This window comes from Synechococcus sp. UW140, from assembly GCF_900474295.1.
GTDB lineage: Bacteria > Cyanobacteriota > Cyanobacteriia > PCC-6307 > Cyanobiaceae > Synechococcus_C.
The window spans coordinates 167,995-225,665 of the sequence record NZ_UCOB01000003.1; the positions used below are offsets into that span (position 1 = coordinate 167,995).

The window sequence follows — 57,671 nt, forward strand, 5'->3', positions numbered from 1 at the left end:
ATGGGCTCGGTTAATAATTTTGCGTTGCACCTCAGCCTGGAAACTCCGCCGGATGGCTACATCGGAGGCCGACACCATTCTGGTTATACAGAACAGCAGTACGACGCTCTTGCTTTAGTTCTAGACGATTGGATGGAAACCTTCAGGATTCCGTCAGAAGCAATCACCACTCACCAACATGTTGATCTTGGCGGTGAAAGGGGTGACCCACGCAGTTTTAACTGGAAGAAACTTCAAGTACGGATGGCGGCATTGAAGCGACTTTGTTGAAGTCAGATTGTTCTGGGCTCTGATTCCATCTGGGTGGAATAAATCAATCCATGCAGGGCCGGATCCTGCATATAGCGGAGGATACGAGCTGGATAATCAAGTTTTCCGTTATGCAGATAGGCAAGCGTTGCGATGGCCTTGGCGTCTGCAAACGATGCGCTTGCGCACAGCATGGTGGAGTCAGCTAACCGCAAGGCACGTTTGAGCCTGTGTAGTTTCCCGGCCAGGAGAGAGACATTTTGATGGGGGTCAAGCAACAGATTCCGGGCCCAAGCAATCTGCTCTTGTGAAGGATTTCGTGGCAGTCGTCCCTGATGGATCAGCTCACTGATGCCGAGTTGTGCGGGACCGTGAGTCGAGACCAAGCCTGAATGGGCAACGAAGGGCAACCCTTCTCCAGGCTTGGAATGCTGAATTTCGTCGTAAAGAATGCCAGTGAGCAACATCGGATTGATGTGGTGTTGCTCGGATTCCCTCAAAATCACAGGTTTCAGTTCGCTCAGTCGAGAGAGGGTCCTCGCACGAAGCGGCTCGAATTGATCCACACCGCTGGTGAAAAGCTGCGCCAATGGTGTTTGAGGACCATGGACACCGAAACGTCGCTGCAGATTCTCGAGTTCTTCGGCGGAGAAATCAGTGGGGTTGGCACGCTCCTGAAGGGCGTTTCCTGTCTCGGATTCCAGTGCGACCTGCGCATCGATCACCTGACCGATCGGAACGGGCGTCAGGGTTGAACGAACCAGAAAGCCTCCGGCAATGCCGCAGGCGAGCGTTGCCAAAAGGGGCGGTCTTAAGAATGGAAGGATGACGCGACCGAATGTGGCCATGGGGAGACGCTAGCTGTGCTGTCGCAGAAAATGGGCATCTGGTGAAATCGAAGATAGCTTCAAGCTGAGAGCGGCCTCGAACCCAGCGATGAGCTTCCCAGATTTCAGCGCCAACGATCCTCAGGTTCAGTGGCAGCGCTTCTGTGAACTGCTTTGGTTCCATGACGACCTGGGTGTGTGGCTGGATATCAGCCGCATGCACCTCAACCTTTCGGATCTTGAGGGGCTTCGTCCTGGTTTCGATCAGGCCTTTCGATCCATGGCTGCCCTTGAAGCTGGATCGATTGCAAACGCAGACGAACAGCGACAGGTCGGCCATTACTGGTTACGGCAACCCCAACTCGCTCCAGACCCCGACGTTCAAAGCCACATTGCCCTCGAAGTGGATCAAATCGAGGCGTTTTGTCGCTCGGTTTTGGACAAGGAGATCACCGCCCCCAACGGTCAAGCCTTCACAGATGTTCTCTGGATTGGTATCGGTGGAAGCGCTCTAGGGCCGCTGTTGATGGTCCGTGCTTTGCAAGAAGAGGGTGCTGGCCTCCCCTTCCACTTTTTCGACAATGTCGATCCCAACGGCATGAGCCGTGTGCTGGCTGGAATTGGTGAAGCGCTTCCCACCACATTGGTGATCACTGTCAGCAAGTCAGGCGGAACCCCAGAGCCGCACCTCGGGATGGAACAGGCCAGGCATCGTGTCGAGGCTTGCGGAGGACGTTGGGCAGGTCAGGCAGTCGCTATCACCATGGCCAACAGCAAACTTGATCAGAAGGCCAGCGAGGAAGGCTGGCTCAAGCGGTTTGACATGTTTGATTGGGTCGGCGGAAGAACGAGTATCACCAGTGCCGTAGGACTCGTCCCTGGTGCTCTCATCGGGTCGGAAATCAGAGAGTTTCTTGCCGGTGCTGCACAGATGGATGAAGCCACCCGTGTGTGCGATGTGCAGCGCAATCCAGCGGCGTTGATGGCTGCCTCTTGGTACGTGGCTGGGGAAGGCCGTGGCTTACGCGACATGGTGGTTCTCCCCTACCGCGATCGCCTTGAGGTGTTTAGCCGTTACCTCCAACAATTGGTGATGGAATCCCTCGGCAAACGTCTGGACCGTGACGGCAATGTGGTCCACCAAGGCATTGCTGTCTATGGAAACAAGGGTTCGACCGACCAACACGCCTATGTGCAACAGCTCAGAGACGGTGTCGACAATTTCTTTGTCACCTTTATCGAAGTGCTTCGGGATTCAAAGGAGATCCCTGAAATCAATGGTGAATACCCCGGAGATTTCCTCGATGGCTTCCTGCAGGGAACGCGTTCAGCCCTTACCGAAGGCGGTCGCCAGAGCATCAGCATCAGCATGCGTCAATTTGATGCCCGACGCCTTGGTGCTCTGATCGCTCTGTTTGAACGGGCCGTCGGCCTTTATGGCGAGTTGGTCAATATCAACGCGTATCACCAGCCTGGTGTTGAGGCTGGAAAGAAGGCTGCTGCAGCCATTCTTAGCCTTCAAGGGGAAGTGGAGAAGGTTTTGGCCGATGGCCAGGCCAGGTCTGTCAATGAAGTGCAGTCTGCAATTGGTGAGGGAACAGTGGAGGTGGTGTTCTGGATCTTGCGCCATCTCACAGCCAATGCGCGTGGTTATTCAGCGCAGGGAAGCTGGGATAACCCCGCATCACTGCGCTTCAGCAAGGTCTGATCAGCGCTATCAAGCTTCTACGACCACGATTCAGGGCACCAGATTCACCAGTTTTCCTGGCACAACAATTACGCGGCGGGGTGCCTGACCCTCAAGCCACTTCTCCGCCACATCACTGGCCAAGGCCAACTTCTCGAGCGTGTCTTTGTCGGCATCGGCTGGGACCTGGAGGCTCCCCCTCACCTTCCCCTTCACCTGAATCACAAGTTCAATCGTGTCTTGCACGAGAGCCGTTGCTTCATGCATCGGCCAGGCTTGCTGATGGACGCTGCCAGCCCCGTCGAGCCGATGCCAGAACTCCTCGGCCAAGTGCGGTGCAAACGGTGCCAATAATCGAATCAGGACTGACAGGGCCTCTTCGCGGATCGGAGGCTGAACAGTCTGAAGCTTGCCGCTCAGGGCATTCGACAATTTCATCAACTCCGAAATGGCCGTGTTGAATTGAAACTCTCCTGTCAGGTCGTCTCCAATGGCTTCAATAGCGGTGTGAACAGCACGGCGCATGGTCTGATCGTTGTCACTCAGATCGTCTGGAATCACACTGCCGTTCTGGTTAGACAGGCTGACATGCTGATCACCCTCAGCCGCAGCTGATTCAATCAGACGCCAGAGCCTCTGGAGAAAACGGAACTGACCTTCAACATCGGCGTCATCCCATTCCAGATCTTTCTCTGGAGGTGCCTTGAAGAGAATGAACATCCGTGCCGTGTCGGCGCCATAGCGGTCAATCACAGCGGCGGGATCAACGCCGTTGTACTTCGATTTCGACATCTTCTCGAACAGCACCTCGAGCACTCCACCGTCATCAGGGTCCCGCGGGTCTCCTTCATCCGTGACGAGGTTGGGAGCGACATACCGTCCGGTTCGAGGGTTTCGATAGGTCACCCCCTGGACCATGCCCTGGGTGAGGAGGCGTTCAAATGGTTCATCAATCGTCAGTAGGCCTCGATCCCGCAATGCCTTGGTAAAGAAACGGGCATAGAGGAGATGGAGGATCGCGTGTTCAATGCCGCCTACGTATTGTTTGACAGGTAGCCAGCGCTGGATGGCCTCCGACGAGAAAGGCTGCTGGTTGTTGGAGGGATCCGCGAAACGAAGGAAGTACCAGGACGAGCACATGAAGGTATCCATGGTGTCCGTTTCTCTTCGAGCAGGTTTTCCGCAACGGGGGCAGGGCACATTCACCCACTCCTCAAGTTGAGCCAGGGGTGACCCTCCACGACCTGAAAGATCGACGCCCTTTGGAAGGGAGACCGGTAAATCGTCACGAGGGACAGGAACGGCTCCACAGCTTTCGCAATGGATCACTGGGATTGGGCATCCCCAATAACGCTGTCTTGAGATCAGCCAATCCCTGAGGCGGTACTGCACTTTGGGCGTCGCCCAGCCTTCTTCTCTGCCCTTCGTGACAATGGCTTCCTTGGCGTCTTCGGATGTCAGACCATCGAACGCCCCGGAATGAATCAAGACACCTGGTTCCGTCCAGGCCTGTCCGTCATTGAGATGCTCATCAGTTCCAGGCACTTGGATGACCACACGGAGCGGAAGCTCATGGCGGCGGGCAAAGAGGAAATCTCGCTGGTCATGGGCAGGCACGCCCATCACGGCACCGGTGCCGTACTCGGCGAGCACATAATCAGCAATCCAGACGGGTAGGCGCTCTCCATTGGCAGGGTTGATCACCTCCGCTCCGATTGGAATCCCCCGCTTGGGCTGATCATCAGCTGTGCGGTCCTCGCTGCTGAGAGTGCTCATCAGATCGCGGAACGCGGTGACTTCATCACGGTGTTCCGCTGATGTGATTGTTTCGACCAGAGGATGTTCCGGGGCGAGAACGAGGTAACTGGCACCAAACAACGTGTCTGGTCGGGTTGTGAAGACTGTGATGCTTGGCTCAAGAGCGGTTTCTATCGCTGTTGAGCTCGGATCGTGAAGCGAGAAACGAATTTCTGCGCCTTTGGATCGGCCAATCCAGTTGGCCTGCATCGTGCGAACACGCTCTGGCCAACCCTTGAGAAGCGCAAGGTCATCCAGCAGGGCATCGGCGTAATCGGTGATCTTCAAAAACCATTGACGCAAGAGCCTTTGTTCCACGACCGCCCCTGAGCGCCATGACTTGCCATCGGCATCCACTTGCTCGTTAGCCAGCACGGTTTGGTCGATGGGGTCCCAGTTGACCTGTGCTTCTTTCTGGTAGGCCAGATCGCCATCAAGTAGCTCCAGGAAGAGCCATTGGGTCCAGCGGTAATAGTCCTCATGGCAGGTGGCCTGCTCCCGGCTCCAATCGATTGATAAGCCGAGTCGGGCCAGCTGGTCTTTCATCTGGTCGATATTGCGATCGGTCCAGATGCCTGGATCGATCTCCCGTTCAATTGCCGCGTTTTCTGCCGGCAGGCCAAACGCGTCCCAACCCATGGGATGGAGCACGGCATCCCCGCGCATCCGCTGCACCCGCGCGATCACGTCAGTAATGACGTAATTCCGCACGTGACCCATGTGCAGGCTCCCTGACGGATAAGGGAACATCGAGAGGGCATAGAACGGTGCGCGGCCGTCATCGAGGGGCGGAGTGACATCCAGATTGATATCACTCCAATGGTTTTGCCAGCGCTGCTCGGTCGCGAGAGGGTCGTAACGACGTTGGCCGTTGTTGGATTCAGGCAGGCTGGTTGTCGACTCGGTGCTCACGGGCAGGCTTCACCTGGGAGCGATCGTGCCACAGCCGTGATTCACGAGCTGCCTTGGTTGTTCGTTCAACCCAGTGGCCTAATCAAGGTGAGAGCCCGGCGAGTGATCAGGATTGGCTCACTGGCATCGGAACGAACGACAGCAAGAAATTCCGGATCTTGCCAGAGCAGGACACCTTCATGACTACTGCCATTCAGGAGTTCAATCCGAAGCAAACGTTGCTCTCTGGTCCATGCCTGTAGCTGACGCACACCCGGCAGACTGGGATCGAAAAGGGTGCTATTCATCGGATCACAGATACAGGAAAGAAGATTTTGAAGTTATGAACTGAGTCTAGATGCAAATGCTAAGCAAGAGCTAGAATGATTATGGTTAAGTGATCTCATCATTGCATGAGGTTTTCCTGCACTTGCTGGATTGATAGCGATATTCTCGCTCATTTTCTTGAATGCCACGTTTGATTTGGATGGCTGAATGTCACCAGTTGGTCTATATTTTAAATCCATTTTTCTTGAAGGTTCTAGGAGTATGGTTCTTTGTGTCTGCTAAAGCTTTTTCAAAGTAGGTGTGACATCGCCAACATCTTCCCTTGGCTTGAGTGTTCGACTGCTCGTTGAATGAGTTGACAGTGAAGGGCCTAGAAACACGAGCAAGGGATGATCGGAATCTGATGCAATGACTTGCTTGATCTCTCGTTCCGACCAGCCTTTGAACAAGGCGATGACGCGATAATTGCACGGATCACAACATCCTGTTCCAATCAGGCTGGAATGACTGCGTCATGAGCTTCTAAACTTGGCTGATCCAAGCCAATCAGTCAGTCAGGTGCGGTAAAGCAGTGGGTATAACGACTCGCTGAGATTCCAGACCAAGACAGGAGATGAAGGGAATGCTCTCATTCAGCAAATATCAGGGTCTCGGCAACGATTTCGTGGTGTTGGAGGGGCGCCAAGGACAGTTGGATGCCACGATCACAGGCCCAGATCCTCAATGGGTTCGCAGAATCTGCGACAGGCGTTTTGGTGTGGGAGCAGACGGAATCATCTTGGCGCTTCCAGCCGAAGCGGATGCAGAACTGCGGATGCGCATCTTCAACGCTGATGGCAGTGAGGCGGAAATGTGCGGTAACGGGATCCGATGTCTTGCACGCTTTCTTGCCGACAGCGATGGAGATGCACCAGGTCGCTCCTGGACGATCGTGACACCTGCAGGCCTGATCGTGCCAGTGCTGCAGGGCGACGGCCAAATTCGAGTCGATATGGGAGCACCTGTACTTGACCCTGGCCAGGTCCCCACAACGCTGGCAGTCGGGGAGCAGGGGCTTCCTCAAGGCCTGATTGAGTGCCATGGCGAGTCTCTTTCTGTGGCTTCGGTCGGTATGGGAAATCCCCACGTCGTTGTCCCCGTCGAGGATCTGGCCACGATCCCCTTTGATCAGTGGGGCGCAGCGCTTGAGCAAGATCCCTGCTTTCCTGCCAAAACGAATGTGCATTTCCTCCAGGTGCACGGCCCTTCATCGCTAGAAATCCGTGTCTGGGAGCGTGGGGCCGGACCGACGCTTGCCTGCGGTACAGGTGCTTGCGCCACCCTTGTGGCGGCCTATCTGCTCGGCTTGAGTGAGCACAGCGCTGAAGTGCTGCTGCCTGGTGGTCCCTTGCAGATCAGCTGGCCGAATGGCGAGGGATCGGTGTTCATGACGGGACCCGCTGAGGCTGTGTTTGATGGGGTTCTGATTCCTGAACTGGTTCCGTATTCACCAGTGCCCCGAATCGCCGAACCTGAAACTCAGATACCAAATCAATCCGATCCCAGGCCGGCAGCGGAGCTAACACCGCCATCAAAGCCAAGCTTTGATTGTTCTCATGACTGTAAGGACGAATGCCAGCGCCCTGATGATTGCCTCCAGGCTGAAGCGCAAGAACAGGTGCAATCCCTACTGGATTCGATGTCGCTCGACGCCATGATTGACTTGGCGAGCGATACCCTCGAACAGCGCACTCGTTCACGCCTCGACCGCCATCAAGGTGGCTAGTGCTTCCGGGGATATTTATCTCGACAGCTGTGCCACGTCACCGCCGAGACCAGGAGTGGTGGAGGCGATGACTGATGTTCAGACCACTGCTTGGGGCAACCCTTCAAGCCTCCATCGCCAAGGCTTGGCGGCAGCAGAAGTGCTTGAACGCTGCCGTTGGCGAATCGCATCGCAGTTGAACAGTGATATCGAGGATGTGGTCTTCACGAGCGGTGCAACAGAATCGGTTCATCTGGCCTTGCTCGGGCTTGCAGAGACACTGTCACCTGGTCGTTTGGTGATCAGCGCTGTTGAACATCCTGCTGTGATTGCAGCGGCCAAAGGCCTTGAACGGCTCGGCTGGGTTCTGGCTTATTGGCCAGTGGATCGTTATGGACGTATCGACATGGACCAGCTGGATCGCATGCTGGCTCCGCCCACAAAACTGGTGTCATTGATTTGGGGCCAAAGCGAAGTCGGCAGCCTTCAACCGATTGAAACGGTTGGCCGAGCTTGCGCTGAGCGAGGCATACCGTTCCATACCGATGCCACGCAGGTCGTCAGTCAGGGCAGACCTGACTGGCAATCATTGTCCGTGGATTTGCTCAGTGCTTCGGCCCACAAATTCGGAGGCCCAAAAGGGATTGGCTTCCTGTTGGTACGAGCACAGTGTCGCCATCGCCTCCGACCACGCCAGGGTGGCGGTGGGCAAGAACACCAACTCAGGGCTGGAACAGAGTCTGTGGCTCTGTTGGCTGGTATGGCCACAGCTCTTGAACAGTTACCGCCATGGTTGTCTCCACCAGCAGTGAGACAGGAGACGTCTGGTCATCCGATCAGTGAATTACGCGATCAATTGCTGGATGCGTTGCTCGAGGATCCCCGTCTCATGCTCACCGGCGACCGCTGGAGAAGACTGCCCCATCACATCTCTTTGCTGGCCTTCGATCACCAAGAGCGACCTCTGCCTGGTCGAGCCATCGTTCGTGCACTCAGTCAACGCGGCATTGCTGTGAGTAGTGGCAGCGCCTGCTCGTCGGGAAAGGACAGTGGCAGTTCCGTGCTGGCGGCGATGGGATTTGGACCCGAGTTGCAGCGTGCAGGACTTCGCCTCAGTCTCGGTTCCTGGATTGATCAGCAACACTTGCCTCGTGTCACGTCAGCCCTCTTCGAGGCGCTGAATGAGGTCTCGGCTCAGATCTGAAAGGTCGACACCGCGTTACCCTCCTGGCATTCTCATAAGTGACGTGAGCGCTTCCCTGCCTGCGGATCTGAAAGCTGCTGAAGCCGATGCCCTTGAGGCTCTCTTGCATGCTCTTCGAACTGGAGAAGGCCTTCGCTGGTCGGTGACCTGGCGATTCGAAGGCCTGAGAGTGATGCCGGTGGGAATCAGGTTGATGCACGCTCTACGCGATGCAGGGATGAATCCAGTGATCGCATGGTCGGACGCAGGTGCCGCTGCTTTGGCTCAGCGCGATGCACCCGAACTCGCTGATGTGTGCTGTTCCTTGAACGATCTCAAGCGAGGCAAGTTTGCTGATGAGCGCGATCGTTGTTTGCTGGCAATGGCGCCACAGCCAAGTGATTACGAAGAGTTTGAGAGCGTCTGTGACGTCTGGTCAGGCCCGGTGGTGATGCTGAATGGTCGCCTCGAGGATGCAGCTGTGGGGATTGGCAATGTGGCAAGAACGCGACGCAGAGGCTTCGTCTCAACGTGGCAGGTTGCTTATTGGCTACAACCGCTAGCCCAGGGAGCTCTTCAACGTCAGTGGCCGGATGCTTGGTGGTTGTTCCGCCAAGATGCCGATGGTCATCGTGGCGTGGCAAGTTTCGAGACTCGTCCGGAACCCGAAGCGATCGAAGCTGCCCTCTACGGCGAAAACGCGGAACTGCAACGACAGATGGGGGCCATGGATCGTTTCCTCAACGACCTGAGCAACTGAACTGCATCGCTCCGATGACGTCCTGTTGTTGGAACTGTTCAACCTCCTTAAATTGACAGCTCTGAGGGCTGGCTGATGGCAGGTGAGAACAGAACCAGAGCTGTGTCTTGGATCGATGCCGTCGCAGCAACCGTGGCACTGATCGCCCTCGCCGGCGTCATTTGGAGCCCGAAGCTGAGCAATTCCGTTGCACGAGCCACCGGGTCGATGAAATCTGTCCAAGTCAGCGTTGACGTGCGCGGTCTGCCCACTGCTGATAAAGCGAAGCTGATCTCGGATGCCTTAGCGCATGGATCCACCAGTCTCGTGATCCGCAATCAACCGGCTGGTTCGCTCACATTGCTGGAGATACAAGACATCTCAAGCAAGCTCAACACCCTCCTTCCAGACGGCACTGTGATCGAAGCTCCTGATCCGAATCGTGAACTGCAAGGGATCCTGGAGGCAAGGTTTGTGCTGGAAGGTGAGGCCACCGTTTCCGACTCAGGAATCGTGATGGCAGGCACAAAATTGAAGATCGGCTCTCCGGTTGAACTGGAGGGTCCGCGGTATCGCATCAACGGAAGTGTGAGTGGTGTGGAGATGGAGTCATGACCATCACCAAACTGTCGATTGCAGCGATCCTGCTCACCTCCCTGACGTCTCCAGCTTGGGGTGAGTCTGAACTGAGTTCGTACCTTTCAGAGACCACAGACCAGCAGCCGACGATTCCGTTGTTGGCACCACCGCCGCCGACGAGCAATCAAGCCCTTCCGCTTCTGCAGATGGGCCCTATCTGCCAGCCATTACAAACTGCCCTCAGCCGTCACGTTGGCTCTTCTAATCGAGCCTGGAGTATCAGCGTTGTTGATCCAAAAGGATCCCTGATCGGTGATGTGAACGGCAGTCGTTCGCTTGTGCCTGCTTCGAACCAGAAACTGATCACCACGGCCTTCGCCCTCGACAGGCTTGGCACAGACTTCCGACTGAGGACACGCCTGCTACGGCGTCCTGATGGGGTGATGGAGATCGAAGGACAAGGCGATCCTGATTTAGGGCTGGCAGGGGTCCAACGTTTTGCCATGGCGGCCCTTGGGCAGGGTGGAGCCCGTACCAATCCGGCTGGAACAGTTCAGTTGATGTTGCGCGAGGAACCACGTCAGCGCTGGTGGCCCGCTGACTGGCATCCAGCTGATCGTGCTGAGGCCTATGGCGCTCCGATCACACGCCTTGCACTCACGAGCAATGCTCTCGGACGTGCCATTAGCAATCCATCTGCACGGTTTCAAACCCTGATGCAACGCGAGATCGAGCGTCAGGGTGGTCAGGTGCGCATGCAGATGCTGAAAGCAGAAGAACCCAGTTCAACTCTGTTCAAGCACAGTCAGTCCAATCCTCAGCGAGGCGTCGTGCTCCACGAGGAAACGTCAGCACCGATGCATGCTTTGCTCAGCCTGGCCAATACAGAAAGTCATAACTTCACCGCGGAAGTTCTGCTGCGACAGGCTGCTGATCGTTGGGACGTCAAACAAGCTTCCCATCAAGCCATGCGCTGGATGCGATCTCAGAACTTGCCGATGTCGGGACTGAGGATTGCCGATGGCAGTGGCCTTTCACGGGGAAATCGGGTGACGAGTCGCACGTTGGCGGCGCTCCTACTGCGCATGAATCAGCATCCGCTCAGCGCTTACTACACAGCGTCAATGGCGATTGCAGGACAGCGAGGCACACTCAGGAACTACTTCCGAGGCAGCAGCCTTGAAGGCCGATTCCATGGAAAAACTGGAACACTGACAGGGGTTCGTTCCGTTAGTGGAATTCTGCAGACGAAAGATGGTCCCCGTTTTGTGAGCATGATCTCGAACGGAGCTCCGAACCCGAACAGCACAATCGGGCGGATACTCCGTTCGGTGCAGAGCTTCAGCCCGTGCCCTTCATCGATCTGATTCGTGACGCGGCACGACGGGCCCGTGAGATCGGGACAGCTTCGTTGCCGCTCCGATCTGATGCAGGGCTTCGTTGACTGGTCTCAGGATGAATGGTCTGGATCTTCACTAATTCTTGGCGTCCTGCCAAGACCACTTGGGCCATTTCCTTGAGTCGATTCTCAAGTTCTCCCAGGGTTTGTTCGGCATAACGATTGGCGCCATCCTGCACTGAGACCGCCTCCTGACGGGTTCTCTGAATCAGGCTTTCGCATTGCTGCTGGGTTTGTTGCCTGTATTGAAGGGCCTCTTGATGGAGGCGCTCGGATTCAGCCTGAGCCTCCTTCTGAACCCTCAGCCCCTCCTGTCGAACTTGTTCAAGTTCCTGCAAGGCCTGTTGGCGATTGCGATCATGCTGCTCAGCCAGCTGCCGTTTCAACTCAATCGCTTCCTGATCGAGTTGCTGACGCCGTTGTAATGCCTCTTGCTCCAATTGCTGACGGCGTGTGGCGAATTGCTGCTCGAGCTGAGAGAGCTTGGTCTGCATTTCATGCTCGATCTGGCCAGATTGCTGACGGGTCGTCTGCAGCAACTGTTCGCATTGTTGACGGGTTTGCTCACGCAGTTCGTTGACCTGTTTCTCTGCTTCCTGACGGATCGAGACTGTATTGACGAGTTGCTCACGCTGTTGCTGAGCCTTTTGAACGATTTCGTCCGCCTGATGCTTGGCAGTGGAGATGAAATCATCTCGTTTCTGGAGGAGCTGGTCAGCCTGTGTGACCTGGTTGGGCAGGGTTTCGCGAACCGCATCCAACAGTTCAACGGCGTCTTGTTCATTGACGAGCCGCCCACCACTGAATGGGATGCGGCTGCCCTCAAGCAGAATTTCTTCCAGTTGATCCAACTGGTCAAGAACTGGGAACCGCATCTCGCTCATCACTTCCTGGCCGGGAAAGGCAAATTAAAGAGCCTCGCGAGGTCATCCGCCACCACCTCGGGGACCATGTGGCTAACCGGCCCACCAAAACGGGCCACTTCCTTGACCACCGAGCTGCTCAGAAAACTGTGGTGAGCTGATGTCGCGAGGAAAACCGTCTCGAATTCAGAGGACAACGATCGGTTGGTGTGAGCGATTTGCAGTTCATATTCAAAGTCGCTCATGGCCCGAAGGCCACGGAGGATCAAATTCACGCCCTGGTCGCGAGCGCACTGGACTGTGAGGCCGTCAAAACTGATCACCTCGACGCCGTTCAGATGCTTTGTGGCGGTTCGGATTTGGTTCAACCGTCTTTCCAGGGAAAAGGCTGGTGTTTTGCCAGGGTTCTGCAGCACTGCCACGACCACGTCACCAAACAGGCTGCAGCCACGTTCGATCAAATCCAGGTGCCCGAGTGTGAGGGGATCGAAGCTGCCGGGATAAAGAGCCCTCATGGCCTGACTTGAGCTGGATCGATCCTATGCAGCGAGGGATGTCTAGATTCTCGCCATTGCTTGACGATCAACGATGACCCTGAATGCCGACGCCAAGAAGGTGCTGCTGCGCAAGATCCCTCACGGGCTTTTTATCTGTGGTGTTCGTGAAGGTGACCAAGTGAATGGGTTTACTGCCAGTTGGGTGACCCAAGGATCATTCGAACCTCCATTGGTGGTGATGGCTGTGCGTAGCGACAGCACCAGCCACGGGATGATTGAGCGCAGTGCACGCTTCTCCCTCAATGTTCTCAGGGCGGATCAGAAGGATTTGGCAGCTGTGTTTTTTAAGCCACAAGCGGGGGTAGGAGGTCGATTCGATGCAGCTCCCTATGACGAAGGGCCGCTGGGACTGCCGCTCCTCAAAGATGCCGTTGGTGGTGTGGAGTGCGAACTTGTCGGATCCGTTGCGCATGGTGACCACACCGTCTTCGTCGGACAAGTCAAAACGGCCACGCTGATTGCTGACGGCGATGCCCTCAACCTGGCCTCCACGGGCTGGAACTACGGAGGATGAACGTTCTTTGCCGCCGTGGCTGCGACTGAACCGCTGCTGACTCATGCAGAGCGCCTCGAGCGAAGGCTGAAGGAGATCCCTCCGGAGCCCGGCTGTTATCTGATGCGTGATCGCGAGGACCGCATCCTGTACGTGGGCAAGTCCAAAAGCTTGCGTAGTCGGGTTCGTAGTTACTTCCGTCATCGCAACGATCTATCACCAAGAATTCGCCTGATGACCCGTCAGGTCTGTGAGATCGAGTTCATCGTGACCGATAGTGAGGCAGAGGCTCTGGTTCTTGAATCGAATCTGATCAAGAATCATCAGCCGCATTTCAACGTGCTCCTCAAGGATGACAAGAAATACCCTTACCTTTGCATTACATGGAGTGAGACTTATCCGCGGATCTTTATCACCAGACGACGTCGCTTCCGCAGCCCTTTAGATCGGTTTTACGGCCCTTATGTTGATGTTGGCCTACTGCGCCGCACCCTTTTTCTTGTCAAAAGAGTCTTTCCATTGCGCCAACGTCCTCGACCATTATATGCCGATCGCACTTGCTTGAATTATTCAATCGGCCGGTGTCCAGGGGTCTGCCAGCAGATGGTTAGTTCAGATGATTACCACCACACCTTACGGAAGGTGGCGATGGTTTTTCAGGGGCGCAGCGATGAGTTACAGACTCTGCTTTCTGACCAGATGACGCGGTACGCGGAGCGACTTGATTACGAGTCGGCAGCAAGGATCAGAGATCAATTGCAAGGGTTAGATCAACTCACGGCAGATCAAAAAATGAGTTTGCCAGATTCATCGGTTAGCCGAGATGTTCTGGCCTTGGCTAGCGACGAGCGTGTTGCTTCGGTTCAGTTATTTCAGATGAGAGCAGGCAAGCTTGTTGGCCGTCTTGCTTACACCGCCGATGCTCAGGATCTTGAACCTGGCCAGATTCTTCAAAGAGTGATTGAGGAACATTACAGCCAGGTTGAAGCTGTTGAAGTGCCTCCTGAATTGCTGGTGCAGCACCCGATCCCTCAGCATCAGCTCATGGAGGAATGGCTGGCAGAACAACGGGAGCGAAAAGTGGTGATTCAATGTCCTCAGCGTCGTCAGAAAGCAGATTTGATTGAGCTGGTGCAGCGCAATGCAGAATTCGAACTTCTCCGTGCTCAGCAAGGACAAGAGCAGCAGGCCTTGGCGACGGAAGACCTTGCACAGTTGTTGGAGCTCCAAACACCTCCAAGGCGAATCGAGGGTTACGACATCAGTCATATCCAGGGCAGTGATGCTGTGGCATCGCAGGTGGTGTTCATCGACGGTCTTCCAGCCAAACAGCATTACCGCAAGTACAAAATCCGCAGCAGCAGTATTCGCGCTGGACACAGTGATGACTTCATGGCGATGGCTGAGATCATGCGCCGTCGTTTCCGGCGCTGGGCTCGGGTCAAAGCGGAAGGTGGCGACATCGCTGCCCTTCGCAAGACAGGAGGCAGTGCTCTTCAGACTGACGGACTCAACGACTGGCCCGATGTCGTGATGATTGATGGGGGAAAGGGTCAGCTTTCAGCTGTGATGGAGGCTCTGCGTGAACTCGATCTGGTTGAAGATCTGAACGTGTGCTCCCTAGCCAAGCAGCGGGAGGAAATCTTCTTGCCTGGCGAGAGTGAACCTTTGGAGAGTGAGCCTGACCAGCTCGGTGTGGCCTTACTCAGGCGATTACGCGATGAGGCTCACCGTTTTGCCGTCAGCTTTCATCGCCAGCAAAGGGGGCAGAGGATGAAACGATCACGGCTCTCGGATATCCCAGGGCTGGGTCCGAAACGAATCCGCGAACTGCTCTCTCACTTTCATTCCATCGACGCCATCCAGCTGGCGAGCTTGGAACAGCTGACGGCAGCACCTGGCGTAGGCCCTGGAATGGCACAGCAGATCAGGGCTTATTTTCACCCTGATCATTCCGATGACAATTTTCCTGAGCAGCACTCTGATCCCTGCCCTAATGCTTGAAAGAGGTTTAAAGCACCAGCTTGAATTCACCCTCAGACGTTGTTTTAGGGCTCTATTGTTGGTGATCATTGGCATCTTGCTGGTATGGCCATCCGAGGCTTTCGCCGCTCCAGGCTTATGCACTGGTCCGGTCTGCGCCGACGCGATCACAAGGAGTGCCAAAAACCATTGGCAATTGCTTTTGCGCCTCGAAGATCAACAGGGGCATCGTGAAAAGGTTGTGATGGACTGCAAGGCAGGGGAGCTCAGTCCAATGGCAGGTCTCGTTGACCGCGGTTATGCCCGTGCTCTTGGCCTGAGACTGTGCCGATACGTGGCCTAATTCATTCAGATATCGGCTCCTGAACTTTGGACATCACTCTGATCTATCCACACCAATTGTTCTGTGACCATCCGTCGTTACGACAAGGACGTGCCGTCGCTCTGATTGAGGACCCACTCCTGTTTGGAACCGATCCAAGCTCGCCAATGCGCATCCACCGCCAGCGGGCTCTGTTGCACCGAGCCTCGATGGAGTCCTACGCGGACGATTTGCGAGGCCAGGGCTTCGAAGTGATCGTTCAGCGCCACCATCTCGCGAGGCAAAGCAGCGGTCATCTAAGGATTCTCTGGAACAAGGGTTATCGCTCGTTTTATATGGCTGATCCGGTGGATCATCGCCTGGAGCAAAGGATTAAAACGACAATCACAGAATTTGGCGGGAACCTTCAGCAGGCTGAGACGCCAATGCTATTAACGCCCGAATCAGTATTGAACGATTACTTTTACCAGGGTCGGAAACCGTTGATGGCTGGTTTTTATGCCATGCAACGCAAACGCATGAATGTTTTGCTCACACCTGAAGGCACACCCCTGGGTGGTCAGTGGAGTTTTGATGCTGACAACCGCAAGCGACTGCCGAAGGGAATCTGTGTTCCGACGGAACCCCAATGCGATCACAACAATCAGCTTGGCGATAGTCTCAGGCAGCTGGAGAACGAAGGCTTAACACTTGTTGGATCCGCCGATCGCTTCATCTACCCAATTAATCACCGCCAAGCGGCTGCTTGGCTGGATCAATTTCTAGACGAACGCTTTTACCACTTCGGTGACTATGAGGATGCTATTAGCAGTCAACACCGGGTGCTTTGGCATGGGGTGCTCACACCGATGCTCAACATCGGTTTGCTCACACCAAGTCAAGTGCTGAAGCGTGCACTGGAGGTCGCTGAAGATAGGGCCATCCCTCTTAATTCGTTGGAGGGATTTGTCCGCCAAATCATTGGTTGGCGTGAGTTCATCGCCGCGATGTATCGCCACCATTCTGATCGAATGCGCGACACGAATTTCTGGAATTGTGACCAGAAGCCGATCCCAAGCGCATTCAGCAATGGAACCACCGGAATAGTGCCAATCGATGATGCCATTCATCATGCTCTTGATACCGGCTGGTGCCATCACATTGAGCGTTTAATGTTGATTGGTAACATCATGTTTCTGTGCAGCTTTCACCCTGATCGTGTCTATCAGTGGTTTATGGAGATGTTCGTGGATGCCTATGACTGGGTGATGGTTCCAAATGTCTACGGGATGAGTCAGTTCGCTGATGGAGGCCTGTTCACAACAAAGCCCTATCTCTCAGGTTCGAACTATGTGCGCAAGATGTCCAACTACGCCAAGGGACCCTGGTGTGAGATTTGGGACGGGTTGTTTTGGAGTTTCGTTGCACGGCATCAGCAATTTTTCCGCGGTCAGCCCCGCTTAGCGATGATGGCCCGAAACCTTGATCGGATGGCCCCCGACACCCTGAAGAGCCATCAACAACGGGCATCACAGTTTCTTGACGAGTTGAGCTGAGTGGTCTCTATGGTTTTGGCGTTCGCCTCCCAGCCATGACCCTCCCAGCCGAGGCCTACCTGTGGTTCAAGACCCTTCACATCGTTGGGGTTGTGGTGTGGTTCGCCGGACTCTTCTACCTCGTGAGGCTTTTTATCTATCACGTGGAAGCCGAGGAGCTATCGGCTGAGTTGAAAGGCCCCTTTCAGCAGCAGTACTGCTTGATGGAGCGTCGCCTGGCCAACATCATTACCACCCCTGGAATGGTTGTGGCCGTTTCCATGGCCGTCGGCCTCTTGATCACGCAACCAAGTTGGCTGCATCAGGCCTGGATGCACGCAAAACTTGCCTTTGTCGCCGCGTTACTGGCCTATCACTGGTTTTGCTATCGGCTGATGGGCCAGTTGCAACGTGGTGAGTGTCGATGGAGTGGACGACAGCTACGAGCACTCAATGAACTTCCCACCCTGCTCTTGGTGATTGTGGTGATGCTTGTGGTGTTTAAAAATCAGTTCCCGACAGGAGCTGCCACCTGGTTCATGGTTGCGTTGGTGGTGTTCATGGCCGCGTCAATACAGTTTTATGCACGCTGGAGACGGCTTCGTCAGGAGGCTGCCGCCACGAGCTCCGAAGCCAATGTCGGCTGATCACCATCCACTCCGGCCGGTTCTCGAGACGGTCGGATCTCAGAGCTGTCCATCAGCTCTCAATTTTCATTGCCACACCCTCTGCAGTGATGGAAGCTTGGAACCCCTGGCCTTAGCCAAACAGGCCGTGGAACAGGGTCTCAATCACTTGGCAGTGACCGACCACCACAGCTCAGCAGCGTTTCTGCCGATGCAGGCCTGGCTTGAGGCACAACGTCTACTCGGCACAGCAGTGCCACAGCTTTGGACTGGGATGGAGATCAGTTGCCTGCTCAAAGGGTGTTTGGTTCATGTTCTGGCCCTGGGCTTTGAGCATGGCCACCGGGCCTTGCATGTCTACAACCAGGGGGATGCTGCCGTGGGTGTACCACTGCGTGCAGATGCTGTGGTGGATGCCATCCACGCTGCAGGCGGATTGGCGATCCTTGCCCACCCCGCTCGTTACAGGTTGAGTCACACACTGCTGATCGAGGCAGCAGCGCTCACTGGCATGGATGGTGGGGAGGCTTGGTATGACTATGAAATGCAAGGCCGCTGGCAGCCAACACCGGTGGTGTGTGAATCGATCGATCAGCACTTGAAAAAACTTGGCCTTTTGCGTACGTGTGGCACAGACACCCACGGGCATGACCTCAAAGGCCGCTAAAATGGTCGACGCACCAGACTGAATCAGGCATGGGCATCTTCGACCGTCTGCGGAAATCGGGCTCTCAAGAGGCCGGCGGCAATTCTGGGGGAAAGCAGAAAGCTGCAAAGAAGGATGATTCCTTCTTCCTTGACAGTGACTCCTCCTCCTCCTTGGGCGACCGTAATTACATGCGTGAGGCCAAGACCATTCGTCGCACCTTTCCTGGCTCAGCGGACAGCCCAGGCAACAAGGAGCTTGTGACTGAGGTGGATGCCATGGGGCTCAAGGTTGAAGCGATGACGGAAGGATTAGGAGGAAGCACCGTCGAGGACAACGTCACCTCCGTCACAGGCGGAGTGCCTAAGCCTGTCAAGAAGACGTTTGCAGAGGCGATGAGCAAACAGGAGCTTCAACAGCGCTTGAAGGGCAGTGCAATCAATGGAACAAACACCCGTGCCAGTGCAGATGCGGCACCAGCTGCTCGAAAAGCCGAGTTGAAACCAGAAACCACGACCACGACCACGGCCACAAGCCAAAAGGCGGCCAAGTCGTCCAGGCCTGGTTCGATTGATCCGTTCATGAGCATGGCCCAGAACCTGGATACCTGATTCAACCGAAGCTGCCGTTCTCCACGGCCGTTTCGGCCTGGAGAACCAGCTTGCGAAGCCTTGCAAGTCTGAGCGGATCGACGCTGCTCCACAATCCACGATTCGCAGCTTCCAAAAGACGTTCAGCCATATCTCGAAGCGCCCATGGATTGTGTTGCATGAGGAAGTCACGAGCTTCCGACGCATCTAACCAGTGCGTCTGCAGAGCGTCGTAACACCAATCAGGAATGACTCCAGTCGCAGCATCGTATGCAAACAGGTAGTCGAGGCTTGCCGCCATCTCAAAGGCTCCCTTGTAGCCATGTTTCTGCATGCCTCTCATCCAGCGAGGATTGAGAAGACGGCTGCGCATCACCTTGTCGATCTCTTGTTCGAGACGGTGGATCCGAAGTCGTTCCTGACGGGAATGATCTGCAAACCAAAGGGCCGGGCTCTTGCCATTGATCCGTGTCACAGCCGCAGCAAGTCCGCCATGGAACTGGTAGTAATCATCGGAATCGAGCAGATCGTGTTCGCGATTGTCCTGGTTATGCAAGACCACTTGCACCCTGGAGAGACTGCGTTCTAAACCGGATCGATCCTTCTGAGGCTCAAGAGATCCGTCGTAGCTCCATTGGCTCCATTCCAGATAGGCCTCGCCAAGATCACTGCGCTCTTCCCACTGTCCTGAGTCAATCAACGCCTGGAGACCAGCTCCGTATGCACCTGGTGCCGATCCAAAGATCCGCGGCTGATGTCCCTGGTTACGGGATAGAGCCGCTAAGGGGTTCATGGCTTCCGGTTCATCCAGATTGGCTACGAGAGATTGGGCGCGACTCACCCACTCAATTAAATGAGGGAAAGCGTCTCGGAATAAGCCTGAAATCCGCAGGGTGACATCCACCCGTGGACGCCCCAACAAACTGAGAGGAATCAGCTCGAGATCGATCATGCGTCGGGTGGGACCGTCCCACACCGGGCGAACGCCCAACAGCGCCAACAGTTGACCAATATCCTCCCCACCGTTGCGCATCGTGGCGGTCCCCCAGACGGACAGGGCAAGATGTCGCAGTGGTTCACCTTGCTCCAAGAGATAAAGGTCGAGTAGGCGTTCGGCACTTCTGCGACCAAGACCCCAGGCCGCCTCTGTGGGCAAACCACGCAGATCGACAGAATAAAAATTTCGGCCAGTCGGGAGGACATCAGGCCGACCACGTGTTGGCGCACCAGAGGGGCCACTGGCAAGACGGCGGCCCTCGAGAGCACGAAGCAGCGCCTTCTTCTCCTGGCTTGCACAAGCCTGAAGACGGGGGATCAGGTTGTTGCGAAGGTTGAGCAACACCGGGTCAGTCCCTTCATCCAGCCATCGTTGAACCGCGTGATGCAGGGGAGGCGATGGCTCTTGGTCAGGACGCTTGAGCAAGCAACGAAACAAGAGTGCGGCTTGAGCTTCCAGCCAGGCCACACCGTCAGCCACCCGTCGATGTCCACTCGCCTTGAGTTGGATCAACAGTGCCTGGTCATCGTCACTCAGTGCGTCACCGTCTTCATCGGACCATGGATCGTGATCAAGACCGACGACAGATGCCAGCCGCTGCGTCAAACCAACACCCTGCGCGGTTGGTGCTCGGCTAATGGCGATGAGGAGCTCTACAAGTGCGTCCGGATCCGGAATGGTGCCAAGACGATGCAAGCCAGTACGAATCTGAGCTTCCTTCAGTTCACAGAGATAGGCCTCCACTTGATCCAGACAGTCAGTCCAAGCTGAGCTGGAGAAGAGGTCAGGCTGTGACGATCCAACCAGCAGCTCAGCCGGTAATCCAGGCCAGTTGAGCGTCTTCAGTAGTGAGAGCAGTTGCCGATTCAGCTCCAAGCCACGGTCTGCATTCAGCTGATTGGCTTCGACATATTCATCAAGCAGAGCTTCCAGACTTGCCAGAGAGCCATAAGCACCAGCACGTCCAAGTGGAGGTGTGAGGTGATCGAGGATCACGGCATGGCCACGACGCTTGGCTTGAGATCCTTCTCCTGGGTCGTTAACGATGAATGGATACACGTGGGGGACGGGACCTAGGGCGAGCTGAGGTCCACACCCCTCGCCGAGGCCAACGGATTTACCGGGAAGCCATTCCGCACTGCCATGCTTGCCGAGGTGCACAAGCATCTGGGTGCCGTGTACCAGCCGCATCCACAGGTATTGGGCCAAATAACGATGGGGAGGGGGCAGATCAGGTGAGTGCAGATCACTGAGTTGATCAGGGTCATAACCGCGACTTGGCTGAACCAGGACGCACACATGTCCAAGCTTCAAGCCATGAATGGGAAACCCTTCCTCTTCCAGTTCGAGAGCCTGATGGGCTGGGCCCCATCGCGCTTCGATCGTCTCGCGAGCATCAATTGGAAGCGTGGCCCACCAGTTCAGATAGTCACTAAGGGGAAGATGGGTGAGCGGTGGAAGATGATGGCTTTCCGGGTCATTGGTACGAGAGGAAAGGAGGCTTGCCATCAGAGCAGTCGACGACTCTGGTAAGTCCTCCTGGCCAAGCGTGTATCCGGCGTCTTGCATCCAAGTGAGCACATTGAGAAGACTTGCCGGGGTGTCGAGGCCGACCCCATTCGCCAAACGCCCGTTACGAACCGGGTAATTGGCCAGGACCAAGCCGACGCGCCTTTGCTCGACAGCGGTTTGCTGGAGATTGACCCAGGCTCGAGCATGCTCTGCAAGCCAGGAGAGCCCGAGCTGATCCGGCACCGTTGTGTGGACAGCTGTGGCAAGGCCTTCATGGGCCAGGTCAACCTCACGAAAACCACCGATTCGGGTGGTGATACGCCCATCTAGCTCTGGAAGAACCACCTGCAGAGACAAATCCAGGGGGTCGAGACCACGAGTGGACTTCGACCAGACGCTGCGGGGTTTGCTGCTGCTGAGCACCTGAAGCACAGGGCGATCCAGCTGATCCCATAGTGGAGCTCCGAATCCTGCCTGTTCGAACTGCACTGAGGCGAAGGAGGTGGCAGTGATCACCACCTCAACGTGCTGTTGCTCGAACAGATTCAGCACCCCTTCCTGGACCACAGGATCACGCAGGCTGCTTACCCAGAGGGCTCGAGGCACCAGTCCGCGTTGACGGAGAGCCTTGAGCAACGCCTCGGCCATAGCCTCATCGCCTGATCGCGCTAAGGCCCTATACAGCACAACACCCACTCGTGCGCCTGAGGCCTCCTCCCACTGCCAAGGTGAGGGGTCTGGCATGCAATGGGGAACGAGCGTTGACGGATCTTGTGTCTTGCCCAGCAAGACGGAATCAAGAGCTTTGAGCAGAGTGATCAAATTCTGGCCACCGCCTTCTCGCAGCAACACAGCCAGCTGATCACTTAAGACCTTTGGGATCGACCCCAGCGGATGCAACGCATCATCTTGATCTGGGGTTCCAGCAAGCACGACGAGATGACGATGATCTCGGTCTTGCTGCCATTTCTGCAGTTGATCAAGTCCGTAGGACCAATGGCCGCGACCGCCGAGCAGTCGCACCACAATCAGCTGGGCATCCTGGGCAGTAACGCTGAGGTAATGATCAATCTGGGCTGGGTGTCCGAGGCTGGCCAAGGGAAGGGCTCGGATCCGATTGTGCCAAGAGACAGCCTCAGGCCTGGAGAGGCAATGCGCTAATGCTGTGAGGTCGGTGACAGCGCTAGAGAGCAGCAGTACAGGTGCTGGAGGTTGCTCAACGAGCGTGATTGCGTCGTCGAAGTCGGCCCCTGGGAGGCTGCTGAGTCGATGCATCTCTCCATTGAAGACTGCAGAGGTGCGGGGGCGGGTGAGAAGATTTGGCCATCGGCCGTTTCAGCCATGCATCAGTTTCTGCCGTTCGCCTGGTTTGAAGGCCGGTGTGTGCGATTTGAAGACGCGAAAGTTTCGATCGCAACCCATGCCCTGCACTACGGCACAGGGGCATTTGGCGGTATGCGCGCCATCCCTGATCCGGTTCGACCTGGGGGGATGTTGCTCTTCCGTGCCGACCGTCACGCCCGCAGGCTGAGCCAGAGCGCAAAGCTTTTACTGGCTGACCTGAGCGAGACCACGGTGATGGAAGCTCTTGTTGCCGTACTCAGAGCGAACAAACCCACAACGCCCATCTACCTGCGGCCTTTTGTTTACACCAGCGATTTAGGCATCGCACCACGTCTGCACAACATCGAGACTGATTTTCTGATTTACGGTTTAGAGCTCGGCGATTATCTCTCCCCGGAAGGTGTGAGTTGCCGAATCAGTAGTTGGACAAGGCAGGAAGATCGCTCACTTCCTTTGCGTGGCAAGATCAGTGGTGCATACATCACAAGCTCACTTGCCAAAACAGAGGCCGTCACCAGCGGCTTCGACGAAGCCCTGCTCATGAATACGCGGGGGAAGGTCAGTGAGGCCAGCGGCATGAATCTATTTTTGGTTCGCGATGGTGTCCTGATCACCCCTGGTGTTGATCAAGACATACTGGAGGGAATCACACGCTCCAGCGTGATTGAACTGGCGAAGCACATGGGATTGGAGGTGATCGAACGCCCCGTTGATAAAACAGAACTCTGCATCGCCGATGAAGTGTTCCTGACAGGAACTGCGGCGAAAATCACTCCCATTCGTCAACTCGAATCCACAGTTTTACCGACAAACCGACCGGTGATGGATGCTTTAAGACAACGTCTGGTGGCGATTACAGAGGGGAGAGACCCTGAATTTGGCCATTGGGTGACCAGGATCGAACTCGAACCCTAGGGATCAGTTTTGGCTCAAGTGACGTTCGTAGAATGGCTTGACTGAAGCCAGTGAGCGATGCAGGCCGTCTCAAAGACACCATCCCTGAACGCTTCCCGCTTTTTAGAACGTCTGCATGATCCGTCGCGTCCCGTCTTGGTGTTTGACGGTGCCACGGGAACGTCGCTGCAACAGATGGATCTCGGTCCAGATGACTTCGGCGGTGCGGATCTGGAGGGTTGTAACGAGAATCTTGTGGTCACACGGCCCGATGCCGTGCAGGAGGTTCATCGCCAGTTCCTTGAGGCGGGCTGCGATGTGATCGAAACCGACACGTTCGGAGCCACCTCTCTGGTGTTGTCTGAATACGACCTTCAGGACCAGGCCTACGAACTCAATGTTCAGGCGGCGCGATTGGCCAGGGAGATGGCCAATCGCTACAGCACTCCAGAGAAACCCCGCTTTGTAGCGGGATCGATGGGCCCCACCACGAAGCTGCCGACCCTCGGCCATGTGGGGTTCGATGCGATGCGGGATTCCTTCGCCGAACAGGCCAGAGGCTTGCTGGCAGGGGATGTGGACCTCTTCATCATCGAAACCTGTCAGGACCCCCTGCAGATCAAAGCTGCTCTGGCTGGCATTGAACAGGCATGTGAGCTGGCCGGTGAACGTCGGCCAATCATGGTTAGCGTCACGATGGAAACCACCGGCACGATGCTCGTCGGCTCCGATATCGCTGCGGTGGTGTCGATCCTTGAGCCATTCCCCATCGATGTTCTCGGCCTCAACTGCGCCACCGGTCCGGAGCAGATGAAGGAGCATGTCAAATATCTGAGTGAGCACGCCCCCTTCGTGGTGAGCTGCATTCCCAACGCCGGTCTGCCGGAGAACGTCGGTGGTGTGGCTCACTACCGCTTGACTCCTGTCGAGATGAAGATGGCGATGCACCACTTCATCGAGGACCTCGGCGTTCAGGTGATCGGTGGCTGCTGCGGCACCACCCCCGCTCACATCGCCGCTCTCTCAGAACTGTCACAGGAGATGCGTCCGGCTGACCGGGACGTACGAACCCCAGTGCTCAGAAAGGAACGCCCGCTGCTTGGGGCAGAAGCTTCCGTCTCCTCGATCTACGGAACCACGCCCTATCGCCAGGACAATTCATTTCTGATCATCGGTGAACGGCTCAATGCCAGTGGCTCCAAGAAGGTCAGGGAGCTGCTCAACGCTGAAGACTGGGATGGGCTAGTGGCTGTGGCTCGCGGCCAGGTGAAGGAAAACGCCCACGTGCTCGATGTGAACGTCGACTACGTCGGTCGTGATGGCGAAAAGGATATGCATGATCTGGTGAGCCGTTTGGTCACCAATGTCAATTTGCCCCTGATGCTCGATTCCACTGAGTGGCAGAAGATGGAAGCCGGCCTCAAGGTCGCCGGCGGCAAATGTCTGCTCAACTCCACCAATTATGAAGACGGCGATGAACGTTTCTTCAAGGTGTTGGATCTGGCGCGCACCTATGGCGCTGGGGTGGTGATCGGCACCATCGATGAAGACGGCATGGCCAGGACGGCCGAGCGCAAATTCGCGATTGCCCAGCGCGCCTACAGGGATGCGGTCGAATTCGGGATCCCAGCTCACGAGATCTTCTACGACCCTCTGGCGCTTCCGATTTCAACGGGCATCGAGGAGGACCGACGCAACGGCTGCGAAACCGTCGAAGCCATCCGGCGAATCACCACGGATTTACCCGGTGTGCATGTGGTGCTTGGCGTGAGCAATATCAGCTTCGGGCTCTCGCCAGCGGCACGGATCACCCTCAACTCGGTCTTCCTGCATGACTGCTGTGAGGCGGGAATGGATGCGGCGATCGTCAGCCCCGCCAAGATTCTTCCGCTGATGAAAATCAGTGAGGACCATCAGCAGGTCTGCCGTGATCTGATCAATGATAAGCGCCGATTTGAAGGCGATATCTGCACCTACGACCCGCTCACTGAACTGACCACGCTGTTCGAAGGCGTTAGCACGAAGGAGGCCCGAGCATCAGGTCCGTCTCTGGCTGACCTTCCGGTTGAAGAGCGACTGAAGCAGCACATCATCGATGGCGAGCGCATCGGGCTAGAACCAGCCCTTGACGAGGGTCTGGGGCAGTACAAACCCCTGGAAATCGTGAACACATTCCTGCTCGATGGCATGAAGGTGGTGGGTGAACTCTTCGGTTCAGGTCAGATGCAGCTGCCTTTTGTGCTGCAGAGCGCAGAAACCATGAAAAGTGCGGTGGCTTATCTCGAACCGCATATGGAAAAAACCGAGGGGAAAAGTTCAGCAAAGGCCAAATTCTTGATTGCAACAGTTAAGGGTGATGTTCATGATATTGGCAAGAATCTCGTGGACATTATCCTCACTAATAATGGCTACGAAGTCGTCAATCTAGGCATCAAACAATCGGTCGATGCAATCATCGAAGCCCAGCAAAAGCATGAAGCTGATTGCATCGCCATGAGTGGTCTTTTAGTGAAATCAACCGCCTTCATGAAAGATAACCTGCAGGCCTTCAATGAGGCCGGTATTTCCGTTCCGGTGATTCTCGGTGGTGCGGCACTCACCCCTCGATTTGTTCAGAAGGACTGCCGTGAGGTCTATGAAGGCCAGGTGATTTATGGGCGAGATGCCTTCGCTGACCTGAGATTCATGGACGCTCTGGTGCAGGCCAAAAAAGACGATGAATGGGATAACAAGCAGGGCTTCTTGGGCGCCATTCCCGAAGGCCTGGGGCTCAATGGGGACGCCAACAGTCATGAGACCGAGGGGGCTGCTGATTCGAGTGCCAAGGCGGAAGAGGCCAAGCCCAAGGCTCCCGTCAGCCGTGAGCGATCGGAGGCTGTGCCTGACGAGCCTGCTCTGCAGCCACCGTTCTGGGGGACCAACGTGCTTTCAGAAGAGGAGATCGATCTGGAGGAGGTCTTCAGTTATCTCGATCGCAATGCACTCTTCGCTGGCCAATGGCAGATCCGCAAAAGCAAGGAGCAAAGCCGCGAGGAGTACGAACAACAGCTCAAGGACAAGGCTGAGCCCGTCCTGCAGGAATGGTTGCAGCGTTCCCTCTCTGAGCAGTTGCTGACCCCGCGAGTGGCCTATGGCTATTTCCCCTGCGGCAGAGATGGCAATGCCGTCGTCGTTTTCGATCCTGCGAATGCAAGGTCTGAACTTGGTCGCTTCGAACTTCCCAGACAGCGCTCCGGCAACAAATATTGCATTGCTGATTTCTATCGGGATCTCTCGTCAGAGAGCGGCCCCAGCGATGTCCTGCCCATGCAGGCCGTCACCATGGGCGAGAAGGCCAGTGCCTTTGCTAGAGAGCTATTCCAGGCGGATCGCTACAGCGATTATCTCTATTTTCACGGTCTTGGCGTTCAGATGGCCGAAGCGTTGGCGGAGTGGACCCACGCTCGCATCCGCCGTGAACTGGGCTTCAGCGCTGATGAACCGTCGGCCCTGCGTGATGTGCTGGCCCAGCGCTACCGCGGCAGCCGCTATTCCTTTGGCTATCCCGCCTGCCCGAATGTGGCCGATTCAAGGCCTCAGCTCGATTGGCTAGGGGCAGACCGAATCGGCCTCTCCATGGACGACAGCGACCAGTTAGAGCCAGAGCAGAGCACGACCGCTTTGGTGGCGCTCCATAGCCAAGCCCGTTACTTCAGCGCCTGACATGCCAGCCTGAGCCGCTGCAGAACAATTCCCATGGCAATCGCAGGACCTGGTGGGGTCGATGAAGCAATCGCAGCGGGCCTTGACCTCGATGGCACACCCATTCCGGGGCCGATGGTGGAGCTCTACAACGAGGTCATGGACCTGGAAAGCAAGCGCGCACGCAGTGGGGTGAAGAAATCAATGCGCAACCGGATCGTGAAGACCGGAGCCAAGCATTTCGACCAACACACACTGAACCAACGGTTGATCGATGCTGGCTGGGATGGTCTGAAAGACAAGGAGATCGCTTTTTTCTTCAGTTGAGCGAAACCTTGCTGAGCTCTGTTCAGGATTAGTCCTGGCAGAGCTTCTCCATGGTGTCGATCACCTCTTGCTGGAACTCATCCAGAGCACTCGACTCACTGAGGTCAATTCCCTCACCGGCCGCGTTCTGGGCAAGATCCTGGAAATGGAACGCCCCTTCGCCATTGGCGAGAAACTCGATCGCCGAGGATTCGCCGCTTTCGCGAAAGGCATCGCAAAGCGCCAAAAAAGCGGCGTCTTCAGTGAACTCCCAATCCATCGAGGAGGCATGACTGATCGACCTTTAACGCCTCGCCCCCGGGATCCGTCAACCACCTTGTCGCGCAATGTGCCAATGATCGGGCAGAATTCCACCGACAAGATCGCTGGGGAAAACGTGCAAACTCACTCCGACACAAGCGTTCTCAACGTTTTGGGGGGTCATCTTGAGACCTGTGGCTGTGAACCCATGACCGGTTGGTACAGAGACGGCACCTGCAGAACCGATCCCACTGACCTTGGTCAACACAGTGTCTGTTGCGTGATGACCGAGGGCTTCCTGACCTACAGCAAGGCTCAGGGCAATGACTTGTCGACCCCTGTTCCTGAATTCGGATTTCCTGGATTGCAGCCAGGTGACCATTGGTGTGTCTGTGCTCCGCGCTGGCAACAGGCCTACAACGACGGCATGGCACCACCAGTTCGGCTGAAGGCCACCGAACAGTCTGCTCTGGAAATCATCGCGCTTGATCAGCTCAAGCAACACGCTTACCAAGCAATCGGCTGACCATCCCAGGCCAGGAAGGAGCCTGTCTGTTGCGGCCCTTGGGCCAGCAAGACATCAACCAGACATCGGGCTGCTCGCTCAGGAGCAAACAATGCGTGCGGTGGCACGAAATCCTGGAAGGGCCTTGAGAGTGCTGTATCGGTGGTGCCTGGATGCAACAAAAGGACTGTGGACAACGGGAAACGCCTCGCCCATTCAATGCTGAGACATCGCAGATACATGTTCTGAGCTGCCTTTGCGCCCCTGTAGGCGTACCAGCCTCCACTTTTGTTGTCGCCGATGCTGCCGACTCGTGCACTCAGGCTGGCGAAGTGAAAGGGCCGAGATCGGTCTAAACAGGGCTCCACGGCCTGGGCAAGCAATAAAGGCGCCATCGCATTGATCGCATAACTCGCCAGTAGGTGTTCTGCGTTGACCTGCTTGAGACGTTTCTCAGGCTGCATCCCGGCACCATCAGAGCTGGTTCGGTGCAGCAGTCCAGTGGCGTTGACGACAAGTCGCAGTGGGCGGGAGTCTGCGAGCAATCGACTCTGAAGGGCCAACAGACTCTCGGGTGATTCAAGATCCACAGGCCATCCCTCTGAGGGCTGAAGGGAGCGTCCACAGAGGACGACATCCAGCTCAGGGACCGTTGCGGTCAGAGTCGAAACCAGAGCACGGCCGATGCCACCGGCACCAATCACCAGAGCTAGGCCGTTCCAAGGATTGAGAATCATGGATCAATTTCTGAGACGGCGAAACTGGTGTTCAGCCACAAAGAAACCGTCAGCATGGCCATAACAACGATCCAGTCGTGATCGAGCGAGGCCAACTGCAGCGAGCGATCGGGATGCTGGGTCTCGCTGGGGTTCTGTTCTGGAGCCTTGGAGAAGCGTTCCAGAGGGGAATCAGGCCTTGGGATGCTGAATCACAGGTTGAACAGGGTGATCTCTTGCTGGAAGCCCTTCTAGAGGCCGATCAGAGTGTTCCTGATCCTGAGACGAATGGCGACGAACGATCGAGGCCACAACCCACGCGCCAACAACAGCGTGAGCACACGCTGTTGGGGCCGGAGCTAAGGATTGCCTTATTCAGTCATTTCCCTGTGATGACACTGAGAGCCCAGGGCAGGGCCCAGTGCTTGAACACAAACGGCAGGCCTTCCAACAGGCAGAACTTGATTCAACTGACTCAGAAAGAGACATGGCGCTGTCGCGCACGAGAGGGTGGAAGCATTGCGGTGAATGGCGATCCATACCTGGGAAGCATTCAGTTGATCAGACAGGAGAAGGGCTGGCTGGCCATCAATCGTCTGCCTCTCGAAAGCTACGTGGCATCCGTCGTCGGCGCTGAAATGCCAAGTGACTGGAACCCGGAAGCACTCAAGGCCCAAGCTGTCGCTGCAAGGTCCTATGCGTTGGTTCACATCGTGCGTCCGGCATCAACGCAATACAACCTTGGAGATACGACACGATGGCAGGTGTACCGAGGCCTAAACAGCACCACAAGGTCAACGATCCAAGCGACCCAAACGACCCACAATCAAGTGTTGAAATTCCGCGGAGGCCTGGTGGAAAGTCTTTATGCCTCCACGAACAAGATCAGTGAAGAGGCCCATGGTCACCTCGGCGCGAGCATGAGTCAAACCGGGGCTCAGGAACTATCGACGCGTGGATACACCTACGACGAGATCCTGAATCGGTACTACAAAGGAGCTGAGTTGGCCCGGATCAAGCTCAATGGCGATTGAAAGCTACGAACAACTGGCTTTGGATCGCAGTCAAACAGCCCTTGAGCAGGGTGCATTGCATCCACTGAAAACAACTGTTTCATTCGTACCATCAGTTGGGTCTGAACCTTTTGAGCTCCGGGAGTTGAACTCTGAACTTCCGAGGCATCTTCGCAAGCAAGGGCCAAAACCGAATCCATTTCTTCCCTGGGATCCTCGCCTAGAGGTCTGTCCAATTGGCCAATCGCATGCGCTGATACTGAATAAATATCCAGTTCAGCTAGGCCATATGCTGCTGATTAGGAAAGGTTGGGCAGCGCAATCCGACTGGCTGGAGCCCAATGACTGGAATGCAGTGGGGGTGGTTGACGACATCACAACAGGGTTGTGGTTCTTCAATAGTGGTCCGAAAGCGGGTGCCAGTCAGCCACACCGCCATATTCAATTGCTGCCTAGGAGCGAGACGGAAAGCAGATGCCCTCGTGAAGGCTGGTTTATAAACTTAATCAATCAGACTAAAAAAGATTCACCAGATCGATCGCTAGTGAGGATGGCAACAGCCGTTCGTAGAAGAGAGCGGAAACATAACCATCAGGGCGAACACATAACAACGCTTTATTTAGATATGGCAGAGGAACTCTCTCTTGGTTCGCCTGCCTCAGGGCAAAGGCCTGCTGCCCCTTATAACATTCTCCTTACGCGCGACTGGATGGCAATGGTCAGGCGTAATTGCGATATTAGCCATGGATTTAGCATCAACGCGCTCGGCTTTGCTGGTTATTTACTGGCAACAAGATCAGCCGAACGATCATGGCTAAAGCAGCACAGCCCCGAACGATTACTGTCCGAAGTCGTTGATCATTCAGTAGTTCCACGGTTGCCAAGACAATAGAATTCATGAATGGCTGGAGTTAAGGGTCGCAACATCCCTTGCATCACAACCAGTACCCATGGCATCCAAACACAACAAAAATGCACAGTTGGTGATCAATCAACTGTCGCTGGTGAAACCAATCGCTGCTCACTACGCAAGATCAACTGGACAGGACCAAGACGATCTGATCCAGGTTGGTCGACTAGGGCTGATCAGAGCATCCAAACTCTTCATCGAGAGTCAGGGGAATCCATTCACGGCTTTCGCCCGAGTTCATATTCGTGGCGCAATACTCCACTATTTACGAGATAACAGCGGCGTGGTAAAGCTGCCGAGACGGATTCAAGAACGGGCACAGCGGCTGATCAGTGAATCAGCCAAACCGAGCGCTAGGGCGAACCAACACAAGCCCACACAAGAAGATGAATGGATTCTTTCTGCTTACCGCCAACAACGCCAATGGGTGTCGATTGACGACAGCGCCTTAGGAGGAAGAAGCCTTCCACGCGATGAGAGCTGGAGGAGAATCAACAACCGAGAGCGTCAGGACAAGCTGACGCTTTGCATGCAGGCCTTACCGAAGCAAGAACGGCAGTGTGTGCAGTTGGTGATTTTGGGCGGGCAAAGCCTGCGCGTAACGGCACGCCAACTCGGGACAAGCGCAATGACGGTGCAACGTCGTTTGAGGCGGGGTCTCATGCGACTGGCTGAGATGTGCACGGTCCAAGGGATCAGCGCATAGGCCGCCTTAGATCTCCTGGCTGCTGTCGCGATCCATCTGAGTTTCAAGGGTGCTGATGGCTGCATTGATTGCAGCCAGTTGGCGCTCAAGGCCGTCTCGCCAAAACCGCAACATCTCCATCTTTCGCGTCTGATGCTGCTGTCGCCACTCCCTGCCGGGAGATGAAGAGCAGAGGAAGGGAGGAAGCATGAAACTGAGGAAGCCGCGCCAATACTGGCGTATCGAAATCAGATTCGCGAAGACACTTGGCTTCTGCCTGGAGAGTGTTTAAGTTTGAGGGCTGCGCAGTTTGTTCCACGGAACAAGTCATTCAAAACCGCGCAGGGGGTCTCCCTTGTCTCAGCGAATCCCACTTCTGGTCCTGCTTGGCCTCTCGGTTGCGACAGCCGAGATTTGCTTAGCGCGTCCAGCGACTGCGTATGTGCCGTTGATGGCCGGCCAACGTGCTCGCGCATTAAACGGAACGTTCAACAACGTTCCGGTCTTGCATTCCAATCAACCAGAAATCGTTAAAGGGGCAGGGATCCTGGTCAATACCCAGCCAGGGTCAGCCATCGCGAGCGAAACGAACCAACCACTACGCAATGCAGCCTTCACATTTAATGGTGAATTTGGCCTGCATATGCACCATAAGTATTACCCCAGCGATTCAAGTCGGATGGGAGGGGCAAGACAGCGCGGACTGTTGACGATCGCGGCCATTGCGATTAATCCGGGCAGCCAGCCTGTGACGTTGACCTTTAAACGTGGATCTGTCAAAAATAGCTTTGAGGCTCCTTACCATCCAAACAAGTTGATGGGGGTGAAACCGCTCGGTCGCAGACCATGGAATACCGGACCAGGAGACGCGACTGCAGTTCAAATGCTGCGTGGGGAATTGGACAGGAAACTCCCTAATCAAGTAACGATCCCAGCTCACAGCAGGAAGGTGATCATCAGCACAGTCCTTCCAGCTCGAGGAATCGCGAATGGCCTACTGAGGGGCAGCAGCGACGGACAGTTTCAGTTGGCAGTGGTTGCCGCAGAGGAAACCCAACAAGAATCTGATCTCTTTGCAGTGCTTGATCGCGGCCACCTAGCACCAGGGCGGATCTATTTGAATCGAATCAGAGAAATTGAGACTGGTCAAGTTTTTTCAAGGGTTGCAGGTGTTGCCTTAGGAGACCGCTATCAAGCATCCATTCGCCATGACCTGGAACAAGGTTCCCTACACGTGCCACTGACAAGTACTCATAAACATCATTTTGGCACAAGAGAAATCCAGATTAATCCGCTGAGCACAAGAATGATTGACTCTGCAGTCAATAATGTTGGCACCTACGGAGTTCGATATGATGTTGATTTGAATCTGGCTGGTACCGGAGCTCACGATTTAGTCTTGAGTCATCCTGTTGCATCAGGCCGTTCGTCATTCACTGCATTTCGTGGATCGATTCGCATTGAAACTGATGAAGGATTTCGCGAAGTTCATGTAGGTTTGCGCTCTGGACAGAGTCTGCCAATCAGTGAATTACAGCTCAAGCCTGGGCAGAACAATGCTGTGAAAGTAAGCCTTGTTTATCCCGCTGATGCAACACCAGGGCATTTACTCAGTGTTGTACCAGTTCAGCAACTCGCAATGATGAGGCGTCGTCAAGAGATGCAGGAAGCAGCACAACGGGCTCTAGCCACTTCAAAAGAACGGAAGGTCACACCGAGTGTTGCCCCACCATCGCCGACGGCGAAGCCAGCCGTGACACAACAGGTCCATCACAAACCTGTACCTACACCTCGAGCAACTTCAACGAGGGTTCCAATCCGTGCCAACAGCGCAACTCCTCCTTACGTTTCTCCAAGGCGTGGAACTAGTGCGATGCCGCCAGCAATGATCATGCCTCAGCAACTGAGTCCAAGCCTGGAACAGCGATACCGGGACGCAATTCGAGCTCAACAACAGTGGCTTGAGCGCATGCAAGGCCGATAGGCTTGGCCTGCAAGGTAGGAGTTGAGTGACTGAGTCTGACTCCAACGGTCGACGCAGAATCAGTGTTGAGCTACCAGACTCCCTCGTTCGACGTCTGGATGAACTGAAGAGTGAATGGGGGCTTCGTGCCAGAGGCGATTGCCTCAGTCGCTTGCTGGAGGAGATCTTCAACACTGACGAGGAATCAGACCCGGATCATCCTGCGAACGACAGCACTGAACTCAACCCTGACGAGCTTCATCATCAGTCCAACGCTGAATCGGCATCTGTTGCAAGTACCACCACTCAACCCAGTTACAACGAAGAATGTGCGCTGGTCCTGATCGGCAGAGGCAGCCTTGAGCTGAGAGACCAACCCAACGACGAGGTCACAGCCCAAAAACGGCCAACTGGCAACAACAGGCCATCAAGCCCTGGAGGCATTGATTTACCGGGTTTCGTCAGGAAACGCACCACTCAGATCAGAGAGAGCCTCCATCCCCGCCCCGGAGTGGAGCCGTCTGGTGATGCACCTTTGATGCCTGCAGCCAACGAACAGGATTTACTCGCCAGTGCCAGTTCTGCTGGTGAGCACTGGCTCAATCTTTATGGCACACCAGCTGGAGAAACAGTGTTGGAAGCAGCGATGACTTGGCTAGGCAGAGATATCTGGCCCAATGCCGAAGTGAGTGAAGGGCGGACATTCACTTGGACGCAAGCGACCGAAGTGATCAACAACATGTGTCCAGGCTGGTTGGAACCCACACCGCGTTTTGAGCAAGTGATCGTGGTCGCAGGCCTGCTGGAAGATCCCTTCGCGACCTCGGAGCTCGTTCACAGAATTCCAACCCTGATTCGACGTTTCGTGAATCGTTTCAAGAGAAGCCGCAAAGTGACCTCGTTCCAGACACTCGAATCAACCATGACCGTTCATGGAGCGCTCAAGCTACTCGCACTTCCAACCCAAGCTGGAGCATCACTGACGCTGAAAGTGATTCGCGAAGCATATAAAAAGCAGGCGATGGACGTGCATCCAGATGCTGGTGGATCAACTGAAGCGATGCGACGCCTTAACGAGGCCTATCAGATGCTGCGCGAGCTGTATCGCCAGAAACTCTAATCTCATGCGTTGCAGATCCGTCAACTACTGAGACTCATGGTGAGTCACAGTTGGGATATATGAGACACAGAACCGCGCCCATGGCGGTTGACTTGACTGGGCAGCGAGGACGAGGCGGCGAGATTGAAGTCCCAGCTCTTCGTTTCCGCCCAGAGTGACAGGGCGACTAGATGGACGATCTCGGGGGAAGACTCAGCCCAGGTCTCAACAGAGACAACAAGTCAACGATGGGGCTGCTTCCCCTTAGGGCTACCGACTGCTTGGCAGCCGATCAACACGACCAATTCAGAAACTATCAAGAATCAGTTTTTCAATAATTCTATTTGTCCACAGTCCTGGGAACTGCGAGATCAATCAATCACGACCGGGAAGAACGATATTGGTCGATCGATGCAGAGAGACGCTGTCCAGAGCTCGTTTGTGTTGGTCCAGTGGTCCATTCGTTGGCTCAAATCACAAGCAGCACAATGACCTTGAAGGCTGCGTACCTGCTGTAGACACAGGTACGCCGCACAGAATGCCAGAGCTATCGCCCGCTGAGGGCTTTCGGCGGAGACGAAAAGCGACAGGGCGGGATGAATGAACCGAGCTCGAAGGCGGGACAGCATCCTTGTATCGTCAATCTAATCTAAGACGCATCAAGGGTCTTAGATTGCGTCTTTTTCTGTATGCACTAGAAAGCGAAGGTGCGGGCCCGATTGCAGCCCAGAGGTCAACTCTCCGCTGGGCCGGGAGTGGCGCCACTCAATGACTAATAAGCCAATCTCAGTTCTCTCTGTTTGGTCCCCTTTTGAGTCTTATTCCAAGTCTCATTCGCGCCATGGGCAACTTAGTTCTGACCATGAAAAAACCGGTGAAATCACCGGCTTGGTTTGAAGATTGAAGAACGCAGGTACTGATCAGGTGGGGGTCTGCATTCCCAAAATCAGAAAATCGAAGTAGGGGGAAGCGAGTGTCTGCTGGTCATCAGAGAGAAGAGCAAGCGATGCAGCCCGCATCGCTTTCATGGCTTCAACCATGCCAGGCATCGGAACACCAAGGCTGTTGTACATCTCACGTGCTCCGACCAAGCCGATGTTCTGGATCATCTCAGTGCTGCCAGCTAGAACGCCATACGTCACTAAGCGCAGGTACCAGCTGTAATCACGCAGGCACTGCGCACGTTGCTTTTGACCATAGGCATTGCCACCAGGTGCCACATATTCAGGCTTTCGGCTGAACAGTTGTTTAGCCGACTCATCAACGATCTTCTTTTCGTTGTCCGTCAGGGTACGGACAACGGCGAGACGAACGGCACCTTGGTCGAGGAAATCGACCATGGAGCGCAATTCACCGCTTGTTGGATAGCGGAGATCGTCATCGGCCTGGAGAATCAGATCCCGAACAACGCTCATGACAGCTGGCATGCTGAAGTGAGTTTAGTGCTCCCAAGCCCTGAAACCGCCGATGGCGGCTTGGGTGTAACGCCTTTGCAATGGCCAACATCAGCTCCAATCCTGTGCCAGGCCTGGTGATTACCATCACCGGCGAAGATCTTGACCTGCGCGGCAATGGAATTGCCCGGTGGCAGAACTGGGTGGTCGTGGTGCCATCCCTTTTGCCCGGTGAGGTTGCCCGTGTGCAGCTCCAGCAACGCAAACGGTCTCATTGGATTGGTCGCCGCACTGAATCCTTACTCGCAGCCAGTGATGCAAGAAAACCTCCATGCATCCTTGCCAGCGATTGCGGTGGATGCACCTTGCAACATCTTGAAGACAGCAGCCAAGCAGCATGGAAGCAACGCCAGTTGCAGAAGGCCCTGTTACGACTTGGATCGATCAGTCATCCAACGGATGCCCTGCTCACGAGCGAAGCCTCCTGTCTTGGGTACCGCAACAGAGCTCTTCTTCCGCTACATCGAGATGTTGAAGGGCGGATGCGCATGGGCTACTACCGGCGTGGTTCCCACCGAATCGTCAATCTGAATCACTGCCCTGTGCTTGATCCGCGGTTGGATGAACTTCTCAAGCCATTGAAGCAAGACTTGCAGGATTCAGGCTGGCCAGCTGATTCAGACCTGCAAAACGGTCCAGCCCTAAGGCATCTCGGTTTAAGACTTGGCAGTCGTACCGATGACATTCTGATCACCCTCGTGAGCAGCACCAATGAACTCAACGGCCTGAAGGAGATGGCCCAGGCATGGTGTCGTCGATGGCCACAAGTTCGTGGTGTCACCTTGAATCTCCAACCGAAGCGAAGCAACCGTGTGCTGGGTGATAACACCCAGTTGCTGTGTGGATCGGCTCAGATCGAAGAATCGTTCTGTGGCATCTCATTGATGCTGGGAACGACAACGTTCTTTCAAGTCAACACCCTTCAGGCCGAGGCCGCAGTGGATCGGCTTTGTCAGTGGCTCAAAATGAGAGCCGGCATCACGAGCGTGATCGACGCGTACTGCGGGATTGGCACCATTGCCCTACCGCTTGCGTCACAGGGTCACAACGTGCTCGGTCTCGAACTTCATCGTGAATCAGTCGATCAGGCACGACTGAATGCAGCCAGAAACCATCTCGATAACGTGGACTTCAAAGCTGGTGACGTGAAATCGTTGTTGGCAGAAGCCCTACCTCACCACAAGGCCCTGGTGGTGGATCCACCCAGGAAAGGCCTCGATACCGAGGTTGTTGATCAGATTCTCTCATCTCCGCCAGCCTGGTTCGCCTATCTCAGTTGCGATCCTGCCACGTTATCTCGGGATCTCAAACAACTCGCGGGTCCTGAAGGGCCCTATGCGGTGGAGGCACTTCATCCCGTTGATTTCTTCCCCCAGACCACCCATCTTGAGTGCCTAGCACTGTTAAGACTGGCAGATCAAGTGGGCTGAGCGTTTGGCCAAGCGTTGTTCGGCTTGACAGCTCAGCTGCGTAATTCGGCGTTGAATTGTTTTACGAGAGACTGGCGAACCTTCTCGTGCACAGGTTGCAACTGTTCATCAGTGAGGGTGCTGTCTTTACCTCGATAGCGAATACGGAAGGCCTGACTGCATTGGTTCTCACTAAGCTGACCACCCTCAAAACGATCAATCAGTTCAACGCTTTCCAGCAATGGCTTACCCGCCTTGCGGATTGCTTGTAGTAGATCGGCACAGTGTTGATCACGCTTCACCACCACTGCCAGGTCACGCTCCATTGCCGGCACTGTGCTGAAGGGCTTGAAGGCAGGAGACCAACGGTTGGTACGCGTCGCGGCTTCAAGCAAGCGAGTGAGTTGAAGATCAAATAAGAACGTGTGATCTGGAAGATCGAACTGTTCACACAGCAGAGGATGGAGTTGGCCAAAGCTGCCCAGCGCACGCCCTTCCAAGACCAATTCGGCAGCACGACCAGGGTGAAGACGCCCGTCATCCTTGAATGGACGATCGACAACATCCAGCTTTAGGGCCTGGAAAATTCGTGTAAGCAAGCCCCGCGCTGTGAAATAAGTAAGGGGAATAGGTTTGCCACTATTGGTCCAACGTTCTAGACGTCGTTCGCCGCAGATGACTCCACCAAGACGAGCGCTTTGTTGAATCGATTCTCCCTCCAGAGCAAAAACATTGCCAATTTCAAACAGCCAACATCCTGGCTGGGAACTTTGAAGATTGCGTTGGCAGACCCTTAGGTGTTCTTCCCAAAGATTGGCTCGCAGATGACTTGTTTCGGCGAGTAGAGGATTACTGATTGGTATGCGAATCTCATCGCTCTCAGCCCCCACCGGCCGGGCCTCCGGATCAGGAGAGGTCAGTGACAAAGCAGTGATCTCTTGAAGACCAGAGGCACAGAACAGCATCCTTAAGCGTCGCTCCGCCTGTTGTGCTGGGGTCAGATGTCCAGGCTCGAGCGGGTCAGGAAGCAGTGATTCGAAGCGGTCAAATCCAACCAATCTGGCCACTTCTTCAATCAGGTCGACCTCCCGTAATAGGTCGCAGCTACGGGAGGGAGGAACCTTGACGCTCCAACCCGTCTCAAGAGCTGTCAGCTCACAGCCAAGTGCCGTCAGACACCGTTCAATCACCCCATCGTCCAGCGTTTCGGGCCCCTCCTCCCCGGCCAAGGCTCCCAACAACTGATGCACCGCTGCACGTCGCAACATGAGAGGGGGCTCTGCTGTTGCAGGCTCGGAGCAGACGAACGTGCTGCCAGCGGTGGCGCCAAGATGGTCACTGATCAGCAGGATTGCCCGTTGCGCTGCGGCAAGGGTGACCTCCCGCGGTAATCCTTTCTCGTAACGACTGCTGGCTTCGGTACGTAGTCCGCCACAACGGCTGCTATTGCGGACTGCGGTAGGGCTGAAGAGTGCGGACTCCAACCAAATACGGGTCGTGGAGGCAGTGACACCGCTTGCTTCACTACCCATTACACCGGCCAAGGCCACGGGCAAATTGCGACAGGTCACGAGCTGTGCTCTGGCATCAAGGCTGAGTTCCCGTCCATCCAGGCCGGTGAACAATTCAGCGTCTTGGGCCTGACGGAGTCCGAAATCGGCAGCAGTGACAGGACCTCCACAGAGACGGTCTAGAGCATCAGCATCGAAGGCATGCAGGGGTTGCCCCTGTTCCAGCATCACCAAATTGGTGAGGTCCACCACAATGTTGACGCTGTTCATTCCAGCCCTTTCCAGACGCTGGCGAAGCCAGGTTGGCGAGGGTTTTGCTGCATCGACATCGCACAGCTCTGTGACGCCATAGAGGCCACCAGCACGCATCGCTTCCGTACTGACGGGATCGGTCTTGAGAGGGGCGATGGATTGGGGCGGTTGAAGGTCAGGGAGATTGAGAGCTGCACCTGTGAGAGCAGACACTTCACGGGCGATTCCCGTCATCGAAAGCCCATCCGGCCGATTCGCCGTAATCGCCAGATCAAGCACTGTGTCGTCCAGTCCCAACAGTGCAGCGACTGGAGTTCCTGGAACAGGGACTGAGTCCAGCAGATCTTCGAGAATGGCAATGCCATCCACGTCGCTGGACTGGCCCAGTTCCTTGAGGGAACAGATCATTCCCTCACTGGCAACCCCCCTCAATTCCCCGGACTTGATCTTGAGGTTGACAGCAGGCAACACCGCTCCAACGGTGGCCACCGGCACGTGAATGCCATCACGCACATTCGCTGCGCCACAGACAATCTGCAACGTCGCTTCGCGACCGACATCAACTTGACAAACACTCAACTTGTCAGCATCCGGATGTTTCACCCGTTCCAAGACGCGTCCAACAACGACACCCTGAGCCAGGAGTGAGAGATCCTCAATCTCTTCCACCTCAAAACCAGCCATCGACAGGCGTTCCGCCAATTGATCAGCGGGTTCCTCCACCTGAACGAGATCCTGAAGCCAGGAGAGAGAAACTCGCATCGAGCCGACGAAGTGGGCTGGGAATCCTACGAAGCTCCCATCCCGCTGGCAGAACCGTGAGCATGGCCGATGGACGGTCCGTCTAGAGGGTAAGCTTGGAGGCTGTCACTTCGCTTCGCACCTGCGGTGCAACGTCCTTATGGCTAAGAACAAGGGCGTCCGGATTGTGGTCACTCTCGAGTGCACCGAATGCCGGTCCGCCACCGACAAGCGTTCTCCAGGCGTGTCTCGTTACACCACTGAGAAGAATCGCCGGAATACCACTGAACGGTTGGAGCTCATGAAGTTCTGCCCCCAACTCAACAGGATGACTCTCCATCGAGAGATCAAATGAGTTCGCAGATTCGCTGTTCCTTTCCCCGTTCCTAATTCATGTCGAGCTCATTCTTCAAGAAGCGCCTTTCGCCGATCAAGCCTGGTGATCCCATTGATTACAAGGATGTTGATCTGCTCAAGAAATTCATTACCGAGCGTGGCAAGATCCTGCCCCGTCGACTCACAGGCTTGACTGCCAAACAGCAACGTGACCTCACCAACGCTGTGAAGCGTGCTCGCATCGTGGCAATGCTGCCGTTTGTCAATCCAGAGGGCTGATCCCTGACTGCTCACGTGTTTCATGCTGGCGACCTCGTCGGCCTGGTCGAAACACGTGAGCCAAAGCTAGCTGTTGTCGAATCAGTACAAGGCAGCAAATATCGCATTCGTGTTGGCTTCACAGCCAAGCAGCAGGTTGTTGCTAAGCGACACCTCGAACTCATCTCCCCTTTGCCCAGTGGTGATGCACCACCCATTCGCCTAGGCCTTGCCCCTTGGTCATTCTCTGAGCCAGAGCTTCATCAAGCTCGTCCCAGCAGACGCGAATGGGCCTCAGCCTGGGTCCTGCTCTCGGAATCAGACGAGACACTTGAGCTTGACGCATTCGCGGATCTTGTCTGCGCTGCGGATCGCCCCATCCATCGCGTTGTCTGCTGGCTGGCCTTGCATCATTCGCAATGGATGTTTCGCTTCAAGCAAGGTGTGATTGAAGCGCGAAGTAGCGACGAGCTAAAACATCTTCGTCAGGAAGAACGCCGGCAGAGGCGTAATCAAGCCCGTCGTCAAGCCTGTATTGACCTATTTCGTCAGGGTGACGCCATACAACCTGATTGCCTTGATCATCAGCAGGCCCAGTGGATGGAGCAGATCAAGGAGATGGCGACAGGACGCCTTGATTACCGAAAACTAGAAGACGACGTCAAAATAATTCTGAAGGAACTTCATCTCGACAATGACACGTTAGATCTCTATCGAATGTTGATCAAGCTTGGACAAATTGATCCCCATCAGTTGCCCGCCATGCAGGCCAGTCGATGGTCATCTGGATTCAGTTCAGAGCTCGAAGCATTAGCAAGCCAATTAGTCGATGAAAGTGAGACAAACAAACCAGGTGATGATGAGCGCTTGGATCTGTGTCATTTGCACTGCGTCACCATCGATGATGCCGACACACGTGACATCGACGACGGTCTTTCCCTTGAAAGGAAGGATGGAGGCGGTGCTCGAATCTGGATCCATGTTGCTGATCCCGGGCGTCTGATCGAAGCCGGCTCACCGCTCGATCAGGAAGCCATGGCCCGTGGCAGCAGTCTGTATCTGGCACAGGGAATCCAATCCATGTTCCCGTCCTGTCTGGCTACAGGTCCTTTTAGCCTCCGCAGTGGCCGAAGAAACCCAGCGTGGAGTACCTGGGTTGAACTGGATCCAGATGGGGCGATTGAGGCGTACGGAATCATGCGTAGCTGGGTGAAACCTCTTTACAAACTCAGTTATGACGATGCGGATGAACTGATTGATTTAGCTCCACCAGAAGAAGCGGATCTCGCAGAGCTCGATCATCTTCTCAAACGTCGAAAGCAATGGCGTGAAAACAATGGAGCTCTGATGATGGAACTCCCGGAAGGTCGATTTCGCTGTCGCGACAACCAAGCCTCGCTAGAGATTACGGAGCCCTCCCCCTCCCGGTTGATGGTTGCGGAAGCCATGATCCTGGCGGGTGCTGCAGCTGCTCAGTTCGGCATCGACCATGCAGTCGCTATGCCCTTCCGTAGCCAACTGCCTGCGGAGTTGCCCTCGCCAGCCGAATTGCACGAGTTACCCGAGGGTGCTGTGCGCTTTGCCGCCATCAAGCGATGCTTAAGCAGAGGTTTGATGGGAACGAAACCAGCTGCTCATTTCAGCCTCGGCCTGCCGGCCTATGTACAAGCAACCTCTCCAATTCGTCGGTATGGGGATTTGATCGTGCAACGTCAGATGCTTGCCACCCTGAACAATGACCCCCCATTCAGTGAAGACGATCTCCAAAATCTGGTTAATCAAGTGGATCACGCCACCCGAGAAGGCATCGGAATAAGCCGAGAAGACCAGCGCCACTGGCAGCAGGTGTGGTTTGAATCCCACTGTGAAGACCATTGGCAGGCCGCTTTTCTGCGTTGGTTGAGACCACAAGACCAACTTGGGCTGATTCGGATTGATTCACTGGCGATTGACCTCCCAGCTGAGTGCCCAGCTGGCTGTTCGCCTGGTGACGATCTAACAGTGGAGGTGATTGCTGCCGATTCGAGCTGTGATCAACTCAAGTTGAGGGGACGCTGACCCCAACTAGTCCAGCCGCGAACTAAAGACGTTGGCTAATCCTCAACCAAGGTCCCCAAGGGTTCGCCGTTCCAAGCAAGCAGGTATCGACAGGATGGTCCAGCGTTGTCAACCAGTCGTGGACAGACGGCTCAAGGGTGATCACTGGCCAGCTGTTGCCATCGGATTGGTGAAGAATGAATCCACCAGTTTGATCGGGAACGAGTCGCCCAGACCAACGGGTTGCTCTTGGATGGAGCAAGGGTCTCTTGTTCCTATCGAACCCTGGTGAATCTGAATCGCGAGGCCAAAGATCGCCTTCCAGCATCCGTTGAGGGTCTGCAACGACAGCGGACTGGCGTTTGCTCCACTGAGGGTGATGCCAAGGAGTGTCCCAGAGTGGGACCACCGCAGCAGGAGCCTTCGGGTCATGGATCAAAGCATCCTGCAGAACACGGACAGGTAGATCAGCAGGCGCACAATTCATTTCTACGGCCAGAGCGGCAGCGGCCCCAGCCGCCTGACCAAGATTCAGAATCAGAGGTTGAAGCCGAGTGGCACCGTTAGCCATATGGCTGGCGCTGAACTGTTTATCGGCTGCCAAGAGATTGTCGACCTCCAGGCTCAGCAGGGCGCCATAGGGAATGCAAAACGGTGTACCAGTCCATCGACCTCCCCAACGACAACTTTTAACTGCCAATGGCCAATCCTGGCCGGGGTAATGGTGATCGTTCGCATAATTGCCAACTGCAATTGACTGCAGTTCTCCAGCATCATTCAAGGGCAATGCTGCTTGCGAAACCCCTTCAGCAATGGGCAAAAGCTCCTGCTCAACCAAGGTATGACGACCGATCATCCGACGGCCCTCACGCCAGTACGGCATCGCCGCCAACCAGGGAGCAGGGCTGCCAGCGTCTTTTGGGAAAGCCTTGCCCAGCCTCATCCAACCTCCACTGGCGTCTTGCATCGATGCAGCAAATCTGAGGCTATGGGCCTGCATGTCTGCATAGAGCTCTTGCTCGGCCTGTTCCCCTCTACTGAAAGCACGCTCAAGGTCGTCGTGCCAATCATTGCCGTGTAACGGCCAATTCAGCATCACCAAGCCAGATGGCAAGCGGCCATAAGTCAGGGTTCGTTCCAGCCCGAATGAATCACAGGCCTTCCGGAAGGGGGCGCTGATGTCAGGTTGAGTAACCGGTTGAATTGTCCCGGTCCGACCGCTTTTGAATCCGTCGCTCTGCAACTGACCGATGACCACCCATGTGGGTGACTGCACCGGCTGCTCGGCAAAGAAGGGGTCGCTTTCTAGTCGCACTTGTGCAGGGGCACTGGGCTCACCCCACTCCTCCTGCGCTTCCCATCCGAATCGAAAGGGCACATCCGCCAACGGGAAGAGATCTCCACGATCGCTGCCTTCGATCACCACACGGCATCCCACCCTGCGTTGTTCACCTCCGTGCTCCACTCGCAACGCCGTAAGCACGGTCCCCTCTCGTTCGAGCTCAGAGACTCGACTGCGCCACCACCACTCAAGATTGGGTTCAGCCCGCACCCACTGCTGCAGGATCGCTTCGGCTGTTGTGGGGCGATAACCGAAACAGCTCACCCAGTTGTGGTCCAGGCCGTCAGGCTCGGAGTGTTCTAAGGCTCGAAGGAACGCTCCCCAGAGCCCTGTCTGCCAAGGAGAAAGCTCATTGCCATCAGGGCAGCAGACCCCTGCAGCACTCACCATCCCTCCCAACCAGGATCCAGGTGTCAATAGCAGGGTGCTCGCTCCAGAACGGGATGCCTGGATCGCTGCAGCCACTCCACCGGTGCCGCCTCCCCAGACGACAACATCAAAATTCTGATCGGCAGCAGCCACGATGCGACAACGTCCTTGTTTGTGATTGGTTGTTTCTCGAGTTCAGTACAGGAGCTGAGAGCAGGAAACGCAAGCCCAGGCATCAACAACACGTCCGTTGACGGCAAGCGCTGCTCTGCTTGTTCACGCCCCTCACGTTGACCAAACGAACGTTGAGGGGATGGTGTGGGAAGCCTCGACTTCAAGCATCCATCTTTGGAGACCTGGATCGACCGAACGATCGCTCCTCTCAGAGCGATCACGAAAACGGAAAAGCGGCACAGCCATTCCCCTGGTATCAATCAGGTGAGCACGACGCCCCATCTGTCACCATCCCTACGACCCTGAAAGCAGCGGGTGGAGAATCGATCCAGTCACAAACAGAGAGGCGAGCCTGGGGCCAGAACTCAGCGACAAGGCATTGCGCTGACGGATTCGCGTCAGCGGAGGTCGTTAGGATCCAACGCCACCAGCCCGACCCGCAGAGTGGAGAGGCATTGTCAGGAGCAGACGTCGGAGAGATGACCTACAGCCTCACGACCCCTCTCTATTACGTCAACGACAAACCTCATCTCGGTAGCGCCTACACAACGCTCGCTTGCGATGCGCTCGCCCGTTTCCAACGCCTTGAAGGGCGCGATGTGGTTTTTATCACTGGCGTTGATGAGCATGGGCAAAAGATCCAGCGCACAGCTGCAGATCGCGATGTCAGCCCACAGGAACACTGTGATCGAATCACGCAAAGCTATCGGTCTTTGTGGCATCGCTGGGGCATCAGCAACGATCGATTCGTTCGCACAACCGCAGACAGACACTTGCCCTTAGTGCAAGATTTTTTCCGGCGTTGTGAAGCCAACGGTGACATCCGAATCGGCCGCCAGACTGGCTGGTACTGCGTGGGTTGTGAAGAGTTCAAAGATGATCCTGCTGAAGCCAAAGATCCGATCTGCCCAATTCACCAGAAACCTCTGGAGTGGCGTGATGAGGAGAACCTGTTTTTCCGTCTCTCCAATTTTCAAGAACGGATCGAACGACTCATCAACGAACCGGACTTCATCGCTCCGGCGAATCGACGCAAGGAGATTCAGAATTTTGTAGCTGGCGGTCTGCGTGATTTCTCCATATCGCGCGTGAACGTGACATGGGGACTGCCGGTGCCCGGACATTCCGGACATACCTTCTACGTCTGGTTTGATGCATTGCTCGGCTATCTCACTGCTCTTCTCGACGACGGGGGTGAGATCAATCTGGATCGCCTTACCGATGTCGGATGGCCTGCACAGATGCAGGTCATCGGCAAAGACATCCTTCGTTTTCACGCTGTCTACTGGCCTGCGATGCTGATGTCGGCAGGGTTGCCACTACCCAAAAAGGTATTTGGCCATGGTTTTCTCACCCGTGAAGGCCAGAAAATGGGCAAATCACTCGGCAACGTTCTTGATCCCGAGCTCCTCTTAGAACGTTGTGGTTCCGATGCTGTGCGTTGGTACCTCTTGCGAGATATTCAATTTGGTGATGATGGCGATTTCCAACAACAACGATTCACCGATCTAGTCAATAACGATTTGGCCAACACAATCGGCAATCTTCTCAATCGCACCGCATCGATGGCTCGAAAGTGGTTCGACGACGCCGTTCCACCTTCAGGCAGCGCTACAAATGCTGACCATCCCTTGCGACTTCAGGCAGAAAAAGCAATTTCAGAGACACGCGCTGCCATGCCATTAATGGCCTTCCAGCATGCTTCCGAATCAGTTCTTCAGCTTGCGATTCAGGCCAATGGCTATCTGAATGAACGTGCTCCTTGGAGCCTAATGAAGCAGGAGGGCAATGAATCGGTCGTCGGTTCAGATCTGTATGCCGTCTTGGAATGCTGCCGGATCGTGGGACTCCTGCTAAACCCTTTAGTGCCTGACCTGAGTCTTCGAATTCTGGATCAGCTCGGCCAGGATGAAATGCCCGAGCATTGGAATGATTCCCTTGTTTGGGGGAAGCTTGCGAGCCATCAGTCCCTCCCTAAACCAAACCCGGTGATGCAGCGACTCGAACTGGAGACTCCCCTTTGACGCACTGCCGAAACAAACGACTGACGCTCGGCGCTCTATGCCTTGCCACTGTCCTTTTCGGTTGCGAAGGAGCAGATCGCGCCTCATTACCTGACGCACCGCCCTTTGTGTTTCGATCGCTCGAGTTACGCCAGAAACGTTCCAATGGCCAACCCGACTGGGATCTGACCAGTCCTGAGGCTCGTTACGAATTCAGCAGGAGACTCGTACGAGCCAGCCATCCCGAGGGGACTCTCTACCGTGATGGAAAGGAAACCTTCCGAATCAGCGCTAACCGCGCCACCGTCGTCAATGACGGCGAGATTGTGCTGCTTGAAGGCAATGTGAATCTCCAGCAGTTACAAGGCCAGAAAGTGTTGATCAAAGGGGATCGCTTGCGCTGGACCCCCGCTGCTTCGTTGCTGGTCATGGAGCAACGCCCTGAGGCGATTGATCCAATGTCTCGGATCAAGGCCAGCAAAGCCCGCTTGCATCAGCTCACTGAAGACCTCACACTGCTCGGCAACGTCCAACTCGAACGCTGGACAGAGCCCCAGGGCCAGAGAGCAGGTCGCCATGCCGATGTTGTTGTTCGGAGTGGAGAAGCAGAGTGGAACCTGGCGGATGGGGATCTTCAGGCCCGCGGTCCCGTGCTCGGTCAACGCCGCGGCGAAGGACACAAGACCCTCCAGCAGCTGCATGCTGAACGTTTAAAAGGCAATACGGTTCAAGGCTTAATCGATCTGATCGGACCGGTTCGCGTGTTGGCTCCCGATCGTGAAGGCCAACTTGAGGCCGCGACCACCACCTGGGACTTCGCCAAGGACGCTCTAATCAGTCCAAAACCATTCAACGCAACCATGAAGGAGTCTCGGCTGCAAGGAGATGGCTTCCGCATCGAGATGGGCAAAACAACTGTGACTGTGCTTGGCGGCTGCCAAATGAAGCAGCCTGGAGAGACGCTGAATGCAAACCAATGCAGTTGGGACTGGACCTCAAACCGCGTCTCCGCACGAGGCAATGTGGTGCTAGAGCGCCCAAACAATCAACAGATCACGCGCAGTGATCGGCTAGACGGCACTGTTGGTAAAAAAGGTGCTGTGATCTTCAGCTCACCCGGTGGCACGGTGCAATCGGAGCTCAACATCCAGGAGGAGCAGGAGCGTCCGCCTGGACAGGCAAAACGTCGTTCGTCTCCAGTGTCATTCTGAGTCGTTCACACCAACCCGAAAACCAGCGTTCATCGGAACGACTGAAACAACGTTCCGACCAACCGCCAAGCACAACCCACCCCCGTTCTCCTAGGGGGTGCACCATGACCGCCGGAAGTCCAGGCAAAACCGGATCGAATTCGCTGCTTCCGGGGTAGAGGGCTGTTTTGACAAGCGACACCAGTTGTCCCTGGCTGCGGGAACGTTCACAAATGGCTCCAGGGCAGAACGTTTCACTCGGTGCGGACGACGAGGAGGAATCACCCTCTGGCAACGGCGGCACCAAACCACGGCGGAGCACCACACGTTGATCCCAGGCCACCAAAATTGTGGCCGCGGAGGTGGCTGTCAGCAGTAAGTGACTTCCCCAGGCGAGCTCGGTGCGGGTCGCATCATTCAATCCCAACTCCATACGCAAACCTTGTGTCCCGCCAAGATCAACCGCATCAGGTGCAAGAGGTTGGGCCCTGGTCCACAGCACCGCGACCAGCATTAAGCCAACGGCTGCCATCGCAGCCAGCACCTCCGCCCTCTGCAGACTGGGATTAATCGAAGGTGCGCTCAGGCCATTGCCAATGGCGAGCAGAAGTAAAAGCACGCCCGACGAAAGGCTGACACTGGCACCAAAGGGCATGGTGAAGGTGGGGGTGGCAGATCGAGTCACTCTTGCTCAAATAGTGGTGAATGGACCAGGAACCATGGACTCCGCAGAAGCGTTTGCCGCCGTCGCTCTTGGAGCTGTTGCCTGTGATGGAGTGCTGGGTAAGGAGGAAGCGCATGCGCTGCGACGTCAGCTCGAGTTCCGCACGCCTTACTGCACCCGTACCGAGGCGGAGATGGGAGATCTTTTTGACCGTTTGTTGACGCTGTTGCGTCAGGATGGATTGAGCCATTTGGTCAATAAGGCTTTACCGGCGCTGTCCACGAGCCAACAGGAAACAGCCTTGGCACTAGCAGCTCAACTGGTGCATGCCGACAAGGTTGTTGCAGAGGAAGAAACCACATTCCTTGAGATGCTTTGCACGATGATGACGCTCCCTACCGGTCGCGCTTACTCGATCGTTGAGGCCATCATGGCTCTCAACCGCGACAGCCTTGCCAGCTAAAGGCAGACTGCTCCTAACTCTTGCCAAAAACGATGCTGCGGATTCGATCGATCGTTGCCGGTTTGATGGCAACTTGCCTCAGCCTGATACTGCTTGTGCCGGCCGCGGTCGCAGTCTCGCCGCTCGACTTCTCAGCCGCAGCTCCGAATGAAAGCGTGATTGATAGCGCTGATGTACTCAGCCGCTCCAGCCGCTCCGATATTGCCGCTCGCCTTGAGCAACTCAACGCCCAGCGGCTCGATGCCCGGCTGGTGACGCTCCGCCGTCTCGACTACGGCTTGAGCCTCAATCAATTCGGAGACGAACTGATCACGCGCTGGTCTGACGACGCCAATGCAGTTCCGCGACTCTTGTTTTTGATTGAAGCGAACAACAAGCAGGCAGCAGTGGTGGCTGATCCACTCCTCTCCGATCGGATTCCGACCGATCTCCTCCGTAGCACGGCCCGCACCACGATGAGCCAGCCCCTCAGGGACGGTGATCGTTACCGGCAGGCCAGTCTGGATGCAATCACTCGGCTTGAAATCGTGCTCGCTGGGGGCGCTGATCCGGGTCCCCCAGTTGAACTGGAGCGCACCACACTACCCACCAATGTCCCAACAGCCGAGGAAACGAAGGAGAGCAATGCTTTCGTTTGGGTTGTCGTTCTGCTGGTAGTTGGCACCATCATCCCAATGGCCACCTGGTGGGTCTTCTCACGCTGATCCACGCTCTACTCGTTCATGCCAATCCGCAACTGGATCAACACTTTTGGTCAGGCCAAGTCTCGCGATCTGAACAGCGACCTTGATCGTGGTTATGAGGCGGCCCTGTTGATCCAGAGCCTCGAACTGGAGTACTACGGCGATCGACCGATCAGGCCAGACCTTGAGCTTTCAGTACCAACGTCCGTGCAGGCCACGGTTCTGCGCAAATTCCGTGCGGCTCTGAACATCTGCCGCACCAGCCTGGACCATCTCGAAACCATTCGTGGACAGCTTGATACCCAGGAACTGCGTCAATTGCAGCTGATCGAAGCTGTGGTCAGCCGTTACTCACCCCGGAGAACGGCCTCAGCGCCCACCATGAGCCGGGAACCGGATCCGTTGCCGCGCTCCTTTCTCGGTGTCTTGGACTCCGTCAGAAGGCAGCTCGATCCCACTGCTGAAGCCACTCTTGTGGCTGGATTCCGCAGACGAAGGGACTCCACTTTGATTTCGCTCAAAGTGCTCCTCCTGCTGATTCTTGTGCCGCTTCTGATCCAGCAGACCAGCCGGACCTATCTGATCAGCCCAATGGTGGATCGGTTCGCTCCAGACCTGCCATTCCTCAGCTATCCCAAAACCCAACTTGAAGAAGAAGCGGTTGAGAAGCTACGCGTCTTTAAAGCTGAAATTGAATTTGATGCTCTTCTCAAGGGCAAGGCCATTCCAAGCCAGGAGGAATTGCAGCAGGCACTTTCTACCAAGGCAGAGGAATTGAAAGAGGAGGCAGACTCTGCCAGTACTCATGCCATCAAGAATGTTCTGTCTGATCTCGCGGCCTTAATGGCGTTTGTGATGGTGTGCCTCTTCAGCCGTGAAGAACTGCGTGTTCTCCGTGGCTTTTTCGACGAAGCCGTCTATGGACTCAGCGACTCAGCCAAGGCCTTCGCCATTATTCTCTTCACCGACATTTTCGTAGGCTTTCACAGCCCAGAAGGCTGGACGGTATTGCTTGATGGGATTGCCAATCATTTTGGTTTTCCAGCCCGAGAAAACTTTATCCTGCTGTTCATCGCCACATTCCCGGTGATTCTTGCGACCATCTTCAAATACTGGATCTTCCGATATCTCAATCGGGTCAGTCCTTCCTCTGTTGCAACTCTGCGTGGGATGAATGGTGGTGGCTAAGGCAGGTCTTGTCTTGGTCAGCGGTCCAAGTCGTGGTGGCAAAAGTCGTTGGGCCGAGTCATTGCTGAAACTGCGGCCCAAGGTCACCTACCTCGCCACAGCCGCCAATCGACCTGACGACCCCTCCTGGCAAGCACGATTGCGGCTACATCGTGAACGCCGTCCTCAGCAATGGGGACTGCTCGAAACGACCTCTGACCTGCCAGAGACCATTAGCAGGCTTCCCAAGGATGAAGCCCTTCTGGTTGATTCCGTCGGTGGATTCGTGGCCTGGTGCCTCGACCTCGACCAGGAGCAGTGGGAGCAGCGTTCAACTCAGCTGCTACGGGCAGTTGAACAGCCTGATCGAATGGTCGTGATGGTCATCGAAGAGACGGGATGGGGGGTCGTTCCGGCAACGCCCATCGGCGGCCTCTTCCGTGATCGCTTAGGACTACTGGCTCAACAGCTAGAGACAAGAAGCCAGCGAAGTTGGCTGGTTCTTCAGGGGCGAGCCATTGATTTGCATGCGATCGGAGAACCGGTATGACCCTGGCTCCATCTCCTCTCAGGATCGCGCTCTTCGAACCTCGAATCCCACCAAATACAGGCAATATCGCCAGAAGTTGTGCAGCGTTTCAGCTGCCGCTCTCTCTGATTGAACCTCTCGGCTTCAGCATCGATGATCGGGCGCTTAAAAGGGCTGGACTGGATTACTGGCCCCATGTAGATGTGACAGCACACGAGAATTTCAAGAGCTTTCTGGAGGCTCTGCCGAAGCCATACCGACTGATTGGCTGCAGCCGACATGCAGGTCGCTCATTGAGTGAGTTCCACTTTCTTGCAGGCGATGTGCTGCTTTTTGGCCGTGAAGACACCGGCCTTCCAGCGGATGTCCGCAATCAATGTGATCAGATCTGCACAATCCCAATGCGCGGGCATGAGAATGTCCGAAGCCTCAACCTTTCGGTCTCGTGTGCCCTGGTGAGCTTCCAGGCAGGGATGCAGCTGGGTTTGTGGTGATCGACAACCTGGGCCATGCCCCCTTGCGGGGGCGTGTTCTGGCCGCTACTTTCAGCCGAAATACGGCTTTAAGCGGTTCATCCGCAGCCGTTCCGCTTGCTCGCTTTGATGAAGCCCCTGCTGACTCTGGCTTTAACCTCCGCACTACCGGTTGTGGGAATTGCAGCCATTGGCAGCTTGCCAGGTGTTGCTGATGGACAGCACAACGTCTCTGCACAGAACTTTCTGCTCGCATCAGCACCACCTCCGGTCGAAGAAACACGTCTCTGGGTTCGTTTGATCTCGGATGTGTCTCTCTCCAGTCTTGCCGACGATCTCGACCTCAATGTGGATACATTGGTCGAACTCAATGAGCAGACCGATGAGGCAATCCTCAAGAAGGGGGCCTGGGTTGTTCTCCCAGAGACCAATCATCGTTTAATCGCTCTCTCGAGTCATCTCAATTCAAGTGAAATTCGCGAGACAGCTCCTCTAACAGCACCGCCAACGCCCACCGAGATCGTCAAGGTGTCAACAGGCGATTCAATCGTCTCCATCGCCACCGATCATGGCCTCACTCTGTCAGAGATTCGCCAACTCAACCCAGGCCTCAATCTCGCCAAACTTGTGATTGGATCCGATGTACGGGTCGCCAATGCTGCACAAGGTTCACTCTTGGCAATACGGCCTGGTGTTTCCGGTGGCGCCAGTTGGCCGAATCTTCCTTCATTACCTGGAGGCCTCGATCCGTCTCGGATTCAGAGTTTTCTTTGGCCTGCCAAGGGAGTCTTCACCTCGGGCTATGGATGGCGTTGGGGTCGGATGCACAAGGGTATTGACATCGCCAACAACGTCGGCACACCAATTGTCGCTGCCAAGGACGGTATTGTTGCTTATTCAGGCTGGAGCAGTGGCTATGGCTATCTAGTGGAACTAAGCCATGGAGATGGTTCCTCCACACGCTATGCCCACAACAGCAGACTGTTAGTCCGCAAGGGTCAGATAGTTCCTCAGGGCCAAACAATCTCGTTGATGGGTAGCACTGGTCGCAGCACAGGCCCCCATCTCCACTTTGAGATCCGCAAAGCCGGTGGTGCAGCCGTTGATCCAATGGCGATGTTGCCCAGTCGCCGAGCCTGATCCGCGTCGGACGATCGTTTAAACTATTTGAGTCACGACAGGGTAGCTCAGCTGGTTAGAGCGGCGGATTCATAACCCGCAGGTCGGGAGTTCAAGTCTCCCCCTTGTCACTTAATCTAGAAAGCTCACTAACAACTAGTGAGTTTTTTTAATGCTTTAGCCATTAAGATTGATGGGTGTTTTTAACGCATTTCGATAGCATTAAGACGATCTCGGAATGACTGAGGTGCCATGGCAGCTTGTTCAGGTAGAAGGCTGTCGCCACTATGGTTTTCCAGGGCATTGGGGCGACGCTGGGCGCGAACAGACTGGCCTTTCCTCGGCTTCACCTGAAGTGTGAGAGCACGGGTCTGAGGGTCACGAACAAGGGGTTGAGCCCTGAGCTCACTACGGACCTGGTTGAGAAGTCGAAAATGACCGGTACTACTGAATTTCCTAAGAAGAGCCTGATCCCAGGCCATGGAACGTTTGATCATGCAGCCATCTTAGAGCCGCACCTGTTGCAGCTCAAAGTGACCCGACAAGGGATCCGTTGACGCAACAACCGTGATAAATTGACAAAAGCAAGTGGTAGTGGGATCGACTTCGCCTTAGCGATCGATTGACCACCACAGCTGAACCATCGCTCTTCCATCATGACTGCCACCGGCTGTCTGCGAGTGGGTCAACAGGCCCCTGATTTCACCGCCACCGCAGTGGTTGACCAGGAATTCAAAGAGATCTCGCTGTCTCAGTATCGCGGCAAGTACGTGGTGCTGTTTTTCTACCCACTAGATTTCACCTTCGTATGCCCCACGGAGATCACCGCATTTAGCGATCGCTATGCGGACTTCTCCAGCAAGAACACCGAAGTTCTGGGCGTATCTGTTGACAGCCAGTTCAGCCACCTTGCCTGGATCCAGAGTCCCCGCAATCAAGGCGGACTTGGCGATATTGCCTATCCCCTCGTTGCTGATCTCAAGAAAGAGATCGCATCCGCCTACAACGTGCTTGACGAGGATGCAGGGGTGGCTCTTCGCGGCCTATTCATCATCGACCCCGATGGGGTGATCATGCACGCCACAATCAACAACCTGCCAGTTGGTAGGAACGTTGATGAAACACTTCGCGTTCTCCAAGCCTTCCAGTACGTGCAGTCCCATCCCGATGAAGTCTGTCCTGCTAACTGGACCCCAGGCGAAAAGACCATGAAGCCTGATCCAGTGGGCAGCAAAGAATTCTTTGCTGCAGTCAACTGATCATTTCATTGATCGTATTCTGCCGCCCCTAAGGGCGGCTTTTTTCATGGCAACGCGGATTGTGGAGGTTCCTGCGTGGCATGTAGATCCTGAACAACAGCTGTGGCGGAATGCTTACCAAGCAAAGCTTTTAATGCATCCATCAGATTCACATCCATCGCAACTCGACTTCCATCACTAACAACTACCCGAGTCAGCGTTGGCAGCCCCCCTCGTTGTGCACGGAGATAAACAGGTTCAACGTATAGAAGGGCATTGCCAAGGGGAAGAACCAATAGATTTCCCTGAACCACTTCAGAACCTGCTCGGTCCCAAAGTCCGAATTGCTGACTAATCACTGGGTTCTGATTGATCAAGGCTTGGATTTGCTCCGGACCGAAAATGGGTAGATCGGGAGGGAAACGGATTAAGACCAATTCCCCATAATGAGGACTATCGCTACGTGCGGCGAGCCAGGCAGACAGGTTCGGGCGGGCCAGCGGCGTGAGTGGTTGAAGCAATAGAAACTCCGAACGTTGTGCTGGTGTGAGCTGTGCAGTGATGTGATACGGGGCGACTGGAATTTGACGCTGACCGTAAAGCTCTAAGGGGACTTGCCAAACATCATCACCGCTATAAAAGATACGTGGGTCGGTGACGTGGTATCTGAGTAATTGTTGTACCTGGAGTTGAAACAAATGGCTGGGTACCATCAGATGATCACGCAACTGCGTTGGCATCGCATCTAACGGCTGAAAAAGCTCCGGAAAGAGCTTCTTCCATCCACTAATGATCGGATCATCCGGCTCACTCACATAGAGATGAACATTGCCGTTGTATGCATCAACAACAGCTTTCACGGAATTCCGCACATAGCGCATTGAAGTGCCTTCTGGCAGATCGGCAGCATAGGGATAGGTACTGGAGCTGGTATAGCCGTCAACGATCCAGTACTGATTCTGAGCTGTGTCATAACCCGGTTGTTCGCCTTCAATCGGCACTGAAACGAGGTAGGGATCGCCATCAAGTGAGAGGAAGGGCGCCAGTGCTTTGACTCTCTTACGAACATCTCGGCGCAGTAGAAGCTTGGAACTTGGCTGCAGTGATCCCGTATTCAGCAAGCGTGGCTCATTGAGGTAAACCGCTGCTGCCAGGCGTTGCCATGGATTTGATAAAGGCACACCTGCTTTACCAGAATAGTGGTTGTAAGTGTTCTCATCTCCTTCAGGAAAGTCAAACTCCTGAACGCTTGTAGGAGCAATCGCATAAGGCGATGGCAACATGCCAAAGTACAAAGCAGCACGCCCAATTGGCACACGATTTTCTACATCTTCACGAGTGATGTCTAACGAGGTATTTCCTTGAATACGAGTGGCTTTACCCAAGTCGCTAATGAAGTATTCAGGCAACCCATCAACGGCACGTGTGTTCACAGGGCTCAGGGTGAAGCCGTAACCGTGCGTAAAGACAAAATGACGATTGAGCCAGGTTCGAGAGCGATCGGGGAGTGCAGCCTGATCCAGTTCCCTTGCCGTGATGATCACCTGCTGTCGCTGACCTGGATCGGCTGTAATTTGATATCGGTCAACGGCAGCATTGGAAAAGCGGTAGTAAACGCGCAGCTGTTGCAATTGGCGATTTGTGGCCAACAACGGCTGACTATCCCAGAGTCGAACATTGTCCAATGTGCTGGCACCTTCGACGAGATCCTCTGGATGGAGCCTTGACGTTGGATTGAGCGACCTGGTCGTGATTGCATCGAGTTGAAATGCTCGTCTGGTGGCCGCAATCGCATGGGTGAGATAGGGACGTTCGAGCTTCAGTTCACGGGGCCGCACCACGAGCCAATCGAGCGATGGTGTGAGCACGAGTTCAGCCAAAAGTGCTGCGAACAGGAGTGATGTGGCCCAGGTGCGCCATTGGCGACGATGCAGCGCCCACGGCAAAGGCAGCACCAGTACAGCCAGCGCCAACATCGCCAACGCCTGCATCTGGCGCAATGGCAAGACCAAATGCACATCCAGCCATCCAGCGCCTGCCACAACACCGTCCTGAGTCCACAGCAATTGATGACGAGAGAGCCAAAGCAATGCGGCAAGCAAAGCAAAAATCAAGGCCAGGAATGGACGAAGTCGCTGCCGTTCAATCGGCAAGAGCCCAGGGAATGACCAGTTAGAAACATCCGATGGACGGCTGAACCGGCGCAGTAGCGCTGTCGCGACTGTCAGGACAAGCTGTGCCAGCAGCAACTGCAACAGCAGTGCGATGGCAGAGAAACGCCCTAAGCCGAAGCTCACATCGGCACCAAAAAGAGGCTCAACCTCCCCCGTTGAAGGAATATTCAGGGCCAGTGCCCACAATCCCCAGGCACGGGCAGCCGTGAAACAGGTGCACAAGCTGCCAAAAATGAACAATGGTGCCGTTCGAAACCGGCGCGATCGTCCAATGAGTGCAACCGCGATCAAGAGGAGAAGGGTGCAAGCAATCGATGGGTTCCCTGTAATCGGTTGTTCCCACCAATGGCCAAGGCTGAACGGGTTGGTGCATGCAAGCCAGGCCAAACGCATCAAGACGGCCAGAGCACCAACGACCACCCCCGCGGTGAGCAACAGCATCAAGCCATAACGCCATCCGCTCAGCGCAAAGCGATGGGAGTCATCGGATGAAACTGAGGGCTGATTGTCAGAGAGCTGCAGCCAACCCCTTCGCCAAAAGGCTCCAATGGAAGCGACAATGAAAGCGAGAAAGGCCGCAAAAATCTCGAACGTCCAGCGCTTAACAAGAACCGTCTGGAGAGAGAACTGCTCGAACCAGAGCCACTCAACCTGGAGACGGCAGAGCAAGACAATGGCCAGGATAAGAATGGCCGAACCAAACCAGAATTGACGCCGTCGCCACGGTCGACAGTCCGGCTGGCGATGACTCCTATCTCGATTGGGACGACTCAATCCCTGGCGATCAGCTAACCCAAATTACTGGCTAATGATCGAAAGGCCGGCGAGTTGCATGAAACGCTCCGTATGCAGTGTTTCTTCAGCAATCAGTGATTCGACAAGGCGATCCATGATGTCGCGACGCGGCTCAAGCAGGGCAATCGCCTCAGACAGGGCGTCTTTCGCAAGGGAGCGAATCTGTTCATCGATCTCGCGACCTGTGCTTTCGGCATAGGAGGGGCGCGTATGAATCAGGTCTCGACCCAGAAAGACCTCATTGCTTGCGGCCTCGAGAGCCACTGGGCCCAACTGGGAGAAACCAAAGCGGGTCACCATTTCCCTTGCAAGTTGGCTGACCATTTGCAAATCACCGCTAGCACCCTGGGTCACCTCCCCAGAACCAAAGACGACGATTTCCGCGGCTCGGCCTCCTAACGCCACAACCAACCTGGCCCGCAGCGCT

52 protein-coding genes and 1 tRNA gene (2 of these 53 only partly in view) are annotated in these 57,671 nt (G+C 55.4%); 37 read left to right on the forward strand and 16 right to left on the reverse strand.

Translation table 11 applies throughout. The features are described 5' to 3' along the window. Positions 1-270: the end of an N-acetylmuramoyl-L-alanine amidase gene (locus tag DXY10_RS01010; RefSeq protein WP_115015061.1), read on the forward strand. It extends 651 nt beyond the left edge of the window; 270 of the gene's 921 nt are visible here — the last part of the coding sequence; its start codon lies off the left edge, out of view; it ends in the stop codon at positions 268-270. Between the two features lie 2 nt (positions 271-272). On the opposite strand, the gene DXY10_RS01015 is transcribed toward DXY10_RS01010, so the two are convergent. Beyond that, positions 273-1,097 (reverse strand): helicase DnaB, encoded by an 825-nt coding sequence (locus DXY10_RS01015; RefSeq protein ID WP_244281855.1) that lies wholly within the window; start codon positions 1,095-1,097, stop codon positions 273-275. Between the two features lie 88 nt (positions 1,098-1,185). On the opposite strand from DXY10_RS01015, the gene DXY10_RS01020 reads away from it, so the two are divergent. Continuing rightward, positions 1,186-2,784 (forward strand): glucose-6-phosphate isomerase, encoded by a 1,599-nt coding sequence (locus DXY10_RS01020; RefSeq protein ID WP_115015064.1) that lies wholly within the window; start codon positions 1,186-1,188, stop codon positions 2,782-2,784. A 30-nt stretch (positions 2,785-2,814) separates the two neighbouring features. Here DXY10_RS01020 and leuS read toward each other — a convergent pair whose 3' ends face one another. Both leuS and DXY10_RS01030 read right to left on the reverse strand, forming a co-directional pair. Continuing rightward, entirely contained in the window at positions 2,815-5,472 is a 2,658-nt protein-coding gene (gene leuS, locus DXY10_RS01025) for a leucine--tRNA ligase (RefSeq protein WP_115015067.1), read from the reverse strand. 65 nt (positions 5,473-5,537) lie between these two features. Then, positions 5,538-5,759, reverse strand: a complete 222-nt coding sequence (locus DXY10_RS01030; RefSeq protein ID WP_115015070.1) for a hypothetical protein — start codon at positions 5,757-5,759, stop codon at positions 5,538-5,540. A gap of 602 nt (positions 5,760-6,361) precedes the next feature. Between DXY10_RS01030 and dapF the strand changes: the two genes are divergently transcribed. The 5 genes from dapF (at position 6,362) to dacB (ending at position 11,351) form a co-directional block, all read left to right on the forward strand. Then, positions 6,362-7,504 carry a diaminopimelate epimerase gene (gene dapF / locus DXY10_RS01035; RefSeq protein ID WP_115015073.1) on the forward strand — a complete coding sequence of 381 codons (1,143 nt, stop codon included), beginning with the start codon at positions 6,362-6,364 and terminating at the stop codon, positions 7,502-7,504. After that, a complete protein-coding gene (locus tag DXY10_RS01040; protein WP_115015078.1) occupies positions 7,497-8,687 on the forward strand; it encodes a cysteine desulfurase family protein in 1,191 nt (396 codons plus the stop codon). Before dapF ends, DXY10_RS01040 begins: the two co-directional genes overlap by 8 nt. Positions 8,688-8,730: 43 nt before the next feature. After that, positions 8,731-9,426 (forward strand): DUF1995 family protein, encoded by a 696-nt coding sequence (locus DXY10_RS01045; protein ID WP_244281856.1) that lies wholly within the window; start codon positions 8,731-8,733, stop codon positions 9,424-9,426. A 75-nt stretch (positions 9,427-9,501) separates the two neighbouring features. Then, positions 9,502-10,020, forward strand: coding sequence for a DUF4330 domain-containing protein (locus DXY10_RS01050; RefSeq protein ID WP_115015084.1), 519 nt, complete (start codon positions 9,502-9,504; stop codon positions 10,018-10,020). Next, the gene (dacB, locus tag DXY10_RS01055) at positions 10,017-11,351 is read left to right on the forward strand and encodes a D-alanyl-D-alanine carboxypeptidase/D-alanyl-D-alanine-endopeptidase (RefSeq protein ID WP_115015087.1); all 1,335 of its coding nucleotides are present in this window, start codon (positions 10,017-10,019) and stop codon (positions 11,349-11,351) included. The genes DXY10_RS01050 and dacB overlap by 4 nt, the downstream gene beginning before the upstream one ends. Here dacB and DXY10_RS01060 read toward each other — a convergent pair. Together DXY10_RS01060 and coaD are read right to left on the reverse strand one after the other, a co-directional pair. After that, positions 11,326-12,267, reverse strand: coding sequence for a hypothetical protein (locus DXY10_RS01060; protein WP_115015090.1), 942 nt, complete (start codon positions 12,265-12,267; stop codon positions 11,326-11,328). The two genes, dacB and DXY10_RS01060, sit on opposite strands and share 26 nt — an antisense overlap. Beyond that, on the reverse strand, positions 12,267-12,761 hold the full coding sequence (gene coaD, locus DXY10_RS01065) for a pantetheine-phosphate adenylyltransferase (RefSeq protein WP_115015093.1): 495 nt from the start codon (positions 12,759-12,761) through the stop codon (positions 12,267-12,269). The genes DXY10_RS01060 and coaD overlap by 1 nt, the downstream gene beginning before the upstream one ends. A gap of 73 nt (positions 12,762-12,834) precedes the next feature. On the opposite strand from coaD, the gene DXY10_RS01070 reads away from it, so the two are divergent. Genes DXY10_RS01070 through DXY10_RS01100 form a run of 7 tightly spaced genes read left to right on the forward strand, consistent with a single transcriptional unit; the run spans position 12,835 to position 18,998 of the window. Further along, positions 12,835-13,317: a flavin reductase family protein gene (locus tag DXY10_RS01070; RefSeq protein ID WP_115015096.1), complete on the forward strand. Its 483-nt coding sequence runs from the start codon at positions 12,835-12,837 to the stop codon at positions 13,315-13,317. Between the two features lie 15 nt (positions 13,318-13,332). Further along, a complete protein-coding gene (uvrC, locus tag DXY10_RS01075) occupies positions 13,333-15,300 on the forward strand; it encodes an excinuclease ABC subunit UvrC (RefSeq protein ID WP_115015099.1) in 1,968 nt (655 codons plus the stop codon). Further along, on the forward strand, positions 15,293-15,622 hold the full coding sequence (locus DXY10_RS01080; RefSeq protein WP_170955649.1) for a hypothetical protein: 330 nt from the start codon (positions 15,293-15,295) through the stop codon (positions 15,620-15,622). Before uvrC ends, DXY10_RS01080 begins: the two co-directional genes overlap by 8 nt. A gap of 26 nt (positions 15,623-15,648) precedes the next feature. Continuing rightward, positions 15,649-17,136, forward strand: a complete 1,488-nt coding sequence (locus DXY10_RS01085) for a cryptochrome/photolyase family protein (RefSeq protein WP_115015102.1) — start codon at positions 15,649-15,651, stop codon at positions 17,134-17,136. A gap of 35 nt (positions 17,137-17,171) precedes the next feature. Further along, positions 17,172-17,762 carry a protoporphyrinogen oxidase HemJ gene (gene hemJ / locus DXY10_RS01090; protein ID WP_115015106.1) on the forward strand — a complete coding sequence of 197 codons (591 nt, stop codon included), beginning with the start codon at positions 17,172-17,174 and terminating at the stop codon, positions 17,760-17,762. Then, positions 17,752-18,408 carry a PHP domain-containing protein gene (locus DXY10_RS01095; RefSeq protein WP_115015109.1) on the forward strand — a complete coding sequence of 219 codons (657 nt, stop codon included), beginning with the start codon at positions 17,752-17,754 and terminating at the stop codon, positions 18,406-18,408. Before hemJ ends, DXY10_RS01095 begins: the two co-directional genes overlap by 11 nt. Positions 18,409-18,437: 29 nt before the next feature. Continuing rightward, on the forward strand, positions 18,438-18,998 hold the full coding sequence (locus DXY10_RS01100; RefSeq protein WP_115015112.1) for a hypothetical protein: 561 nt from the start codon (positions 18,438-18,440) through the stop codon (positions 18,996-18,998). A gap of 1 nt (position 18,999) precedes the next feature. Here DXY10_RS01100 and cobN read toward each other — a convergent pair whose 3' ends face one another. Next, positions 19,000-22,761: a cobaltochelatase subunit CobN gene (gene cobN / locus DXY10_RS01105; protein ID WP_115015114.1), complete on the reverse strand. Its 3,762-nt coding sequence runs from the start codon at positions 22,759-22,761 to the stop codon at positions 19,000-19,002. A gap of 66 nt (positions 22,762-22,827) precedes the next feature. Here cobN and DXY10_RS01110 point away from each other — a divergent pair, with 66 nt between their 5' ends. Genes DXY10_RS01110 through DXY10_RS01120 form a run of 3 tightly spaced genes read left to right on the forward strand, consistent with a single transcriptional unit; the run spans position 22,828 to position 27,732 of the window. Further along, a complete protein-coding gene (locus tag DXY10_RS01110) occupies positions 22,828-23,745 on the forward strand; it encodes a branched-chain amino acid transaminase (RefSeq protein ID WP_115015354.1) in 918 nt (305 codons plus the stop codon). A 57-nt stretch (positions 23,746-23,802) separates the two neighbouring features. After that, positions 23,803-27,426, forward strand: a complete 3,624-nt coding sequence (metH, locus tag DXY10_RS01115) for a methionine synthase (protein WP_115015118.1) — start codon at positions 23,803-23,805, stop codon at positions 27,424-27,426. A 33-nt stretch (positions 27,427-27,459) separates the two neighbouring features. Continuing rightward, positions 27,460-27,732 carry a DUF4090 family protein gene (locus DXY10_RS01120; protein ID WP_115015121.1) on the forward strand — a complete coding sequence of 91 codons (273 nt, stop codon included), beginning with the start codon at positions 27,460-27,462 and terminating at the stop codon, positions 27,730-27,732. 28 nt (positions 27,733-27,760) lie between these two features. On the opposite strand, the gene DXY10_RS01125 is transcribed toward DXY10_RS01120, so the two are convergent. Next, a complete protein-coding gene (locus DXY10_RS01125) occupies positions 27,761-27,991 on the reverse strand; it encodes a hypothetical protein (RefSeq protein ID WP_011933185.1) in 231 nt (76 codons plus the stop codon). Positions 27,992-28,066: 75 nt separating this feature from the next. Between DXY10_RS01125 and DXY10_RS01130 the strand changes: the two genes are divergently transcribed. Beyond that, a complete protein-coding gene (locus DXY10_RS01130) occupies positions 28,067-28,498 on the forward strand; it encodes a DUF2237 family protein (protein WP_115015124.1) in 432 nt (143 codons plus the stop codon). On the opposite strand, the gene DXY10_RS01135 is transcribed toward DXY10_RS01130, so the two are convergent. After that, positions 28,480-29,214, reverse strand: coding sequence for an SDR family NAD(P)-dependent oxidoreductase (locus DXY10_RS01135; protein WP_115015127.1), 735 nt, complete (start codon positions 29,212-29,214; stop codon positions 28,480-28,482). The genes DXY10_RS01130 and DXY10_RS01135 overlap by 19 nt on opposite strands. 77 nt (positions 29,215-29,291) lie before the next feature. On the opposite strand from DXY10_RS01135, the gene DXY10_RS01140 reads away from it, so the two are divergent. Genes DXY10_RS01140 through DXY10_RS01150 form a run of 3 tightly spaced genes read left to right on the forward strand, consistent with a single transcriptional unit; the run spans position 29,292 to position 31,822 of the window. Further along, positions 29,292-30,227, forward strand: a complete 936-nt coding sequence (locus tag DXY10_RS01140; RefSeq protein WP_244281857.1) for a SpoIID/LytB domain-containing protein — start codon at positions 29,292-29,294, stop codon at positions 30,225-30,227. Then, on the forward strand, positions 30,217-31,098 hold the full coding sequence (locus DXY10_RS01145; RefSeq protein WP_115015130.1) for an ATP adenylyltransferase: 882 nt from the start codon (positions 30,217-30,219) through the stop codon (positions 31,096-31,098). Before DXY10_RS01140 ends, DXY10_RS01145 begins: the two co-directional genes overlap by 11 nt. A gap of 58 nt (positions 31,099-31,156) precedes the next feature. After that, positions 31,157-31,822 (forward strand): sigma-70 family RNA polymerase sigma factor, encoded by a 666-nt coding sequence (locus tag DXY10_RS01150; protein WP_115015133.1) that lies wholly within the window; start codon positions 31,157-31,159, stop codon positions 31,820-31,822. Positions 31,823-31,828: 6 nt separating this feature from the next. On the opposite strand, the gene DXY10_RS14165 is transcribed toward DXY10_RS01150, so the two are convergent. Further along, the gene (locus tag DXY10_RS14165; protein WP_136988988.1) at positions 31,829-32,011 is read right to left on the reverse strand and encodes a hypothetical protein; all 183 of its coding nucleotides are present in this window, start codon (positions 32,009-32,011) and stop codon (positions 31,829-31,831) included. 241 nt (positions 32,012-32,252) lie between these two features. Here DXY10_RS14165 and DXY10_RS01155 point away from each other — a divergent pair, with 241 nt between their 5' ends. After that, positions 32,253-33,785, forward strand: a complete 1,533-nt coding sequence (locus tag DXY10_RS01155) for a DUF3370 domain-containing protein (RefSeq protein ID WP_244281858.1) — start codon at positions 32,253-32,255, stop codon at positions 33,783-33,785. Between the two features lie 25 nt (positions 33,786-33,810). After that, entirely contained in the window at positions 33,811-34,884 is a 1,074-nt protein-coding gene (locus tag DXY10_RS01160; protein WP_115015135.1) for a molecular chaperone DnaJ, read from the forward strand. Between the two features lie 899 nt (positions 34,885-35,783). On the opposite strand, the gene DXY10_RS01165 is transcribed toward DXY10_RS01160, so the two are convergent. Next, positions 35,784-36,278 (reverse strand): allophycocyanin subunit alpha-B, encoded by a 495-nt coding sequence (locus tag DXY10_RS01165; protein WP_115015140.1) that lies wholly within the window; start codon positions 36,276-36,278, stop codon positions 35,784-35,786. An 80-nt stretch (positions 36,279-36,358) separates the two neighbouring features. Between DXY10_RS01165 and rlmD the strand changes: the two genes are divergently transcribed. Continuing rightward, positions 36,359-37,747, forward strand: coding sequence for a 23S rRNA (uracil(1939)-C(5))-methyltransferase RlmD (gene rlmD, locus DXY10_RS01170; RefSeq protein ID WP_115015142.1), 1,389 nt, complete (start codon positions 36,359-36,361; stop codon positions 37,745-37,747). A 32-nt stretch (positions 37,748-37,779) separates the two neighbouring features. Here rlmD and pheT read toward each other — a convergent pair whose 3' ends face one another. Beyond that, the gene (pheT, locus tag DXY10_RS01175; RefSeq protein WP_115015145.1) at positions 37,780-40,251 is read right to left on the reverse strand and encodes a phenylalanine--tRNA ligase subunit beta; all 2,472 of its coding nucleotides are present in this window, start codon (positions 40,249-40,251) and stop codon (positions 37,780-37,782) included. Between the two features lie 139 nt (positions 40,252-40,390). On the opposite strand from pheT, the gene rpmG reads away from it, so the two are divergent. Genes rpmG through DXY10_RS01190 form a run of 3 tightly spaced genes read left to right on the forward strand, consistent with a single transcriptional unit; the run spans position 40,391 to position 42,882 of the window. After that, positions 40,391-40,585, forward strand: coding sequence for a 50S ribosomal protein L33 (gene rpmG / locus DXY10_RS01180; protein WP_115015149.1), 195 nt, complete (start codon positions 40,391-40,393; stop codon positions 40,583-40,585). 38 nt (positions 40,586-40,623) lie between these two features. Continuing rightward, the gene (rpsR, locus tag DXY10_RS01185) at positions 40,624-40,845 is read left to right on the forward strand and encodes a 30S ribosomal protein S18 (RefSeq protein WP_007097958.1); all 222 of its coding nucleotides are present in this window, start codon (positions 40,624-40,626) and stop codon (positions 40,843-40,845) included. Positions 40,846-40,860: 15 nt separating this feature from the next. Next, positions 40,861-42,882, forward strand: a complete 2,022-nt coding sequence (locus tag DXY10_RS01190) for a ribonuclease catalytic domain-containing protein (protein ID WP_244281859.1) — start codon at positions 40,861-40,863, stop codon at positions 42,880-42,882. Positions 42,883-42,904: 22 nt separating this feature from the next. Here the strand turns inward: DXY10_RS01190 and DXY10_RS01195 are convergent, their stop codons facing one another. After that, entirely contained in the window at positions 42,905-44,725 is a 1,821-nt protein-coding gene (locus tag DXY10_RS01195) for an FAD-dependent oxidoreductase (protein WP_115015152.1), read from the reverse strand. A gap of 500 nt (positions 44,726-45,225) precedes the next feature. Here DXY10_RS01195 and metG point away from each other — a divergent pair, with 500 nt between their 5' ends. Beyond that, entirely contained in the window at positions 45,226-46,770 is a 1,545-nt protein-coding gene (gene metG, locus DXY10_RS01200) for a methionine--tRNA ligase (RefSeq protein ID WP_115015154.1), read from the forward strand. After that, entirely contained in the window at positions 46,767-47,960 is a 1,194-nt protein-coding gene (gene lptC / locus DXY10_RS01205; RefSeq protein WP_244281860.1) for an LPS export ABC transporter periplasmic protein LptC, read from the forward strand. Before metG ends, lptC begins: the two co-directional genes overlap by 4 nt. On the opposite strand, the gene DXY10_RS01210 is transcribed toward lptC, so the two are convergent. Continuing rightward, on the reverse strand, positions 47,890-48,594 hold the full coding sequence (locus tag DXY10_RS01210; protein WP_115015156.1) for a cofactor assembly of complex C subunit B: 705 nt from the start codon (positions 48,592-48,594) through the stop codon (positions 47,890-47,892). The two genes, lptC and DXY10_RS01210, sit on opposite strands and share 71 nt — an antisense overlap. A gap of 64 nt (positions 48,595-48,658) precedes the next feature. On the opposite strand from DXY10_RS01210, the gene DXY10_RS01215 reads away from it, so the two are divergent. The 7 genes from DXY10_RS01215 (at position 48,659) to DXY10_RS01245 (ending at position 53,168) form a co-directional block, all read left to right on the forward strand. Then, positions 48,659-49,066, forward strand: a complete 408-nt coding sequence (locus tag DXY10_RS01215; protein WP_115015366.1) for a tellurite resistance TerB family protein — start codon at positions 48,659-48,661, stop codon at positions 49,064-49,066. Positions 49,067-49,131: 65 nt separating this feature from the next. Beyond that, entirely contained in the window at positions 49,132-49,770 is a 639-nt protein-coding gene (psb32, locus tag DXY10_RS01220; protein ID WP_244281861.1) for a photosystem II repair protein Psb32, read from the forward strand. A gap of 18 nt (positions 49,771-49,788) precedes the next feature. After that, positions 49,789-50,937: a proton extrusion protein PcxA gene (gene pxcA / locus DXY10_RS01225; RefSeq protein WP_115015162.1), complete on the forward strand. Its 1,149-nt coding sequence runs from the start codon at positions 49,789-49,791 to the stop codon at positions 50,935-50,937. Then, on the forward strand, positions 50,924-51,466 hold the full coding sequence (locus DXY10_RS01230) for a bifunctional adenosylcobinamide kinase/adenosylcobinamide-phosphate guanylyltransferase (protein ID WP_115015165.1): 543 nt from the start codon (positions 50,924-50,926) through the stop codon (positions 51,464-51,466). The genes pxcA and DXY10_RS01230 overlap by 14 nt, the downstream gene beginning before the upstream one ends. Continuing rightward, positions 51,463-51,939 carry a tRNA (cytidine(34)-2'-O)-methyltransferase gene (locus tag DXY10_RS01235; protein WP_115015167.1) on the forward strand — a complete coding sequence of 159 codons (477 nt, stop codon included), beginning with the start codon at positions 51,463-51,465 and terminating at the stop codon, positions 51,937-51,939. The genes DXY10_RS01230 and DXY10_RS01235 overlap by 4 nt, the downstream gene beginning before the upstream one ends. A gap of 108 nt (positions 51,940-52,047) precedes the next feature. Continuing rightward, positions 52,048-53,058 carry a M23 family metallopeptidase gene (locus DXY10_RS01240; RefSeq protein ID WP_115015168.1) on the forward strand — a complete coding sequence of 337 codons (1,011 nt, stop codon included), beginning with the start codon at positions 52,048-52,050 and terminating at the stop codon, positions 53,056-53,058. A 36-nt stretch (positions 53,059-53,094) separates the two neighbouring features. Further along, positions 53,095-53,168, forward strand: a tRNA-Met gene (locus DXY10_RS01245). A gap of 72 nt (positions 53,169-53,240) precedes the next feature. Here the strand turns inward: DXY10_RS01245 and DXY10_RS01250 are convergent. Further along, positions 53,241-53,534: a hypothetical protein gene (locus DXY10_RS01250; RefSeq protein WP_115015170.1), complete on the reverse strand. Its 294-nt coding sequence runs from the start codon at positions 53,532-53,534 to the stop codon at positions 53,241-53,243. Positions 53,535-53,693: 159 nt separating this feature from the next. On the opposite strand from DXY10_RS01250, the gene DXY10_RS01255 reads away from it, so the two are divergent. Next, positions 53,694-54,296: a peroxiredoxin gene (locus DXY10_RS01255; protein ID WP_115015171.1), complete on the forward strand. Its 603-nt coding sequence runs from the start codon at positions 53,694-53,696 to the stop codon at positions 54,294-54,296. 44 nt (positions 54,297-54,340) lie between these two features. On the opposite strand, the gene DXY10_RS01260 is transcribed toward DXY10_RS01255, so the two are convergent. Next, positions 54,341-57,139, reverse strand: a complete 2,799-nt coding sequence (locus DXY10_RS01260; protein ID WP_115015367.1) for a UPF0182 family protein — start codon at positions 57,137-57,139, stop codon at positions 54,341-54,343. A 108-nt stretch (positions 57,140-57,247) separates the two neighbouring features. Continuing rightward, positions 57,248-57,671: the 3' portion of an ATP-dependent zinc metalloprotease FtsH gene (gene ftsH, locus DXY10_RS01265; RefSeq protein ID WP_115015173.1), read on the reverse strand. It continues 1,367 nt past the right edge of the window; 424 of the gene's 1,791 nt are visible here — the last part of the coding sequence; the start codon falls outside the window, past its right edge — the gene reads right to left on this strand; its stop codon occupies positions 57,248-57,250.

What these genes read in the sequence shown, in the direction of transcription:
- DXY10_RS01145 (WP_115015130.1), top strand. Translation starts at nt 30,217, where the DNA reads ATGGCGATTGAAAGCTACGAACAACTGGCTTTGGATCGCAGTCAAACA.
- cobN (WP_115015114.1), bottom strand. Translation starts at nt 22,761, where the DNA reads ATGCATCGACTCAGCAGCCTCCCAGGGGCCGACTTCGACGACGCAATC.
- pxcA (WP_115015162.1), top strand. Translation starts at nt 49,789, where the DNA reads ATGCCAATCCGCAACTGGATCAACACTTTTGGTCAGGCCAAGTCTCGC.
- DXY10_RS01215 (WP_115015366.1), top strand. Translation starts at nt 48,659, where the DNA reads ATGGACTCCGCAGAAGCGTTTGCCGCCGTCGCTCTTGGAGCTGTTGCC.
- DXY10_RS01020 (WP_115015064.1), top strand. Translation starts at nt 1,186, where the DNA reads ATGAGCTTCCCAGATTTCAGCGCCAACGATCCTCAGGTTCAGTGGCAG.
- pheT (WP_115015145.1), bottom strand. Translation starts at nt 40,251, where the DNA reads ATGCGAGTTTCTCTCTCCTGGCTTCAGGATCTCGTTCAGGTGGAGGAA.
- DXY10_RS01235 (WP_115015167.1), top strand. Translation starts at nt 51,463, where the DNA reads ATGACCCTGGCTCCATCTCCTCTCAGGATCGCGCTCTTCGAACCTCGA.
- DXY10_RS01155 (WP_244281858.1), top strand. Translation starts at nt 32,253, where the DNA reads ATGGCCGGCCAACGTGCTCGCGCATTAAACGGAACGTTCAACAACGTT.
- hemJ (WP_115015106.1), top strand. Translation starts at nt 17,172, where the DNA reads ATGACCCTCCCAGCCGAGGCCTACCTGTGGTTCAAGACCCTTCACATC.
- DXY10_RS01015 (WP_244281855.1), bottom strand. Translation starts at nt 1,097, where the DNA reads ATGGCCACATTCGGTCGCGTCATCCTTCCATTCTTAAGACCGCCCCTT.
- DXY10_RS01255 (WP_115015171.1), top strand. Translation starts at nt 53,694, where the DNA reads ATGACTGCCACCGGCTGTCTGCGAGTGGGTCAACAGGCCCCTGATTTC.
- psb32 (WP_244281861.1), top strand. Translation starts at nt 49,132, where the DNA reads ATGGCAACTTGCCTCAGCCTGATACTGCTTGTGCCGGCCGCGGTCGCA.
- DXY10_RS01030 (WP_115015070.1), bottom strand. Translation starts at nt 5,759, where the DNA reads ATGAATAGCACCCTTTTCGATCCCAGTCTGCCGGGTGTGCGTCAGCTA.
- DXY10_RS01130 (WP_115015124.1), top strand. Translation starts at nt 28,067, where the DNA reads ATGATCGGGCAGAATTCCACCGACAAGATCGCTGGGGAAAACGTGCAA.
- DXY10_RS14165 (WP_136988988.1), bottom strand. Translation starts at nt 32,011, where the DNA reads ATGCTTCCTCCCTTCCTCTGCTCTTCATCTCCCGGCAGGGAGTGGCGA.
- DXY10_RS01165 (WP_115015140.1), bottom strand. Translation starts at nt 36,278, where the DNA reads ATGAGCGTTGTTCGGGATCTGATTCTCCAGGCCGATGACGATCTCCGC.
- rlmD (WP_115015142.1), top strand. Translation starts at nt 36,359, where the DNA reads ATGGCCAACATCAGCTCCAATCCTGTGCCAGGCCTGGTGATTACCATC.
- DXY10_RS01210 (WP_115015156.1), bottom strand. Translation starts at nt 48,594, where the DNA reads ATGCCCTTTGGTGCCAGTGTCAGCCTTTCGTCGGGCGTGCTTTTACTT.
- DXY10_RS01080 (WP_170955649.1), top strand. Translation starts at nt 15,293, where the DNA reads ATGCTTGAAAGAGGTTTAAAGCACCAGCTTGAATTCACCCTCAGACGT.
- metG (WP_115015154.1), top strand. Translation starts at nt 45,226, where the DNA reads ATGACCTACAGCCTCACGACCCCTCTCTATTACGTCAACGACAAACCT.
- dapF (WP_115015073.1), top strand. Translation starts at nt 6,362, where the DNA reads ATGCTCTCATTCAGCAAATATCAGGGTCTCGGCAACGATTTCGTGGTG.
- rpmG (WP_115015149.1), top strand. Translation starts at nt 40,391, where the DNA reads ATGGCTAAGAACAAGGGCGTCCGGATTGTGGTCACTCTCGAGTGCACC.
- DXY10_RS01240 (WP_115015168.1), top strand. Translation starts at nt 52,048, where the DNA reads ATGAAGCCCCTGCTGACTCTGGCTTTAACCTCCGCACTACCGGTTGTG.
- DXY10_RS01110 (WP_115015354.1), top strand. Translation starts at nt 22,828, where the DNA reads ATGCATCAGTTTCTGCCGTTCGCCTGGTTTGAAGGCCGGTGTGTGCGA.
- DXY10_RS01250 (WP_115015170.1), bottom strand. Translation starts at nt 53,534, where the DNA reads ATGATCAAACGTTCCATGGCCTGGGATCAGGCTCTTCTTAGGAAATTC.
- metH (WP_115015118.1), top strand. Translation starts at nt 23,803, where the DNA reads ATGCAGGCCGTCTCAAAGACACCATCCCTGAACGCTTCCCGCTTTTTA.
- DXY10_RS01100 (WP_115015112.1), top strand. Translation starts at nt 18,438, where the DNA reads ATGGGCATCTTCGACCGTCTGCGGAAATCGGGCTCTCAAGAGGCCGGC.
- DXY10_RS01050 (WP_115015084.1), top strand. Translation starts at nt 9,502, where the DNA reads ATGGCAGGTGAGAACAGAACCAGAGCTGTGTCTTGGATCGATGCCGTC.
- DXY10_RS01230 (WP_115015165.1), top strand. Translation starts at nt 50,924, where the DNA reads ATGGTGGTGGCTAAGGCAGGTCTTGTCTTGGTCAGCGGTCCAAGTCGT.
- DXY10_RS01070 (WP_115015096.1), top strand. Translation starts at nt 12,835, where the DNA reads ATGACCCTGAATGCCGACGCCAAGAAGGTGCTGCTGCGCAAGATCCCT.
- dacB (WP_115015087.1), top strand. Translation starts at nt 10,017, where the DNA reads ATGACCATCACCAAACTGTCGATTGCAGCGATCCTGCTCACCTCCCTG.
- DXY10_RS01060 (WP_115015090.1), bottom strand. Translation starts at nt 12,267, where the DNA reads ATGAGCGAGATGCGGTTCCCAGTTCTTGACCAGTTGGATCAACTGGAA.
- DXY10_RS01150 (WP_115015133.1), top strand. Translation starts at nt 31,157, where the DNA reads ATGGCATCCAAACACAACAAAAATGCACAGTTGGTGATCAATCAACTG.
- DXY10_RS01095 (WP_115015109.1), top strand. Translation starts at nt 17,752, where the DNA reads ATGTCGGCTGATCACCATCCACTCCGGCCGGTTCTCGAGACGGTCGGA.
- rpsR (WP_007097958.1), top strand. Translation starts at nt 40,624, where the DNA reads ATGTCGAGCTCATTCTTCAAGAAGCGCCTTTCGCCGATCAAGCCTGGT.
- coaD (WP_115015093.1), bottom strand. Translation starts at nt 12,761, where the DNA reads ATGAGGGCTCTTTATCCCGGCAGCTTCGATCCCCTCACACTCGGGCAC.
- DXY10_RS01135 (WP_115015127.1), bottom strand. Translation starts at nt 29,214, where the DNA reads ATGATTCTCAATCCTTGGAACGGCCTAGCTCTGGTGATTGGTGCCGGT.
- DXY10_RS01125 (WP_011933185.1), bottom strand. Translation starts at nt 27,991, where the DNA reads ATGGATTGGGAGTTCACTGAAGACGCCGCTTTTTTGGCGCTTTGCGAT.
- DXY10_RS01120 (WP_115015121.1), top strand. Translation starts at nt 27,460, where the DNA reads ATGGCAATCGCAGGACCTGGTGGGGTCGATGAAGCAATCGCAGCGGGC.